The 55456-nt window shown below is 41.6% G+C and carries 72 protein-coding genes, 1 rRNA gene and 2 other annotated features; of the genes, 2 read left to right on the top strand and 71 right to left on the bottom strand.

The features are described 5' to 3' along the window. Positions 1–93: 93 nt before the first annotated feature. Entirely contained in the window at positions 94–855 is a 762-nt protein-coding gene (gene pdaB, locus ETB99_RS10675) for a polysaccharide deacetylase family sporulation protein PdaB (RefSeq protein ID WP_077429993.1), read from the top strand. Between the two features lie 16 nt (positions 856–871). On the opposite strand, the gene ETB99_RS10670 is transcribed toward pdaB, so the two are convergent. Continuing rightward, complete coding sequence (locus ETB99_RS10670; protein ID WP_004888716.1) at positions 872–1468, bottom strand: KinB-signaling pathway activation protein; 597 nt, start codon at positions 1466–1468, stop codon at positions 872–874. Between the two features lie 128 nt (positions 1469–1596). Here ETB99_RS10670 and gerD point away from each other — a divergent pair, with 128 nt between their 5' ends. Further along, complete coding sequence (gerD, locus tag ETB99_RS10665) at positions 1597–2196, top strand: spore germination lipoprotein GerD (protein WP_077429968.1); 600 nt, start codon at positions 1597–1599, stop codon at positions 2194–2196. 16 nt (positions 2197–2212) lie between these two features. Here gerD and ETB99_RS10660 read toward each other — a convergent pair whose 3' ends face one another. From ETB99_RS10660 to rrf, 70 genes are all read right to left on the bottom strand, one after another. Further along, on the bottom strand, positions 2213–3220 hold the full coding sequence (locus ETB99_RS10660) for an Mrp/NBP35 family ATP-binding protein (RefSeq protein WP_006322622.1): 1008 nt from the start codon (positions 3218–3220) through the stop codon (positions 2213–2215). A gap of 79 nt (positions 3221–3299) precedes the next feature. Beyond that, positions 3300–3998, bottom strand: coding sequence for an N-acetylmuramoyl-L-alanine amidase CwlD (cwlD, locus tag ETB99_RS10655; protein ID WP_171700561.1), 699 nt, complete (start codon positions 3996–3998; stop codon positions 3300–3302). Positions 3999–4053: 55 nt separating this feature from the next. Continuing rightward, positions 4054–4458: a DUF2521 family protein gene (locus ETB99_RS10650; protein ID WP_171700560.1), complete on the bottom strand. Its 405-nt coding sequence runs from the start codon at positions 4456–4458 to the stop codon at positions 4054–4056. A gap of 87 nt (positions 4459–4545) precedes the next feature. Beyond that, positions 4546–4938, bottom strand: a complete 393-nt coding sequence (rpsI, locus tag ETB99_RS10645; RefSeq protein ID WP_003397701.1) for a 30S ribosomal protein S9 — start codon at positions 4936–4938, stop codon at positions 4546–4548. 22 nt (positions 4939–4960) lie between these two features. Next, on the bottom strand, positions 4961–5395 hold the full coding sequence (gene rplM, locus ETB99_RS10640) for a 50S ribosomal protein L13 (protein ID WP_012573869.1): 435 nt from the start codon (positions 5393–5395) through the stop codon (positions 4961–4963). Positions 5396–5541: 146 nt separating this feature from the next. Continuing rightward, positions 5542–6282, bottom strand: coding sequence for a tRNA pseudouridine(38-40) synthase TruA (truA, locus tag ETB99_RS10635; RefSeq protein WP_128999492.1), 741 nt, complete (start codon positions 6280–6282; stop codon positions 5542–5544). Positions 6283–6297: 15 nt separating this feature from the next. Further along, complete coding sequence (locus tag ETB99_RS10630) at positions 6298–7095, bottom strand: energy-coupling factor transporter transmembrane component T family protein (RefSeq protein WP_077429971.1); 798 nt, start codon at positions 7093–7095, stop codon at positions 6298–6300. Then, positions 7092–7961, bottom strand: coding sequence for an energy-coupling factor ABC transporter ATP-binding protein (locus tag ETB99_RS10625; protein WP_128999493.1), 870 nt, complete (start codon positions 7959–7961; stop codon positions 7092–7094). Before ETB99_RS10625 ends, ETB99_RS10630 begins: the two co-directional genes overlap by 4 nt. Next, a complete protein-coding gene (locus ETB99_RS10620; RefSeq protein ID WP_171700559.1) occupies positions 7919–8773 on the bottom strand; it encodes an energy-coupling factor ABC transporter ATP-binding protein in 855 nt (284 codons plus the stop codon). Before ETB99_RS10620 ends, ETB99_RS10625 begins: the two co-directional genes overlap by 43 nt. A 113-nt stretch (positions 8774–8886) precedes the next feature. Beyond that, positions 8887–9249 (bottom strand): 50S ribosomal protein L17, encoded by a 363-nt coding sequence (gene rplQ / locus ETB99_RS10615; RefSeq protein ID WP_003397694.1) that lies wholly within the window; start codon positions 9247–9249, stop codon positions 8887–8889. Positions 9250–9309: 60 nt separating this feature from the next. Further along, entirely contained in the window at positions 9310–10254 is a 945-nt protein-coding gene (locus tag ETB99_RS10610; protein ID WP_012573864.1) for a DNA-directed RNA polymerase subunit alpha, read from the bottom strand. A gap of 168 nt (positions 10255–10422) precedes the next feature. Then, positions 10423–10812 (bottom strand): 30S ribosomal protein S11, encoded by a 390-nt coding sequence (gene rpsK / locus ETB99_RS10605; protein ID WP_003397692.1) that lies wholly within the window; start codon positions 10810–10812, stop codon positions 10423–10425. Between the two features lie 25 nt (positions 10813–10837). Continuing rightward, complete coding sequence (gene rpsM, locus ETB99_RS10600) at positions 10838–11203, bottom strand: 30S ribosomal protein S13 (RefSeq protein ID WP_003397691.1); 366 nt, start codon at positions 11201–11203, stop codon at positions 10838–10840. 22 nt (positions 11204–11225) lie between these two features. Continuing rightward, complete coding sequence (gene rpmJ / locus ETB99_RS10595; RefSeq protein ID WP_000868344.1) at positions 11226–11339, bottom strand: 50S ribosomal protein L36; 114 nt, start codon at positions 11337–11339, stop codon at positions 11226–11228. A 30-nt stretch (positions 11340–11369) separates the two neighbouring features. Further along, on the bottom strand, positions 11370–11588 hold the full coding sequence (infA, locus tag ETB99_RS10590) for a translation initiation factor IF-1 (RefSeq protein WP_003247618.1): 219 nt from the start codon (positions 11586–11588) through the stop codon (positions 11370–11372). 98 nt (positions 11589–11686) lie between these two features. After that, positions 11687–12433, bottom strand: a complete 747-nt coding sequence (map, locus tag ETB99_RS10585) for a type I methionyl aminopeptidase (protein ID WP_006322635.1) — start codon at positions 12431–12433, stop codon at positions 11687–11689. Beyond that, on the bottom strand, positions 12433–13083 hold the full coding sequence (locus ETB99_RS10580; protein ID WP_171700558.1) for an adenylate kinase: 651 nt from the start codon (positions 13081–13083) through the stop codon (positions 12433–12435). The genes map and ETB99_RS10580 overlap by 1 nt, the downstream gene beginning before the upstream one ends. Positions 13084–13142: 59 nt before the next feature. Continuing rightward, positions 13143–14435, bottom strand: a complete 1293-nt coding sequence (secY, locus tag ETB99_RS10575) for a preprotein translocase subunit SecY (protein WP_128999496.1) — start codon at positions 14433–14435, stop codon at positions 13143–13145. After that, positions 14435–14875, bottom strand: coding sequence for a 50S ribosomal protein L15 (gene rplO / locus ETB99_RS10570; RefSeq protein WP_032101416.1), 441 nt, complete (start codon positions 14873–14875; stop codon positions 14435–14437). The genes secY and rplO overlap by 1 nt, the downstream gene beginning before the upstream one ends. Positions 14876–14889: 14 nt before the next feature. Continuing rightward, positions 14890–15078: a 50S ribosomal protein L30 gene (rpmD, locus tag ETB99_RS10565; protein WP_035020776.1), complete on the bottom strand. Its 189-nt coding sequence runs from the start codon at positions 15076–15078 to the stop codon at positions 14890–14892. A gap of 14 nt (positions 15079–15092) precedes the next feature. Further along, complete coding sequence (rpsE, locus tag ETB99_RS10560) at positions 15093–15593, bottom strand: 30S ribosomal protein S5 (RefSeq protein ID WP_004888691.1); 501 nt, start codon at positions 15591–15593, stop codon at positions 15093–15095. Between the two features lie 19 nt (positions 15594–15612). Next, positions 15613–15975, bottom strand: a complete 363-nt coding sequence (rplR, locus tag ETB99_RS10555; protein WP_009361496.1) for a 50S ribosomal protein L18 — start codon at positions 15973–15975, stop codon at positions 15613–15615. Positions 15976–16007: 32 nt separating this feature from the next. Continuing rightward, entirely contained in the window at positions 16008–16547 is a 540-nt protein-coding gene (gene rplF / locus ETB99_RS10550; protein ID WP_006322642.1) for a 50S ribosomal protein L6, read from the bottom strand. Between the two features lie 29 nt (positions 16548–16576). Next, positions 16577–16975 carry a 30S ribosomal protein S8 gene (gene rpsH / locus ETB99_RS10545; RefSeq protein WP_003397680.1) on the bottom strand — a complete coding sequence of 133 codons (399 nt, stop codon included), beginning with the start codon at positions 16973–16975 and terminating at the stop codon, positions 16577–16579. A 33-nt stretch (positions 16976–17008) separates the two neighbouring features. Continuing rightward, positions 17009–17194: a 30S ribosomal protein S14 gene (gene rpsN / locus ETB99_RS10540; RefSeq protein ID WP_003397678.1), complete on the bottom strand. Its 186-nt coding sequence runs from the start codon at positions 17192–17194 to the stop codon at positions 17009–17011. A gap of 34 nt (positions 17195–17228) precedes the next feature. After that, complete coding sequence (rplE, locus tag ETB99_RS10535; protein WP_077429977.1) at positions 17229–17768, bottom strand: 50S ribosomal protein L5; 540 nt, start codon at positions 17766–17768, stop codon at positions 17229–17231. A 29-nt stretch (positions 17769–17797) separates the two neighbouring features. After that, entirely contained in the window at positions 17798–18109 is a 312-nt protein-coding gene (gene rplX / locus ETB99_RS10530) for a 50S ribosomal protein L24 (protein WP_012573859.1), read from the bottom strand. Positions 18110–18145: 36 nt separating this feature from the next. Further along, positions 18146–18514: a 50S ribosomal protein L14 gene (gene rplN / locus ETB99_RS10525; RefSeq protein ID WP_003397675.1), complete on the bottom strand. Its 369-nt coding sequence runs from the start codon at positions 18512–18514 to the stop codon at positions 18146–18148. 48 nt (positions 18515–18562) lie between these two features. Then, entirely contained in the window at positions 18563–18826 is a 264-nt protein-coding gene (rpsQ, locus tag ETB99_RS10520; RefSeq protein ID WP_003397674.1) for a 30S ribosomal protein S17, read from the bottom strand. 25 nt (positions 18827–18851) lie between these two features. Beyond that, entirely contained in the window at positions 18852–19052 is a 201-nt protein-coding gene (gene rpmC / locus ETB99_RS10515; protein WP_003397671.1) for a 50S ribosomal protein L29, read from the bottom strand. Next, a complete protein-coding gene (rplP, locus tag ETB99_RS10510; RefSeq protein WP_003397670.1) occupies positions 19042–19476 on the bottom strand; it encodes a 50S ribosomal protein L16 in 435 nt (144 codons plus the stop codon). Before rplP ends, rpmC begins: the two co-directional genes overlap by 11 nt. 2 nt (positions 19477–19478) lie before the next feature. Continuing rightward, the gene (rpsC, locus tag ETB99_RS10505) at positions 19479–20135 is read right to left on the bottom strand and encodes a 30S ribosomal protein S3 (protein ID WP_003397666.1); all 657 of its coding nucleotides are present in this window, start codon (positions 20133–20135) and stop codon (positions 19479–19481) included. A gap of 3 nt (positions 20136–20138) precedes the next feature. Beyond that, positions 20139–20480 (bottom strand): 50S ribosomal protein L22, encoded by a 342-nt coding sequence (gene rplV / locus ETB99_RS10500; RefSeq protein WP_006322652.1) that lies wholly within the window; start codon positions 20478–20480, stop codon positions 20139–20141. A 20-nt stretch (positions 20481–20500) separates the two neighbouring features. After that, a complete protein-coding gene (gene rpsS / locus ETB99_RS10495) occupies positions 20501–20779 on the bottom strand; it encodes a 30S ribosomal protein S19 (protein ID WP_004888674.1) in 279 nt (92 codons plus the stop codon). Positions 20780–20836: 57 nt separating this feature from the next. Next, a complete protein-coding gene (gene rplB / locus ETB99_RS10490; protein WP_003397662.1) occupies positions 20837–21667 on the bottom strand; it encodes a 50S ribosomal protein L2 in 831 nt (276 codons plus the stop codon). 27 nt (positions 21668–21694) lie between these two features. Beyond that, a complete protein-coding gene (gene rplW / locus ETB99_RS10485) occupies positions 21695–21982 on the bottom strand; it encodes a 50S ribosomal protein L23 (protein WP_003397660.1) in 288 nt (95 codons plus the stop codon). After that, positions 21982–22605 (bottom strand): 50S ribosomal protein L4, encoded by a 624-nt coding sequence (gene rplD, locus ETB99_RS10480; RefSeq protein WP_128999497.1) that lies wholly within the window; start codon positions 22603–22605, stop codon positions 21982–21984. Before rplD ends, rplW begins: the two co-directional genes overlap by 1 nt. 27 nt (positions 22606–22632) lie before the next feature. Next, positions 22633–23259: a 50S ribosomal protein L3 gene (rplC, locus tag ETB99_RS10475; RefSeq protein ID WP_077429978.1), complete on the bottom strand. Its 627-nt coding sequence runs from the start codon at positions 23257–23259 to the stop codon at positions 22633–22635. 23 nt (positions 23260–23282) lie between these two features. Further along, positions 23283–23591, bottom strand: coding sequence for a 30S ribosomal protein S10 (rpsJ, locus tag ETB99_RS10470; RefSeq protein ID WP_021095335.1), 309 nt, complete (start codon positions 23589–23591; stop codon positions 23283–23285). Positions 23592–23865: 274 nt separating this feature from the next. After that, positions 23866–25053, bottom strand: a complete 1188-nt coding sequence (gene tuf / locus ETB99_RS10465; protein ID WP_003397655.1) for an elongation factor Tu — start codon at positions 25051–25053, stop codon at positions 23866–23868. Positions 25054–25180: 127 nt separating this feature from the next. Continuing rightward, the gene (gene fusA, locus ETB99_RS10460) at positions 25181–27259 is read right to left on the bottom strand and encodes an elongation factor G (RefSeq protein ID WP_128999498.1); all 2079 of its coding nucleotides are present in this window, start codon (positions 27257–27259) and stop codon (positions 25181–25183) included. 134 nt (positions 27260–27393) lie between these two features. Further along, on the bottom strand, positions 27394–27864 hold the full coding sequence (gene rpsG, locus ETB99_RS10455) for a 30S ribosomal protein S7 (RefSeq protein ID WP_004888658.1): 471 nt from the start codon (positions 27862–27864) through the stop codon (positions 27394–27396). Positions 27865–27908: 44 nt separating this feature from the next. After that, the gene (gene rpsL / locus ETB99_RS10450; protein ID WP_003397652.1) at positions 27909–28331 is read right to left on the bottom strand and encodes a 30S ribosomal protein S12; all 423 of its coding nucleotides are present in this window, start codon (positions 28329–28331) and stop codon (positions 27909–27911) included. Between the two features lie 101 nt (positions 28332–28432). After that, a complete protein-coding gene (locus ETB99_RS10445; protein ID WP_006322661.1) occupies positions 28433–28681 on the bottom strand; it encodes a 50S ribosomal protein L7ae-like protein in 249 nt (82 codons plus the stop codon). Between the two features lie 122 nt (positions 28682–28803). Then, entirely contained in the window at positions 28804–32403 is a 3600-nt protein-coding gene (rpoC, locus tag ETB99_RS10440) for a DNA-directed RNA polymerase subunit beta' (protein WP_128999499.1), read from the bottom strand. Positions 32404–32452: 49 nt separating this feature from the next. Beyond that, the gene (rpoB, locus tag ETB99_RS10435) at positions 32453–36013 is read right to left on the bottom strand and encodes a DNA-directed RNA polymerase subunit beta (RefSeq protein WP_009361485.1); all 3561 of its coding nucleotides are present in this window, start codon (positions 36011–36013) and stop codon (positions 32453–32455) included. 205 nt (positions 36014–36218) lie between these two features. Beyond that, the gene (locus tag ETB99_RS10430) at positions 36219–36818 is read right to left on the bottom strand and encodes a class I SAM-dependent methyltransferase (protein WP_077429982.1); all 600 of its coding nucleotides are present in this window, start codon (positions 36816–36818) and stop codon (positions 36219–36221) included. A gap of 87 nt (positions 36819–36905) precedes the next feature. Continuing rightward, on the bottom strand, positions 36906–37271 hold the full coding sequence (rplL, locus tag ETB99_RS10425; protein WP_077429983.1) for a 50S ribosomal protein L7/L12: 366 nt from the start codon (positions 37269–37271) through the stop codon (positions 36906–36908). Positions 37272–37316: 45 nt separating this feature from the next. Beyond that, positions 37317–37817 carry a 50S ribosomal protein L10 gene (gene rplJ, locus ETB99_RS10420; protein WP_004888648.1) on the bottom strand — a complete coding sequence of 167 codons (501 nt, stop codon included), beginning with the start codon at positions 37815–37817 and terminating at the stop codon, positions 37317–37319. A gap of 42 nt (positions 37818–37859) precedes the next feature. Next, positions 37860–38005: a sequence feature (ribosomal protein L10 leader region), on the bottom strand. A 52-nt stretch (positions 38006–38057) separates the two neighbouring features. Then, complete coding sequence (gene rplA / locus ETB99_RS10415; protein ID WP_006322669.1) at positions 38058–38759, bottom strand: 50S ribosomal protein L1; 702 nt, start codon at positions 38757–38759, stop codon at positions 38058–38060. Between the two features lie 103 nt (positions 38760–38862). Then, positions 38863–39288 carry a 50S ribosomal protein L11 gene (gene rplK, locus ETB99_RS10410; RefSeq protein WP_003397643.1) on the bottom strand — a complete coding sequence of 142 codons (426 nt, stop codon included), beginning with the start codon at positions 39286–39288 and terminating at the stop codon, positions 38863–38865. A 151-nt stretch (positions 39289–39439) separates the two neighbouring features. Next, positions 39440–39973 carry a transcription termination/antitermination protein NusG gene (gene nusG / locus ETB99_RS10405; protein ID WP_004888641.1) on the bottom strand — a complete coding sequence of 178 codons (534 nt, stop codon included), beginning with the start codon at positions 39971–39973 and terminating at the stop codon, positions 39440–39442. 119 nt (positions 39974–40092) lie between these two features. Next, on the bottom strand, positions 40093–40275 hold the full coding sequence (secE, locus tag ETB99_RS10400; RefSeq protein WP_006322671.1) for a preprotein translocase subunit SecE: 183 nt from the start codon (positions 40273–40275) through the stop codon (positions 40093–40095). A 32-nt stretch (positions 40276–40307) separates the two neighbouring features. Next, positions 40308–40457: a 50S ribosomal protein L33 gene (gene rpmG / locus ETB99_RS10395; RefSeq protein WP_077429984.1), complete on the bottom strand. Its 150-nt coding sequence runs from the start codon at positions 40455–40457 to the stop codon at positions 40308–40310. A gap of 63 nt (positions 40458–40520) precedes the next feature. Next, entirely contained in the window at positions 40521–41171 is a 651-nt protein-coding gene (gene sigH, locus ETB99_RS10390; protein WP_004888635.1) for an RNA polymerase sporulation sigma factor SigH, read from the bottom strand. A 67-nt stretch (positions 41172–41238) separates the two neighbouring features. After that, entirely contained in the window at positions 41239–41748 is a 510-nt protein-coding gene (locus ETB99_RS10385; RefSeq protein ID WP_004888634.1) for an NYN domain-containing protein, read from the bottom strand. Between the two features lies 1 nt (position 41749). Continuing rightward, entirely contained in the window at positions 41750–42487 is a 738-nt protein-coding gene (gene rlmB / locus ETB99_RS10380; protein WP_006322676.1) for a 23S rRNA (guanosine(2251)-2'-O)-methyltransferase RlmB, read from the bottom strand. A 2-nt stretch (positions 42488–42489) separates the two neighbouring features. Then, a complete protein-coding gene (locus ETB99_RS10375; RefSeq protein WP_077429985.1) occupies positions 42490–42915 on the bottom strand; it encodes a Mini-ribonuclease 3 in 426 nt (141 codons plus the stop codon). A 4-nt stretch (positions 42916–42919) separates the two neighbouring features. Then, positions 42920–44317, bottom strand: a complete 1398-nt coding sequence (gene cysS / locus ETB99_RS10370) for a cysteine--tRNA ligase (protein WP_077429986.1) — start codon at positions 44315–44317, stop codon at positions 42920–42922. Beyond that, positions 44298–44963 (bottom strand): serine O-acetyltransferase, encoded by a 666-nt coding sequence (gene cysE, locus ETB99_RS10365; protein ID WP_077429987.1) that lies wholly within the window; start codon positions 44961–44963, stop codon positions 44298–44300. The genes cysS and cysE overlap by 20 nt, the downstream gene beginning before the upstream one ends. 52 nt (positions 44964–45015) lie before the next feature. After that, positions 45016–45235: a binding site (T-box leader), on the bottom strand. A 42-nt stretch (positions 45236–45277) separates the two neighbouring features. After that, positions 45278–46738: a glutamate--tRNA ligase gene (gene gltX / locus ETB99_RS10360; RefSeq protein WP_171700556.1), complete on the bottom strand. Its 1461-nt coding sequence runs from the start codon at positions 46736–46738 to the stop codon at positions 45278–45280. 63 nt (positions 46739–46801) lie between these two features. Next, complete coding sequence (gene ispF / locus ETB99_RS10355; RefSeq protein WP_004888624.1) at positions 46802–47284, bottom strand: 2-C-methyl-D-erythritol 2,4-cyclodiphosphate synthase; 483 nt, start codon at positions 47282–47284, stop codon at positions 46802–46804. Beyond that, positions 47284–47970 (bottom strand): 2-C-methyl-D-erythritol 4-phosphate cytidylyltransferase, encoded by a 687-nt coding sequence (gene ispD, locus ETB99_RS10350; protein WP_077429991.1) that lies wholly within the window; start codon positions 47968–47970, stop codon positions 47284–47286. The genes ispF and ispD overlap by 1 nt, the downstream gene beginning before the upstream one ends. 19 nt (positions 47971–47989) lie before the next feature. Beyond that, positions 47990–49078 carry a PIN/TRAM domain-containing protein gene (locus ETB99_RS10345; RefSeq protein ID WP_035020787.1) on the bottom strand — a complete coding sequence of 363 codons (1089 nt, stop codon included), beginning with the start codon at positions 49076–49078 and terminating at the stop codon, positions 47990–47992. 89 nt (positions 49079–49167) lie between these two features. Beyond that, positions 49168–50562: a DNA repair protein RadA gene (radA, locus tag ETB99_RS10340; RefSeq protein ID WP_171700555.1), complete on the bottom strand. Its 1395-nt coding sequence runs from the start codon at positions 50560–50562 to the stop codon at positions 49168–49170. A gap of 58 nt (positions 50563–50620) precedes the next feature. Then, a complete protein-coding gene (gene clpC, locus ETB99_RS10335; RefSeq protein WP_041637576.1) occupies positions 50621–53053 on the bottom strand; it encodes an ATP-dependent protease ATP-binding subunit ClpC in 2433 nt (810 codons plus the stop codon). Between the two features lie 20 nt (positions 53054–53073). Beyond that, complete coding sequence (mcsB, locus tag ETB99_RS10330; RefSeq protein ID WP_077429992.1) at positions 53074–54138, bottom strand: protein-arginine kinase McsB; 1065 nt, start codon at positions 54136–54138, stop codon at positions 53074–53076. Positions 54139–54142: 4 nt separating this feature from the next. Continuing rightward, complete coding sequence (gene mcsA, locus ETB99_RS10325; RefSeq protein WP_035020791.1) at positions 54143–54685, bottom strand: protein-arginine kinase activator protein McsA; 543 nt, start codon at positions 54683–54685, stop codon at positions 54143–54145. Between the two features lie 14 nt (positions 54686–54699). Further along, positions 54700–55110: a CtsR family transcriptional regulator gene (locus ETB99_RS10320; protein WP_216366158.1), complete on the bottom strand. Its 411-nt coding sequence runs from the start codon at positions 55108–55110 to the stop codon at positions 54700–54702. Positions 55111–55329: 219 nt separating this feature from the next. Then, positions 55330–55446 (bottom strand): 5S ribosomal RNA (gene rrf, locus ETB99_RS10315). Positions 55447–55456 lie beyond the last annotated feature (10 nt).

Here is a 55456-nt window from a genome sequence, read left to right as displayed (position 1 = left end):
ATTTTTAAAAAAAAATGTTCTCGTTTATTCGTTGATCATATCATGTTATTTCTTGCATAAGATGGTCATAAAAAGGACAAGGGGGGACAAATGTTGAAGTTTTTTTATATACTCGACGGAAAAGAAATAAAAAAATGGCTTCTCATCATATCAATTGCCTTCGTCACAGCTTCGATTTTTTACATTCAACAGCTTGCAAGTGAGTTTGTATTTTCCACTGACCCTGGGCCGAAAGCCATTTACAAAGTTGAAAATAAAAACAATGAGCTCGCATTGACATTTGATATTAGTTGGGGAGAAACAAATGCGATACCTGTTTTAAACGTGCTAAAAAAACATGGAGTGAAAGCTACATTTTTTTTATCTGCTTCTTGGGCTGAACGTCACCCACGCATCGTAAAAAAAATCGTAGATGATGGACACGAGATCGGGAGTATGGGTTATGAGTACAAAAACTATACTGAACTAGAGAGAGGGAAAATTATTCGTGACTTAGCTCAAGCTAAAAAAGTGTTTGATACGTTAGGCATTAAACATACCCCTTTCCTACGCGTGCCGACAGGAAATTTTAATAAAAACGTTTTGAAAGTTGTTCATTCTTTTGGTCATACTGTTGTTCATTGGAGTGTTGATTCAAAAGACTGGCTTAATCCTGGCGTAAATGTCATTGTTGAAAATGTGACAAAAAACGCAAAAGGCGGAGATATTGTGTTACTTCATGCATCAGACTCAGCGAAGCAAACCGCTCATGCATTAGAGCAAATTATCGTTTGGATGAAAAAAGAAGGATATAAAAGTGTGACCATATCCGATCTTGTCAATAACGCTCATATAAAAAGTAAAGAAATAAAATGAGGCAGCAAGCCTCATTTTATTTCCGCAAAAGTCGATGCAATGTAAGCAACTGATACGCATTACAAATCAATAACGGAAACAACATTAAATACAACCAATTTTCTTCGTTGATCCGCAATACCGGAAACCACTCAATCACCGTTACAACAACCATAAAAAATAACGCAGGAACAAACGCTTCTTTATTTGTCTCACGCATTTTTACATAGGCTACAACGAGTCCAAACAAAAAAATCAATAAAGCAACGAGTACATAGCTGACGATCGATTCGCCTTCTTTCGCAAACAGTTGGTAGCGAAAATAAACGAGATCAAATAAAACAAAAGCAATGAGAACAATTTGTACCGCATTCCATAGTCCGACAGATCGGAAAATTCCAAGTCCAAAACGATGAATCGTTAAGTATGCAAAAAAGCCCATTTGACTAATGACGCTAAAAATGAAACCTACACCAATAAGCCAAACGAGAACAGATAAAATTTCTTTTATCTCAAACGATGTGAAAAGATGTGCGTATTCATTCCATTTCACAACAAAGCCAACAATCCCCGTGCTTATTCCGCCGACAAACAACGTAGAAAAAAATAATTGAACCCACTTTCGACTGTTCACTTATGCAACCTCCACTTCTCAATATCCCTTTCAAAATTCTATCAACGAAATAAGAAAAATGCTAGCGAATATTTTTTCAAAGAACATTGAATATTAACAGTAAGGAAATTTGTTGAAAGGGGCCCTTGATGATGAATCGAACACTTTTGCTCCTCGTGTTTAGTTACGTATTAATGATGACAGGGTGTGCCCAGCAAGAAAAAACTCCTGCGCAACCCGATTACGACCAAACGAAAAAAATGGTCGTTGATATTTTAAAAACAGACGAAGGAAAAAAAGCAATTCAAGAAGTGATGAGTGATGAAAAAGTCAAACAACAGCTTGTTATGGATCAACAAATTGTAAAAAAAACTATCGAAGAAACATTAACCTCTGAAAAAGGAAAAGCGTTTTGGAAAAAAACTTTTGAAGACCCAAAGTTCGCGCAAAGTTTCGCGAAAAGCATGCAGGAAGAGCATGAAAAATTATTAAAAGCGTTAATGAAAGATCCCGAATATCAAGCTATGATTGTGGACATTATGCAAAACCCAGAAATGAAAAAATTAATACAAACAGAAATGAAAAACAAAGATTTTCGAGCTCACTTACAAAAAGTCATTACAGAAACATTCAACAGCCCGTTATTTAAAGCAAAAATTGAAGACATCCTCATCAAAGCAGCAGAAGAAATGCAAGGCGATAAGAAAAAATCGGATCAAGAAGGATCAAGTGAAGATCAAACAGCATGAGGGGCGACTAAGCCCCTCACCGTAATTTCGCAATAATTTTTTTAGCAATATCCATATATACTTTTCCAATTGGATGATCTTCACCATATATAGAAGGAGCAAAATCCTCGTCATTCCAATCCGGTTGCCCAAGCGGCAATTGCCCAAGTAAATCCGTCTGCAATTCTTCCGCTAATTTTTGGCCGCCCCCTTTTCCGAAAATATATTCTTTTTCACCGGTTGTTTTACTTTCAAAATAAGACATATTTTCGATAACACCAACAACTTCGTGATTCGTCCGAACGGCCATCGCCCCCGCTCTCGCTGCAACAAAAGCAGCCGTTGGGTGAGGAGTTGTTACGATGATTTCTTTCGATGTTGGGAGCATTGTATGCACATCTAACGCTACATCCCCTGTACCTGGTGGTAAATCTAATAATAAGTAGTCTAATTCTCCCCATTCCACTTCGTCAAAAAAGTTTTTTAACATTTTCCCAAGCATCGGTCCACGCCAAATAACCGGCGAGTTATCTTCTACAAAAAACCCCATCGAAATCACTTTTACACCGAAACGTTCAACGGGAATAATTTTTTCTCCACGAACAACCGGACGTTCTGTAATGCCCATCATATCCGGTACACTAAATCCATAAATATCTGCGTCAATTAACCCAACTTTTTTCCCAAGCCGAGCAAGCGAAACGGCTAAATTGACGGATACGGTTGATTTTCCTACCCCTCCTTTTCCGCTCGCAATCGCTAAATAAATCGGTTCATTTGTTGTACGTTCTTCTTCAAACGGCAATTGGGCAAAACGAAGCCCGACAGAAGACGCTCCTGCGTCTTTTAAACGTTGCACAACGGTTTGTTGCACTTGAAGTTGTTCTGCCGTTCCTGTTTTCGCTAAAGCAATTTTTACACTTACTAGCCCTTTTTCTTTATTTATTTTAACTTCTTGAATTGCACCTGTTTCTTTAAACGTTTTTTTCAAAAAAGGGTCGTAAATCGTTTCGAGTAGCTCCACAACTTGTTTTTCTGTCAACATTGCACCTCACCAATCCTTATGTATTCGATTTCACACTTTCAATATAACATAATTTTCTGGATAAAAAAATGAATCCTTCTCACTCAGAAGGATCACGTTCATTTGATACGTAACGTAAAATGCCTTTGTAAATCGAAGCCGCTAACTTTTCCTGATACGATGAAGACGCTAGTAGTTTTCGTTCTTCCTCGTTTGATAAAAAACCAATTTCAACTAAAGCCCCTGGCTTTTTAGCCATTTTTAATAAATATACCGTTTGAATGGGCTTCGCCAATCGATGTGTATTTTCCAAATTGACACGTAGCTCTTGTTGAATAAACTTAGCTAATCTTGCATTTTCCGCTAATGAAGGATAGTAAAAAACTTGTGCGCCTCTCCACTTCGGCGAAGGGATGGCATTTAAGTGAATACTAATGAAAAAATCTGCCTCTGACTCATTAACAAACTGCACTCGCCGTTGTAAGTCTTCTATTTTTCTTCGGCTATATCCTCTTGTCTGTTCGCTAGCTAAATCATGATCTCCTTCTCTTGTCATTTGAACAAGCGCACCTTGTTGTTGCAAATAATCGCGTAATTTCAACGCCACATGTAGCGCGATTTCTTTCTCTAAAACGTCTCCTCCAACCGCTCCCCCATCAGGTCCTCCATGCCCCGGATCAAGAACAATAATTTTTCCTGATAACGGTAAGCTCCATGCTTTCCAAGAGCGATCATGAAGGACATAAAACTGTAAAAAAAGGACAAAAACAATGAAAAAAATAATAATACGTATTTTCATCCCTTCTCCTCCCCACTATTTATGTTATATGGGACAAGGGAGGAATTTAGAACAATTACTTTAAACGAAGACGTTTGCGACGCAATCCTTTTTCGACTCCTTCTTTCCACCATCCATCTATGTAACGGGCGCATACATCGTACAAGTCATCTCCGTATTGCTTCATATGCTCATACAATTCATAAATAAGTTGCGTATATTCATCAGTACAACGTCTTTTCACTGTTTCCGTTGATTCACCATAATATATAAAACGACTATAATGTACTCCGATCAAATATGCTTCAATCGCCACATCAATACATATTGTTTCAATACATTCAGAAATAACCATGTATCGCTTCCAATACGTGCGCGTACGTTCCCACAGTTCACGATAAGAAAGATCGCGCAATGCATTTCGTTCATCAATCAGTTGCTTTTCTACCTTTTTTACCGTAAACGACGTAAGTATTCCCAACTTTTTATCCCTCCTCACACATATTGTCCACGTAAAAAGGAGAGATATACAAAAAAATCTCGGCAAATAATTGCCGAGATTTTTGAATTAACGTTTTGAGAATTGTGGTGCACGACGAGCGCCTTTAAGACCGTATTTCTTACGCTCTTTCACACGAGAGTCGCGCGTTAATAATCCTGCACGCTTTAATGTTTGACGATATTCAGGGTCAACTTGCAACAACGCACGAGCGATACCGTGACGAATTGCGCCTGCTTGACCTGTAAATCCACCGCCGCTTACGTTTACTAACACATCATAGCTACCGAATGTTTCTGTTAAAACAAGCGGTTGTTTTACAACTTCAACTAACGATTCATATGGAACATAATCACGAATGTCACGACCATTTACGATAATACGTCCTTCACCTGGAACGAGACGCACACGCGCAACTGAACTTTTGCGACGGCCTGTGCCGTAGTATTGTACCTGTGCCAAAATAATGCCCTCCTTTAATCAATTATCCACGAAGTTCGTAAACTTCTGGTTTTTGTGCTTGATGCGGATGTTCACTTCCACGGTAAACGTGCAATTTTTTGAACATTTGACGACCAAGGCTACCTTTTGGAAGCATGCCACGAATTGCTCTTTCAAGCATTTGCTCTGGATAATTTGTGCGCATTTCAAGCGCTGTTCTTACTTTTAATCCGCCTGGATGTAAGCTGTGACGGTAGTATAATTTGTTTGTTAATTTTTTACCTGTTAATTCAACTTTCTCTGCGTTGATGATGATCACATGATCACCAGTGTCAACATGCGGTGTGTAAGTTGGTTTATGTTTACCGCGCAAAATTGCAGCAACTTCACTAGCAAGACGTCCTAACGTTTTGCCTTCTGCATCAACAACGTACCATTTACGTTCTACTTCATTTGGCTTCGCCATATACGTACGCATTTGTTTTCCCTCCTAAAATAAAAAATGAACAAGCGATATTTATTTCAACACGATTAATTTCCGGGGCTAATCGTGGGTTTAAAATACATACCATATGATATAATATCTCTTTCAACACCCAATGTCAAGAAAATGTTACACCTGGATTAGTTGTCATACGAAACGTGCCACAAATAAAGACCGTGACCTGGGGCTGTCTTTCCCGCAACGCTTCGATTTTTCTGTTCCAAAATTGTTTTGATCTCTTCTGCGCATCGTTCTCCGCGCCCGACTTCTAGCACTGTTCCAACGATAATGCGAACCATATTGTATAAAAAGCCATTGCCAACGAGACGGAAGATAAGCTCTTCTCCTTCCTGAACAACTTCCGCTTCATAAATTGTACGAACTTTATCGTCCACTTCTGTTTTTGCTGAACAAAAACTCGTGAAATCGTGCGTTCCGATTAAATAACGAAGGGCTTCATTCATCACTGGGACACTAACATCATACGGATGGTGATAGACGTAATGGCGTAAAAATACGTTTTTCTCTCCTATCCAGACACGGTAACGATATTCTTTCTTTTTCACACTAAACCGCGCATGAAAAGAAGAAGGTACCTCGCTTGCTTCTTTCACAATGACGTCATCGGGAAGAAGAGCGTTTAATGCTTTTGGCCATCTTTCATCTGGGATCGTAAGCGGTGTATCAAAATGAATGACTTGTCCATATGCATGGACCGTAGCGTCCGTCCGTCCTGACGCATATACGCGAACAAATTGCCCCTTATGAATGATCGAAAGCGCACGCTCAAGCTCTCCTTGTACCGTTCGCTTTTGTTGTTGAATTTGGTACCCCGCAAAATGCGTACCATCGTACGCAATAGTGCATTTGATTCTTCTCATGATGTTCGCTCCTTTTTATGAACGAAGTAACCATAGCAAAATAGCCAATAGGCCAAGCAAAAGCATAAAAGCTGTATCTATTCGTCTCCATGTTAACTCGCGCCATTTTGTTCGATTTCGGCCGCCCCGATATCCGCGTACTTCCATGGCAATAGCCAGCTCTTCTGCTCGTTTAAAGGAGCTAATGAATAGCGGAACGAGCAACGCCGTCATCGCCTTCATCCGTTCTGATAGCGGTCCGCTTGAAAAATCGACACCGCGGGCCGTTTGAGCTTTCATAATTTTTTCGGTTTCTTCCATCAATGTTGGGATAAAGCGAAGAGAAATCGACATCATTAACGCTAATTCATGCACAGGTATATTCCACTTTTTTAACGGTGAAAGCAACGACTCCATACCATCTGTCACTTCAATCGGCGTCGTCGTTAACGTCACTAGCGTTGTAACAACAATGAGAAGTAAAAAGCGCAACGAAATAAACGTCCCCTGTTGAATCGCTTTATCGTACACTTCGATCCCAAGCCATTGGAAAACGATCTCCCCTTCTTTTGTTAACAATACATGAAGAAGAAATGTGAATACGATAATCCATAAAACTGGCTTTAACCCTTTCACCATAAATGAAAATGGGATGCGTGATAAAAGCAACAACACACATGTGAAGAAGGTCAACAATCCGTATGTCCAGCCGTTGTTAGCAAGAAACACAATGAATACATATATAAACATGAACAACAATTTCGTGCGTGGATCAAGACGATGAATAAGAGAATCTCCAGGAACATATTTTCCAATAATCATACTGTTCATCATATGCGCTTCACCTTATTAAATAACGTTTTTAAGTTTTTAATGACATCTTCTATCGTCAAACATGGGGTGTGAAACTGCACACCGAATTTTTGTTCGATTGCCCGCTGAAACAAAACTGTTTCAGGGACATCTAACCCGAGGTTTATTAAATCATCGACGTGTTGGAAAATATGTTCAGGTGTTCCTCTTCGCACAATCGTTCCTTGATGCATCACGATAATGTCATCCGCATAGCGTGCTGCCTCTTCCATGCTATGTGTAACAAGCACAATCGTCATTCCTTTTTGTCGTTGGAGTTGTGCAAACATATCCATCATTTCTTTTCGCCCACGAGGATCTAACCCTGCAGTAGGTTCATCTAACACGAGTACCTCTGGGCCCATTGCTAGCACACCCGCAATAGCCACCCGACGCATTTGCCCACCGCTCAAAGCAAATGGGGATTTATGTCGCACGTCTTCTGGCAATCCGACAAGCGCTAACCACTCACTAACGCGAGCTTTCGCCTCCTCTTCTGTCATTCCAAAGTTCATCGGTCCAAAACAAATATCTTTTTCTACTGTCTCTTCAAATAGTTGATGTTCAGGAAATTGAAACACAATGCCCACTTTTTTCCTTAAAGGCTTTAACTGTTTTTCTTTTTTTCCTGCTGTAATTGTACAATTACCAAGATGAACCGTCCCTTTTGTCGGTTGAAGTAAGCCATTTAAATGTTGTAAAAAGGTGGATTTTCCTGATCCGGTATGACCGATTACCGCAACATACGAGCCACTACGAATGTTAACATGAATATCGTACAGCGCCCGCTTCTCAAAAGGGGTATTTATTTGGTAGCGATGTTCGACATCGCGGAATACAATGTCCATAATTCACTCACCAACCCCTCTATTGTCAAATGATCGGTTGTAATCGGAATACGATCGTCCTTCAACCGTTGACTTAGTTGCATCGAAAACGGTAAGTCTAACCCCATTTCTTCTAACCTCGTCCCATGCGCAAAAATATGTTTAGGTGTTCCCTCTAGTGCGATCCTTCCTTTATTCATGACAATCACTCGGTCGGCTTTTGCCACTTCATTTAAGTCATGAGTAATTGAAATAACCGTCATATCGTGTTCACGACGAAGTGATTGGATCACTTGAAGCACTTCTTTTTTGCCATTCGGATCAAGCATCGATGTTGCCTCATCTAAAATAATGATATTTGGTTGAAGAGCAATGGCGCTTGCGATCGCCACACGTTGTTTTTGTCCACCTGATAGACGATGTGGTTCGTCATTCATGAAATTTTCCATACCTACTTTTTGTAACGCTTCTTTTATGCGCTTTTCCATTTCATGTTTTGGTACGCCGCGATTTTCAAGACCGAAGGCAACATCATCTTGAACAGTCGTTCCAACAAACTGGTTATCTGGATTTTGAAATACAATACCTAATCGCTCACGTACGTCCCATACCGTTTCGTCATTTAATGGAATCCCACATACGTGAATCGTGCCGCTTGTCGGTGGTAGCAATCCAATTAACAACTTTGCAAGCGTGGACTTCCCTGAGCCATTATGTCCGACAATCGTTACCCATTCGCCTTTGTGCACTTGAAACGACACGTTTTGCAGGGCATGTGTTTGTTCATTTGCATATTGAAAACTCACATGTTCTACACGTACTGCAACTTCCACGTCTCTCTCCTCATCTCTTCTGAATTTTCTTACTCTCTACTCTACTACAAAAAAGAAAACAAAAAAAGGGCATAGATCCAGTTCAAAAACTGTCTCGCCCTTGTAAAAACGTATTAAACTAGTTCAATAATAACCATTGGCGCACCGTCACCACGGCGTGGTCCAAGTTTCATAATGCGCGTATAACCACCTTGACGGTCTTGGTAACGAGGTGCGATGTCGCTAAACAATTTTTGAATCGCATCTTGACCTGTTTCTGTGTTTGCGACTTCTTTGCGTACGAATGCAGCCGCTTGACGACGTGCGTGCAAATCGCCGCGCTTTCCTAATGTAATCATTTTTTCTACAACAGAACGCAACTCTTTTGCACGAGCTTCTGTTGTTTCAATTCGCTCATTAATGATTAAGTCTGTCACTAAGTCACGAAGCAATGCTTTACGTTGAGAGCTTGTGCGTCCTAATTTTCTGTAAGACATGTGATGTCCCTCCTTTATTTCACTTTTAACATGAAAATGCCTAGTTAACCAAACGCTTAACTAGTCATCTTTACGTAAGCTTAATCCTAGCTCTTCTAACTTCGCCTTTACTTCTTCAAGCGACTTGCGGCCTAAGTTGCGCACTTTCATCATATCTTCCTCTGTTTTTTGCGCAAGCTCTTGTACTGTATTAATGCCAGCACGCTTTAAGCAGTTGTACGAACGAACAGAAAGATCAAGCTCTTCAATTGTCATCTCGAGCACTTTTTCTTTTTGATCTTCTTCTTTTTCGATCATGATTTCAGCGTGTTGCGCTTCATCTGTTAAGTTCACAAAAATGTTTAAGTGCTCTGTTAAAATTTTTGCCCCTAGTGAGATTGCTTCTTTCGGGCCGATGCTACCATCTGTCCACACGTCGATCGTTAACTTGTCGTAATTTGTCATTTGACCGACGCGCGTATTTTCGACTTGGTACGATACGCGCGATACCGGCGTATAAATGGAATCGATCGGGATAACACCTATCGGTTGATCCTCGCGCTTGTTAGCGTCAGCTGGTGTGTACCCACGTCCGCGTTTTGCTGTCATTCTCATCCGTAAACGACCGTCTTTTGCTAATGTAGCAATCTGAAGGTCTGGATTGAGAATTTCTACATCGCTATCGTGAGTAATGTCGGCAGCTGTAACGACTCCTTCACCCTGTACATCAATCTCAAGCGTCTTTTCTTCGTCCGAATAAATTTTTAGCGCTAGCTTTTTAATGTTTAAAATGATCGTTGTTACATCTTCCACGACGCCATCAATTGTTGAAAACTCGTGCAATACACCATCTATTTGAACAGATGTTACAGCGGCACCAGGGAGTGAGGATAACAGGATACGACGTAAGGAGTTACCCAAAGTTGTACCATATCCACGCTCAAGTGGTTCAACGACGAATTTGCCATATTTGGCATCCTCGCTGATTTCAACCGTTTCGATTTTCGGCTTTTCAATTTCCAGCATTCCTTTAACCCTCCTTCAAAACGTCGAAACCCCGATTAAACCGATGACAGCTCAATCGAAATTCCCCCATGAATAAGTTCCCGAATGTGCACAACAACTGTTTTTCATTTCCCTGTAAGAATGACTATATCCCATTATTGACACATACGCAAATTCTATACAGAGAAATTAAACACGACGACGTTTTGGCGGACGGCATCCGTTATGTGGAACCGGTGTAACATCTTTAATTGCTGTAATTTCTAATCCAGCCGCTTGAAGTGCACGAATCGCTGCTTCACGACCAGCACCTGGACCTTTTACGTTTACTTCAACAGTTTTCATGCCATGCTCCATTGATGCTTTTGCAGCAGCTTCTGCAGCCATTTGTGCAGCGAACGGAGTAGACTTACGAGAACCTTTGAAGCCTAACGCACCCGCACTTGACCAAGAAATTGCATTTCCATGAACGTCTGTAATTGTGACGATTGTGTTGTTAAAAGTCGAACGGATATGAGCGATACCAGATTCAATATTCTTTTTTACACGACGTTTACGCGTATTCGTTTTACGTGCCATTCGTTCATGAACCTCCTTTACTTAATTATTTTTTCTTATTCGCTACTGTACGACGTGGACCTTTACGTGTACGAGCATTGTTTTTCGTATTTTGGCCACGAACTGGCAATCCGCGACGATGACGAAGACCACGGTAGCAACCGATCTCCATTAAACGCTTAATGTTTAAAGATACTTCACGACGAAGATCTCCTTCTACTTTTAAGCGATCTACGATTTCGCGAATTTTTCCTAATTCTTCTTCTGTTAAATCGCGAACGCGAGTGTCTTCAGATACGCCAGCTTCTGCTAAGATTTTTTGTGCAGTTGCTTTACCGATTCCGTAAATGTATGTTAATGAAATGACTACACGTTTGTCACGAGGAATATCTACACCTGCAATACGTGCCATAATTTGTACACCTCCTCAAGTTTTATCCTTGTTTTTGCTTATGTTTTGGATTTTCACAAATCACCATAACTTTTCCGCGTCTGCGAATGACTTTGCATTTTTCGCAAATCGGTTTTACAGATGGTCTAACTTTCATGTGAACTTACCTCCTTGTTCGTGCGGAGTGTTATTTATATCGATACGTAATTCTTCCACGTGTTAAATCGTAAGGTGATAATTCCACCGTCACTTTATCACCTGGTAAAATGCGAATAAAATGCATACGAATTTTACCTGAAACGTGAGCTAAAACAGTATGACCGTTTTCAAGTTCCACTCGGAACATGGCATTAGGCAACGTTTCAACGACTGTACCTTCCACTTCAATTACATCGTCTTTCGCCATTGAACGGCTCTCCCTTCTTTTTTGAAATGAGTAACATGTTCAACTAACACGACCAGTTTAAAGCTTACGATGCGCATCCGCAAAGAAGGTTAAAGCGTTCAAAGTGTTGTTAAAATTTCATATCCCGTCTCAGTAATCGCAATCGTATGCTCGAAGTGAGCACAAAGTTTGCCATCTACTGTGACGACCGTCCAATTATCTTCTAACGTGCGAACATAACGGGTTCCTGCATTCACCATTGGTTCAATGCATAGAACCATTCCTGGCTTTAACCGCGGCCCTTTGTTTGGTGGACCGTAATGTGGAATTTGCGGATCTTCATGTAAGTCTTGACCAATTCCATGCCCAACATACTCACGCACAACCGAAAAGTTATGCGCCTCGACATACGTTTGGATCGCATGAGAAATGTTCGTTAACCGTGCGCCAGGTTTCGCTTCTTCCAATCCGCGATACAACGATTGCTCTGTCACTTCTAAAAGCTTTTTCGCCTCTTCGGAAATGACGCCAACCGGATATGTCCAAGCCGAATCGCCATGATATCCATTATATTTTGCGCCAATATCGATGCTAATAATATCTCCTTCGCGAAGCACACGGTCTCCCGGAACGCCATGAACGAGTTCTTCGTTTACGGACGTACAAATGCTCCCTTGGAATCCATTATATCCTTTAAACGAAGGAATTGCATCATGTTTGCGAATGAACGTTTCAGCAATATGATCGAGCTCTCTTGTCGTTATGCCTGGCTCGATATATTTTTGTAATTCTTGATGAGTTAAGGCAACAATTCGGCCAGCTTCACGCATAATTTCAATTTCGCGTGGGGTTTTGCAAATGATCATTATTGTAAGCCCCCAAGTAATTCACAAATGTCAGCAAACACTTGATCGATATGTTGTTGTCCGTTAATGTTGCGCAAGTACCCTTTTGCTTCATAAAAATCGAGCAACGGCTGCGCTTGTTTCATATTAACTTCAAGACGATTTGCTACGGTCGCTTCATTATCATCTGCACGTTGATACAACTCTCCGCCACATTTATCGCAAACACCAGCTTGAGTTGGCGGATTGAATACGAGATGATATGTTGCGCCACATTCTTTACAAATGCGTCTACCTGTTAAACGTTCCATTAAAATGCTTTTATCTACTTCGATGTTAATGACATAATCAATTGAACGATTTAACTGTTGAAGAAGTGTTTCTAACGCTTCTGCTTGAGCGACCGTTCTTGGAAAACCGTCAAGCAAAAATCCGTTTTGGCAATCGTCCTTGCTTAATCGCTCACGAACAATGCCGATTGTCACTTCATCTGGAACAAGATCGCCACGATCCATGTACGACTTCGCCTGTAAACCGAGCTCTGTCCCTTCTTTGATCGCTGCTCGAAACATATCCCCAGTAGAAATGTGAGGAATTTTGTATTTCTCAACGATTTTTTCTGCTTGTGTCCCTTTTCCGGCACCCGGCAGTCCCATCAATACTAAATTCATCAATTTCTCCCCCTCAGCTCTGTATGAGGTAGAGGGAATAAAATTCCCAACACCTCTTTTTATTTAATAAAGCCTTTATAATGGCGCTTCACTAATTGGCTTTCTAGCTGCTTCATCGTCTCTAAAGCAACGCCGACGACGATTAGCAAGCTCGTTCCTCCAATTTGAGCAGAAGGCGGCAGTTTAGCGAACTCGATAAAGAAGACAGGAAGAACAGCGATTGCTGCTAAAAATAGAGCTCCGACGAAAGTTAATCGATACAAAACGCGTGTAATGAATTCTTGCGTGTTCTTTCCTGGACGAATGCCTGGAATATAACCACCTTGCTTTTTCAAATTGTCCGCCATTTGTTCTGGATTAACTTGAACAAACGCATAAAAATACGTAAAGGCAACAATTAAAGCGACGTATATGATCATCCCAACTGGTTGCGTGTAGTCAAAAACTTTTTTAATCCATAATGTTACATCATTCGAGCCGAAAAACGATGCAATCGTCGGTGGAGTAATAATAAACGACACCGCAAAAATAACCGGTATGACACCTGCCGGATTCACTTTTAACGGAATGTGCGTCGAATGACCACCTACTGGACTACGTCCTTCTAATCGCTTCGCATATTGAATCGGAATTTTCCGAAACGCTTGTTGAATATAAATGACGCCAACAATGACCGCTACAACTGCTAAAGCGATTAACGCTACTGTCACGATACGTAAAAACAGCTGGTCACCAGCGTTTTCAAATTGTTGAACGTAAATTTGATTGAGTGTCACCGGAATGCTAGAAACGATCCCTGCAAAAATTAATACTGATATACCGTTTCCAACACCTTTGGCTGTAATTTGCTCACCGAGCCACATTAAAAAGGCAGTCCCTGCTGTTAAAACGAGCGCAATAAGCAAATATGTCGGAATGCCTGGGTTTTTAATGAGCACACCACCAGACATATTATGAAACCCATAAGACATAGCGAACGCTTGGATAAACCCAAGCACAATTGTAAAGTAGCGAGTAAACTGAGCAAGCTTACGGCGGCCTACTTCTCCTTGTTTCGACCATTCCGTAAATTTAGGAACAACATCCATCTGTAATAACTGTACGATGATAGATGCTGTAATGTATGGCATGACGCCCATCGCAAAAATAGAAAAGTTTTGTAGAGCGCCACCACCGAATGTGTTCAATACGCCAAAGGCATTGAACTGGTCTTGCATTTTTAATACGTCTGCATTCACGCCCGGCACAGGAATAAACGTACCGATACGAAATACAATGAGCATAAGAAGGGTGAACAAAATTTTTCTTCTTATATCACCCACGCGCATAAAATTGGAGATTGTTCGAAACATTAAATCACCTCAGTTGTACCGCCAGCAGCTTCGATCGCTTCTTTTGCAGAAGCAGAGAATTTATGAGCTTTTACTGTTAATTTTTTTGTGAGCTCACCGTTTCCAAGAACTTTGATGCCTGCTTTCAATTTGCTTACTACGCCTGTTTCAAGCAGCAATTCTGGTGTTACTTCTGTACCGTCTTCAAAGCGATTTAATGCTTCAAGGTTAACGATCGCATATTCTTTACGATGAATGTTTGTAAAGCCGCGTTTTGGTAAACGACGGAATAAAGGCGTTTGACCACCTTCAAAGCCAATGCGTACGCCGCCACCAGAGCGCGCGTTTTGCCCTTTATGTCCTTTACCAGAAGTTTTTCCGTTACCAGAGCCGATACCACGACCAACACGGTTGCGTTCTTTACGGGAACCCGGTGCTGGTTGTAATTCATGTAGCTTCATGCCGAGGCACCTCCTTATTCTTCTAATTCTTTTACTGTTACAAGGTGAGAAACTTTATTGATCATTCCACGAATGGCTGGATTGTCGTTATGAACAACTGTTTGATGCAATTTTTTTAAACCTAATGTTTTAACCGTCACGCGTTGGTCTTGCGGACGACCGATTACACTGCGAGTGAGGGTAATTGCTAATTTTTTCGCCATCATTTTTCCCTCCCTTATCCTAACAGTTCCTCAACTGTTTTACCGCGCAATTTTGCTACCTCTTCGGCACGTTTCAATTGCTTCAAACCGTCGATTGTTGCGCGCACCATGTTAATTGGTGTGTTGGAACCGATTGACTTCGATAAAATATCGCTAATACCTGCTAACTCTAATACCGCACGCGCAGGACCACCAGCGATAACCCCAGTACCTTCAGATGCTGGTTTTAAAATGATTTCACCTGCACCGAAATGTCCGATCACTTCATGTGGAATAGTTGTACCAACGATCGGCACAGTAATTAAGTTTTTCTTCGCGTCTTCAATCGCTTTGCGAATAGCATCTGGAACTTCTTGTGCTTTTCCAGTTCCGAAACCGACATGACCGTTTTTGTCACCAACAACGACTAACGCAGCGAAACGGAAACGACGTCCACCTTTTACTACTTTAGCTACGCGGTTAACGGCAACAACGCGTTCTTCTAGTTCAAGTTTATTTGGATCAATGCGACGCATCTCTGTCCCTCCTTCTTAATTAGAATTGTAATCCAGCTTCACGAGCAGCGTCTGCAAGTGCTTTAACACGTCCATGATATAAATATCCGCCACGGTCGAATACAACCGATGTGATTCCTTTTTCAAGTGCACGTTTAGCAATTAATTCGCCCACTTTTTGAGCTGCTTCAACATTGCCTGTTGATTCTAAGTCGAATTCTTTATCTAACGTTGACGCGCTAACAAGCGTCACAGCTTTCATATCGTCAATAATTTGTGCGTAAATGTGTTTGTTTGAACGGAACACATTTAAGCGTGGACGTTCCGCAGTTCCTACTACTTTACGACGAACACGAGCGTGTCTTTTTTTGCGAACTGCATTTTTATCAAGCTTAGTGATCATTCGTGTCACTCCTTTCATTTACCTAAGCAGCATTATTTCTTACCTGTTTTACCTTCTTTACGACGTACAACTTCGCCTTCGTAGCGAATACCTTTTCCTTTATAAGGTTCTGGTGAACGAACGGCACGAATGTTTGCTGCTAATTCACCAACACGTTGTTTGTCCGCGCCTTTAACGATAATTTTTGTTTGTGAAGGAACTTCGATTTCAAGCCCTTCTTCCGGTTCGATTTCAACAGGGTGAGAGTATCCTACGCTTAATACAAGCTTTTTACCTTGTTTTGTCGCACGGTAACCGACACCGACAAGCTCAAGCGCACGCTCATAACCTTTTGAAACACCTTCAACCATGTTTGCAAGCAAGCTACGAGTCGTTCCGTGAAGCGCACGATGATGTTTCTCATCGCTTGGACGCTCAACTGTTAAAACGTTACCTTCTAATTTAATGACCATATCTGGATGGAACGTACGAGTAAGTTCACCTTTCGGACCTTTTACAGTAACTGTGTTACCGTTTAATGTAACTGTAACACCAGCTGGAATTTCCAATGGTTTTTTACCAACACGTGACATGTACTACACCTCCATTCGTTGCAAAATAATTACCAAATGTATGCTAACACTTCGCCGCCAGTACGTTTTTGACGTGCTTCTTTGTCAGTTAAAATACCTTGAGACGTTGAAAGAATCGCGATTCCTAAACCGTTCAATACGCGTGGTACTTCATCAGCTTTCGCATATACGCGCAAACCAGGTTTGCTGATGCGTTTAAGGCCTGTAATTACGCGCTCGTTATTTGGACCGTACTTCAAGAAAATTCGAAGAATACCTTGTTTGTTATCTTCAATGTATTCGACATCACGAATGAAACCTTCACGCTTTAAAATTTCAGCGATTTCTCTTTTGATTTTTGAAGCAGGAACTTCAAGTTTCTCGTGACGCACCATGTTCGCATTACGAATGCGAGTAAGCATATCTGCAATTGGATCTGTCATCACCATTATGTTTTACCTCCTTCCCAACTCATGGGTTTATTACCAGCTTGCTTTTTTCACACCAGGAATTTGACCTTTATACGCTAATTCACGGAAACAAATACGGCAAAGTTTAAATTTGCGATATACAGAGTGTGGACGTCCACAACGCTCACAACGAGTGTACGCTTGTACTTTAAACTTTGGTGTGCGTTTTTGTTTCGCGATCATTGATTTTTTAGCCACGTTTTCGCCTCCCTCTTTTTACGAATGGGAATGATTATTTTTGGAATGGCATACCGAGCAATGTAAGTAATTCACGAGCTTCTTCATCTGTTTTCGCAGTTGTAACGATAACGATGTCCATACCGCGAACTTTGTTTACTTTATCGTAGTCAATTTCAGGGAAAATTAATTGCTCTTTTACACCTAATGTGTAGTTACCGCGTCCATCGAACGATTTTTTAGAAACGCCACGGAAGTCGCGAACACGCGGTAAAGAAACAGACACGAGCTTATCGAAAAACTCGTACATGCGCTCACCGCGAAGCGTTACTTTTGCACCGATTGGCATTCCTTCACGAAGACGGAAACCAGCGATTGATTTTTTCGCGCGTGTAACAACTGGCTTCTGACCAGAAATTAATGCGAGTTCTTCTACTGCATTATCTAACGCTTTTGCGTTTTGTACCGCGTCACCAACACCCATGTTGATAACAATTTTTTCGATTTTTGGAACTTGCATCACAGATTTATAGTTAAACTTGCTCATAAGAGCAGGAACAACTTCGTTTAAATACTTTTCTTTAAGGCGGTTCATTTGAGTACCTCCCTTCCTCAGTCACTTCATTATTTGTCTAAAATTTCACCAGAACGTTTCGCATAGCGAACTTTTTTACCGTCAACCACTTTGTAACCAACACGAGTTGGTAATCCTGTTTTTGGATCAAGAGGCATTACGTTTGATACGTGGATTGGCGCCTCTTGGTTGATGATGCCGCCTTGTGGATTTGCTTGAGAAGGTTTTACGTGTTTTTTCACGATGTTTACACCTTCAACAAGCACTCGGTTTTTCTTTGGAAACGCAGCGAGAATAACGCCTTGTTTGCCTTTATCTTTACCAGAGATCACTTGTACTTTATCACCTTTTTTTACATGCATCTGAATCGCACCTCCTTAAAAGGCTTTCCCTTTTCATTAAATCACTTCTGGAGCTAAAGAAACGATTTTCATAAAGTCTTTTTCACGTAGTTCGCGGGCAACTGGTCCGAAAATACGTGTACCGCGTGGGCTCTTGTCATCACGAATGATTACGCAAGCATTTTCATCAAAACGGATGTAAGAACCGTCTGTACGGCGCACACCGCGTTTCGTACGAACGACAACCGCTTTAACGACTTGACCTTTTTTAACAACGCCACCTGGTGTTGCATCTTTAACTGTCGCCACAACGATGTCGCCAACGTTCGCATAACGACGACCAGAACCACCTAGCACTTTAATGACAAGCACTTCACGTGCACCAGAGTTATCAGCAACTTTCATACGAGTTTCTTGTTGAATCATTGACGAAACCTCCTTTCGGATTTGTATCCATCATCCCGAACATATTCATTAAACAATAACAGCTTTTTCGACTACTTCAACAAGACGGAAACGTTTTGTCGCAGAAAGAGGACGTGTTTCCATAATTTTTACGATGTCGCCCACTTTTGCTACGTTGTTTTCGTCATGTGCTTTATATTTTTTCGAATACTTTACGCGCTTGCCGTAAAGAGGATGCTTTTTATAAGTTTCTACAAGAACCGTAATTGTTTTATCCATTTTATCGGAAACAACACGGCCGACGAGAACTTTACGATTGTTGCGTTCACTCATTGTGCGAACCTCCCCTCGATTTCAATTATTTATTAGCAGCGATCTCTCTTTCGCGAATAACAGTTTTCATACGCGCAATCGCTTTGCGTACTTCACGAATACGAGCAGTATTCTCTAATTGACCTGTTGCCAATTGGAAGCGAAGGTTGAATAACTCTTCTTTCAACGCTTTAATTTTTTGTTCAATCTCGGCAGTGGTAAGTTCACGAATTTCTTTAGCTTTCATTTGATTCACCACCAATTTCTTCACGTTTTACGAATTTACATTTGATTGGAAGTTTGTGAGAAGCAAGACGTAATGCTTCACGAGCCACTTCTTCAGAAACTCCCGCGATTTCAAACATTACTTTACCAGGTTTAACAACAGCTACCCAACCTTCTGGAGCACCTTTACCGGAACCCATGCGCACTTCAAGTGGTTTTGCTGTGTATGGTTTTGAAGGGAAAATTTTAATCCATACTTTACCGCCACGTCTCATGTAACGAGTCATCGCACGACGAGCAGCCTCGATTTGACGGTTTGTAATCCATGCTGGCTCTAATGCTTGTAAGCCGTACTCACCAAAATGTACTTCCGTACCGCCTTTTGCACGACCTTTCATGCGACCGCGATGTTCACGACGATATTTTACGCGTTTTGGCATTAACATGATTAATTTCCTCCTTCCTCAGTTTTCTTTTTCGTAGGAAGGACTTCTCCACGATAAATCCATACTTTCACGCCGATTTTTCCGTATGTTGTATCCGCTTCTGCTGTTGCGTAGTCGATGTCAGCGCGAAGAGTATGAAGTGGAACTGTTCCTTCGCTATAATGTTCTGAGCGAGCGATATCTGCTCCACCTAAACGACCAGATACCATCGTTTTAATTCCTTTAGCACCTGCACGCATTGTGCGTTGGATCGCTTGTTTTTGCGCACGACGGAATGATACGCGGTTTTCAATTTGACGCGCGATATTTTCCGCAACAAGTTTTGCTTCTAAGTCTGGCTTTTTAATTTCAACGATGTTGATATGAACACGTTTGCCAGTTAATTCATTTAACGCTTTACGAAGCGCTTCAACTTCAGAGCCACCTTTACCGATTACCATTCCTGGTTTCGCCGTATGGATTGTAATATTTACACGGTTTGCTGCACGCTCGATCTCAATGCGAGAAACAGCTGCATCGCTTAAGCGCTTTGTGAGGTATTCGCGAATTTTAAGATCTTCGTGTAAAAGGTCCGCATAATCTTTCTCAGCGTACCATCTTGATTCCCAATCACGAATAATACCAATGCGAAGACCGATTGGATTTACCTTTTGACCCACTGATTATCCCTCCTTCTTTTCTGAAACAACGATCGTGATATGGCTTGTGCGTTTGTTAATTGCGCTCGCACGACCTTGTGCACGAGGACGGAAACGTTTCAATGTTGGTCCTTCGTTCACATAAGCTTCTGTAACAACAAGTTTGTTCACGTCCATATCATAGTTATGTTCTGCGTTTGCCACTGCAGATTTTAATACTTTCTCGATAATCGGAGAAGCAGCTTTTGGCGTATGGCGAAGAATCGCAACTGCTTCACTCACTTGCTTTCCTCGAATTAAATCAATCACTAAACGAGCTTTACGAGGAGCAATTCGAACCGTTCTAGCAACAGCTTTAGCTTGCATAAATGAAGCCTCCTCTCATATTAACGTTTTGTTTTCTTGTCATCAGCAGCGTGACCTTTGTACGTGCGCGTTGGCGCGAACTCACCGAGCTTATGACCGACCATGTCCTCTGTGATGTAAACTGGAACGTGTTTACGACCATCGTAAACAGCGATTGTGTGACCGATGAATTGTGGGAAAATTGTTGAACGACGAGACCACGTTTTGATCACTTGTTTTTGTCCAGTTTCATTCAATTTCTCAATTTTTTTCATTAAATGATCATCACAAAAAGGACCTTTTTTCAAGCTGCGACCCATAAGTGAACCTCCTTTCGTGATTGCTCTACGGTTCTTTTGAACCGTAGCTCAACCCCGTTATTTTTTACGACGACGTACGATAAATTTATCAGATTTATTTTTCTTCTTACGCGTTTTGAATCCAAGTGTTGGTTTGCCCCATGGAGTCATTGGAGACTTACGTCCGATTGGTGCTTTACCTTCACCACCACCGTGTGGGTGATCGACTGGGTTCATAACAGAACCGCGAACTGTTGGACGAATGCCTAACCAACGAGCGCGTCCAGCTTTACCGATGTTCACAAGCTCATGTTGTTCGTTACCAACTTGACCGACTGTTGCGCGGCAAGTTGCTAAAATCATGCGAACTTCACCTGAAGATAAACGAACAAGTACGTACTTACCTTCTTTACCAAGCACTTGTGCAGATGTACCTGCAGCGCGCACTAATTGTCCACCTTTGCCAGGTTTCAACTCAATGTTGTGAATTACTGTACCAACTGGAATGTTTGCTAAAGGTAATGCGTTACCTACTTTAATGTCCGCATCTGGACCTGACATGATTTCCATGCCAACTTCTAAGTTTTTCGGTGCGATGATGTAACGTTTTTCACCATCGGCATAATGAATTAATGCGATATTCGCAGAACGGTTTGGATCGTATTCGATTGTAGCAACGCGTCCTGGAATGCCATCTTTATCGCGTTTAAAGTCAATAATACGATATTGACGTTTATGACCGCCACCTTGGTGACGAACTGTTAATTTACCTTGGTTGTTACGACCGCCTTTTTTCTTTAAAGGGGCAAGCAACGATTTTTCCGGCTTATCTGTTGTAAGCTCAGAGAAGTCTAAAACCGTCATACCACGACGACCGTTAGACGTTGGCTTATATTTTTTAATCGCCATGTCCATTTCCCTCCTTCACTTTTAAACTTATACTTCAAATAGTTCGATCTCTTTGCTGTCTGGCGTTAATGTAACAATCGCTTTGCGACGGCGGTTTGTTAATCCGCTGTAGCGACCAACACGTTTGAACTTTCCTTTGTAGTTCATAATGTTGACCTTCGCTACTTTCACGCCGAAAATCGCTTCGATCGCATCTTTTACTTCTGTTTTGTTCGCTTTCACATCAACTTCGAACGTATATTTTTTTTCAGTCATTAACTCTGTTGAACGTTCAGTAATGACGGGGCGCTTAATAATATCGCGAGGATCTTTCATTATACAAGCACCTCCTCTACTTTTTCCACAGCAGCTTTCGTAATGACAAGCTTGTCGTGGTTGAGTACATCAAGAACGTTAATTCCGCTTGCTGTCACAACTGTAACTCCTGGAATGTTGCGAGCTGAAAGAATGACGTTCTCGTTTGCGTCTGCTGTTACAATTAACGCTTTGCGATCAACAGAAAGGTTGTTTAAAATCTTAACCATTTCTTTTGTTTTTGGTGCTTCAAGCGTTAAATTGTCTAATACAACAATGCTGTTTTCAAGCACTTTTGAAGATAATGCCGATTTAATCGCTAAGCGACGAACTTTTTTCGGAAGTTTGTAGCTGTAGCTGCGTGGAACCGGACCGAATACAACACCACCGCCGCGCCATTGTGGAGAACGAATCGATCCTTGGCGAGCGCGTCCAGTACCTTTTTGGCGCCATGGCTTACGACCACCGCCACTTACTTCTGCACGATTTTTTGTTTTATGAGTTCCTTGACGTAAGGAAGCACGTTGCATAATTACCGCTTCAAATAACACATGTTTGTTCGGTTCAATACCAAATACGGCATCGTTTAATTCGATTTCACCGATGTTTTCTCCGTTTTGGTTGTACAATGCTACTTTTGGCATTGGGTATTTCCTCCTTTCTTAAAGAAATTATTTCGCTTTAACCGCGCTTTTAATGATAACAAGTCCTTTGTTCGGACCTGGCACGTTTCCTTTAATTAAGATTAAGTTGCGTTCTGGATCTACTTTAACAACTTTTAAGTTTTGTACTGTCACACGCTCGCCACCCATGCGGCCTGGAAGCTCTTTTGATTTAAATACACGGTTTGGAGCGATCGCACCCATTGAACCAGGACGACGATGGTAACGAGAACCGTGAGCCATTGGTCCACGAGATTGTCCATGGCGTTTAATTACACCTTGGAAACCTTTACCCTTTGACGTACCTGTTACGTCAACGATTTCACCTTCGTTGAAAATGTCCACTTTTACTTCTTGACCTACTTCATACTCTGCAAGATTCACACCACGAATTTCACGAATGAAGCGCTTAGGTGTGGTGTTTGCCTTCGCAGCATGACCTTTTTGAGGCTTGTTCGCCAACTTCTCACGTAAATCTTCAAAACCTAATTGAATCGCTTCATAACCGTCGTTTTCAATCGTTTTCTTTTGAAGAACTACGTTTGGAGTCGCTTGAATAACTGTTACAGGAATAAGATCTCCGTTTTCAGCGAATACTTGAGTCATGCCGATTTTTCTTCCTAAGATTCCTTTCATCTTTCACACCTCCTATATCGCAATTACAACTTGATTTCAATATCGACACCAGACGGTAAGTCTAAACGCATTAAAGAATCTACTGTTTGTGGAGTCGGATTGACGATATCAATTAAGCGTTTATGTGTGCGCATTTCGAACTGCTCACGAGAGTCTTTGTATTTATGAACCGCACGTAAGATCGTGTACACCGTTTTTTCAGTTGGTAACGGAATCGGTCCAGATACAGTCGCGCCTGAACGCTTTGCAGTTTCCACAATTTTCTCAGCAGATTGATCAAGAATTCGATGATCATACGCTTTTAAACGAATACGAATTTTTTCTTTTGCCATTATTTTCCCTCCTTCTTCGCCTATTTTTAAAATAGACATTCTCCATGGAAATTTCCTTCACACTCGCCATGGCAAAGCGGCCGGGTGTGTCAGCAACCTTCCACTTCATCGCAGTCAAAGACCAACGTTTATTATTATATATAATTTTCATGCCTAATGCAAGTTTTTTATTTCTTTTCTAAACAAACTGCCTTTCCTATTATACATATTTCATTACGCAATTTCAATGGAACAAAAATAAGTGGTCTAGCAGCAAGCTAGACCACTTTATCGATTACTCGATGATTTCAGATACAGAACCTGCACCTACTGTACGTCCACCTTCGCGGATCGAGAATTTTGTACCTTCTTCGATCGCGATTGGCGCGATTAATTCTACTGTCATTTCGATGTTGTCACCAGGCATTACCATCTCAACACCTTCTGGAAGTTGGATGATACCTGTTACGTCCGTTGTACGGAAGTAGAATTGTGGACGGTAGTTAGAGAAGAATGGAGTATGACGTCCACCTTCTTCTTTTGTTAATACGTAAACTTGTGCTTTAAATTTTGTGTGTGGAGTGATTGTTCCTGGTTTTGCTAATACTTGACCGCGTTGTACTTCGTCACGAGAAACACCGCGAAGAAGCGCACCGATGTTGTCACCAGCTTCAGCTTGGTCAAGAAGCTTACGGAACATTTCAACACCTGTAACAGTTGTTGCTTTTGGCTCTTCAGAAAGACCGATGATTTCTACTTGGTCACCAACTTTTAAGATACCGCGCTCAACGCGACCAGTAGCAACTGTACCACGACCAGTGATTGAGAATACGTCCTCAACTGGCATCATGAATGGTTTGTCAACTTCGCGTTGTGGAGTTGGGATGTACTCATCAACAGCGTTCATAAGCTCGATGATTTTCGCTTCCCAAGCTGGATCTCCCTCAAGTGCTTTTAACGCAGAACCTTTAATTACAGGAACTTCGTCTCCAGGGAAGTCGTATTCAGATAATAGATCGCGAACTTCCATTTCAACAAGCTCTAAAAGCTCTTCGTCGTCTACCATGTCGCATTTGTTTAAGAATACAACAATGTAAGGTACGCCTACTTGGCGAGAAAGAAGAATGTGCTCACGAGTTTGTGGCATTGGACCGTCAGCTGCAGATACAACAAGGATCGCACCGTCCATTTGCGCAGCACCTGTGATCATGTTTTTCACGTAGTCAGCGTGACCTGGGCAGTCAACGTGTGCATAGTGACGGTTGTCAGTTTCGTACTCAACGTGTGCAGTTGAGATTGTAATTCCGCGCTCGCGCTCTTCTGGAGCAGCGTCGATTTGATCATACGCGCGTGCTTCTGCTTTACCTTGTTTCGCAAGAACTGTTGTGATTGCAGCTGTTAAAGTTGTTTTACCATGGTCAACGTGGCCGATTGTACCAATGTTGACGTGTGGTTTCGTACGTTCGAATTTCGCTTTAGCCATTATAATATCCTCCTTAGTGTTTTTTATTAAGTATAGAATATAGAATGCTCGGAAGTGAAAGTGCACAGGCACGTCCACTTCCAAGTCTTACATAAGTATTTATACTTGAACAATGCTAGAAAATCAATTATTCACCTTTATTTTTTTTGATGATTTCCTCAGCAATGCTCTTCGGAACTTCTTCATAATGGTCAAATACCATTGTGAACGTTCCGCGACCTTGTGTATTTGAACGCAATGAAGTTGCGTATCCAAACATTTCAGAAAGTGGAACCATCGCGCGAACAACTTGTGCGTTACCGCGAGCTTCCATACCTTCGACGCGACCGCGACGAGAAGTGATGTCACCCATGATGTCACCTAAATATTCTTCAGGGACGATGACTTCTACTTTCATGATTGGCTCAAGCAATACAGGGTCACATTTTGCCGCTGCGTTTTTCAATGCCATAGAAGCAGCGATTTTGAACGCCATTTCGCTTGAGTCAACATCGTGGTAAGAACCGTCAAATAATTTCGCTTTAATGTCAACAACTGGGTATCCAGCAAGAACACCGTTTTGCATTGCATCTTCAAGACCTGCTTGAATTGCAGGGATGTATTCTCTCGGAACAACCCCACCGACAATCGCGTTTTCGAATTCAAAGCCTTTTCCTTCTTCGTTTGGTGAGAACTCGATCCAAACGTGACCGTATTGACCGCGACCACCAGACTGACGCACAAATTTACCTTCAACTTGTGCTGATTTACGGAATGTTTCGCGGTACGCAACTTGAGGAGCACCAACGTTCGCTTCTACCTTAAACTCGCGACGCATGCGGTCAACGATGATGTCAAGGTGAAGCTCACCCATACCCGCGATGATTGTTTGACCTGTTTCTTGGTCTGTCCATGCACGGAATGTTGGGTCCTCTTCTTGAAGTTTTTGTAGTGCTGTGCTCATCTTATCTTGGTCAGCTTTTGACTTCGGTTCGATCGCGATTTGAATAACTGGCTCTGGGAATTGCATAGACTCCAAGATGACTGGGTCTTTTTCATCACACAACGTATCACCAGTTGTTGTATCTTTTAAACCTACAGCTGCCGCAATGTCACCTGCGTAAACTTGTGCAATTTCTTCGCGGTGGTTTGCGTGCATTTGTAGAATACGACCGATACGTTCACGCTTACGTTTTGTTGAGTTCAACACGTAAGAACCAGAGTTTAATGTACCTGAGTATACGCGGAAGAACGTCAACTTACCAACGTAAGGGTCTGTCATAATTTTGAACGCTAACGCTGCAAACGGAGCATCGTCACGCGCTTCACGAACTGTTTCTTCTTCTGTATCAGGAACAGTTCCTTTAATCGCAGGAATGTCGACTGGTGATGGTAAGTAGTCAACAACTCCGTCAAGCATTAATTGAACACCTTTGTTTTTGAATGCAGAACCACAAAATACTGGGAAGAATTGCACAGAAACTGTCGCTTTACGAATTGCAGCTTTTAACTCTTCTTTCGTAATTTCTTCCCCTTCTAAATATTTCATCATTAATTCTTCATCAAGCTCTGCAACCGCTTCAATTAATTTCCCGCGGTATTCTTCTGCCATATCACGATAGTCTTCAGGAATCTCGATGCGCTCGATATTTTTTCCTAATTCATCGTGATAGTGATATGCGCACATTTCAACAAGGTCGATGATACCTGTAAATTGATCTTCTGCACCAATTGGTAATTGAACAGGGTGCGCATTCGCTTGTAAACGCTCATGAAGTGTGTTTACAGAGTACAAGAAGTCAGCACCGATCTTGTCCATTTTGTTAACGAAAACGATACGTGGAACACCGTATGTAGTCGCTTGGCGCCATACTGTTTCTGTTTGCGGTTCTACACCTGATTGTGCGTCTAATACCGCTACCGCACCGTCTAATACACGCAATGAACGCTCAACTTCTACTGTGAAGTCGACGTGTCCAGGTGTATCGATGATGTTAATGCGATGGCCTTTCCATTGAGCTGTTGTCGCTGCGGACGTAATTGTAATTCCGCGCTCTTGTTCTTGCTCCATCCAGTCCATCGTTGCTGCGCCCTCATGAACTTCACCGATTTTATGAACGCGTCCTGTGTAGAAAAGGATACGCTCTGTTGTTGTTGTTTTACCGGCGTCGATATGGGCCATGATTCCGATATTGCGAGTGTTTTCCAAGGAGAACTGTCTTGCCATATGGATTTTTTCTCCTTCCTTAAATGAAGTATCGTAATTTTATTTGCATATAGGAATATAGGCGAATGAGCGATGGGCATGCTTTTTTAGTTTCAACCGCATCGCTCTCACCTATTCTTAATTTAACGAAAAAATTACCAACGATAGTGCGCAAACGCTTTGTTTGCTTCTGCCATTTTATGTGTATCTTCGCGCTTCTTCACAGCTGCACCTGTATTGTTTGCAGCATCCATGATTTCGTTCGCTAAACGCTCTTCCATCGTTTTTTCTCCACGAAGACGAGCGTAGTTCACGAGCCAACGAAGACCTAATGTTGTACGGCGCTCTGGACGCACCTCAACAGGAACTTGATAGTTTGCACCACCAACACGGCGTGCGCGAACTTCAAGAACTGGCATAACGTTTTTCAACGCTTGCTCAAACACTTCCATTGGATCTTTACCTGTGCGCTCACGAATGATATCGAACGCTGTGTAAAGAATTTTTTGTGCTTTACCTTTTTTACCGTCAATCATAATTTTATTGATTAAACGTGTAACTAGCTTTGAATTGTAAATTGGATCTGGTAACACATCTCGTTTAGGAACCGGACCTTTACGTGGCATATTTTTTCCTCCTTTCAGTAAAAATCAACAAAAGATGTCGAATATTATTTCTTAGCTGCTTTTGGTTTTTTCGCACCGTATTTAGAACGACCTTGCATACGGTTCGCTACACCTGCTGTATCTAAAGCACCGCGGACGATGTGGTAACGTACCCCTGGTAAGTCTTTTACACGTCCACCGCGAATTAATACAACGCTGTGTTCTTGTAAGTTGTGACCGATACCTGGGATGTATGCAGTTACCTCGATACCGTTAGATAAACGTACACGGGCATATTTACGAAGCGCAGAGTTTGGCTTCTTTGGTGTCATTGTACCTACACGTGTACATACTCCACGTTTTTGCGGAGAGTAAACAGTTGTTTGAACTTTTTTGAAGCTGTTATACCCTTTATTTAACGCAGGTGATTTAGATTTCACTACCTTTTTTGTACGACCTTTACGTACAAGCTGGTTAATTGTAGGCATGGTAAATTTCCTCCCTTCACAATCAAATTCAAGCCCACACATCCAGGTGGCTCATTTTTATGCAAAAACAAAGTTTTTGTAGTAACCCACAAAAACAGTTTTTAACGAATAATCGCAACAGCTGCAGCTCCTACGTCAATCCCACATGCTTTTCCAAGCTTTTTCGTTGAATCGACTTTTACAATTGGAACGTTTCGATCGTTCGCTGCTTTTACGACTTTTTCAATTACAGCTACGTCAGCATCTTCAGCAACGACTACCTCTTTAACGTTCCCATCTTTCAGAGCTCGTACTGTTTGTTTCGTTCCTACAATAATCTGTTTCGCCTGTGCGACTTTTTCATAAGACATGTAACATATCCTCCAAAGTGACAGGTTTTCGGAACACCTTTATTATGCTATCACTTTCTGCGTGCTGTGTCAACTATTTTTTGACCTATTGCTAGCAAACGATGCTAGCAATAGGTTCATCATTATTTCGTTGTAACAGCGTCTTCATCTTTTGCTGTTTTAATTATCGGCTTTACTTTGCGGTAACGAGCCATACCTGTTCCCGCTGGAACAAGTTTACCGATAATGACGTTTTCTTTTAATCCAAGTAATTCGTCGCGTTTTCCTTTAATTGCTGCATCCGTTAAGACACGTGTCGTCTCTTGGAATGAAGCTGCAGACAAGAACGAATCTGTTTCAAGCGATGCTTTCGTAATTCCGAGTAATACTGGGCGAGCTGTCGCCGGACGTTTACCTTCCATCAACACTTTTGCGTTCGCATCTGTAAATTGATGAATATCAAGCAATGTACCAGGCAACAAGTCTGTATCGCCCGCATCAATGACGCGCACTTTACGAAGCATTTGGCGAACCATAACTTCGATATGTTTATCGCTAATTTCTACCCCTTGCATGCGGTATACTTTTTGTACTTCACGCAACAAGTATTCTTGTACAGCATTCATATCTTTGACTCTCAACAACTCTTTCGGGTCGATTGAGCCTTCTGTTAGTTCTTGACCGCGCTCAACTTTCTGTCCTTCTTGCACTTTCAAACGCGCGCTGTAAGGAGCTGTATACGTACGTGTCTCGACTTCGCCTTGAATAACAATTTCACGTTGACGGTCACGCGTTTCGTTAATCGCCACAACAACACCATCAATTTCTGAAATGACGGCTTGACCTTTTGGATTACGCGCTTCAAACAACTCTTGTACACGCGGTAAACCTTGGGTAATATCGTCTCCTGCTACCCCGCCTGTGTGGAACGTACGCATTGTAAGCTGTGTACCCGGCTCACCGATCGATTGGGCTGCGATAATACCGACCGCTTCACCAACTTCAACTTCCGCACCTGTTGCCAAGTTGCGTCCGTAACATTTTTTACATACACCATGACGCGTGTTACATGTAAATGCCGAACGAATCCATACTTCTTCAATACCTGCTTTGACAATCGCATTCGCAATGTCTTCTGTAATCATTTCATTTTCACGCACGAGCACTTCGCCCGTTTCCGGATGTTTCACCGTCTTACGTGCGTAACGTCCAATGAGACGATCTTCGAGTTTCACAATCACTTCTGTACCGTCTTTTAACGCACGAATTAACGTACCACGATCTGTGCCGCAGTCATCTTCACGAATGATAACGTCTTGTGCCACATCAACGAGACGACGTGTTAAATAACCAGAGTCCGCTGTTTTTAACGCGGTATCCGCAAGACCTTTACGTGCACCGTGTGTTGAAATGAAGTACTCAAGTACCGTTAAACCTTCGCGGAATGAAGATTTAATCGGAAGCTCGATAATACGTCCAGCTGGGTTCGCCATTAATCCACGCATACCAGCAAGTTGCGTAAAGTTCGACGCGTTACCACGGGCTCCAGAGTCACTCATCATGAAAATTGGATTTCGTTTATCAAGCGATTCCATTAAGCGACCTTGAATTTTGTCTTTCGCCGCACTCCAAATCGAAATAACACGCTCATAACGTTCTTCATCAGTAATTAAACCGCGTCTAAATTGTTTTAATACCGTATCAACTTTTGCTTGTGCTTCTTCTAAAATTTCTTGTTTTTCAGGCAAGACAACAATGTCCGCGACACCAATTGTAATACCGGCTTTTGTTGAGTACTTAAAGCCAAGATCTTTCATGCGGTCAAGCATTTTAGATGTTTCTGTAATTTTGAAACGTTTAAATACTTCCGCGATGATGTTACCGAGAATTTTTTTCTTAAACGGTGGAACGAGTGCACGCTTACGAATTTCTTCTTTCACGTTCACACCTTTATCTAAGAAATACTTATCCGGCGTTCGTTCTTCAATGTTCTCTTGCGTCGGCTCATTAATATATGGGAATGACTTCGGCAAAATCTCATTGAAGATTAACTTTCCAACTGTCGTGATCAGCAACTTATTATTTTGCTCTTCTGTAAACGTTTCGTTTCTCAACGAACCAGCATGAACGGCGATGCGCGTATGCAAATGAACATAGCCATTATGGTAAGCTAACAACGCCTCGTCCGCATCTTTAAAGACCATTCCTTCTCCAACTGCACCTTCACGTTCCATCGTTAAGTAGTAGTTTCCTAAAACCATGTCTTGTGAAGGCGTAACGACCGGCTTTCCGTCTTTCGGGTTCAAAATGTTTTGTGCCGCAAGCATCAGTAGACGTGCTTCCGCCTGTGCTTCTGCTGAAAGTGGTACGTGCACAGCCATTTGGTCACCGTCGAAGTCGGCGTTGTATGCCGTACATACAAGTGGATGTAATCGGATCGCACGCCCTTCTACAAGCGTCGGTTCGAAAGCTTGAATACCAAGACGGTGAAGCGTTGGCGCGCGGTTTAATAACACCGGATGCTCTTTAATGACAGATTCTAAAACATCCCAAACTTCTGGGTGAACGCGCTCAATTTTTCGCTTCGCACTTTTAATGTTATGTGCTAAGCCGCGTTCTACTAATTCTTTCATAACGAACGGTTTAAATAACTCAAGCGCCATTTCTTTCGGTAATCCGCATTGATACATTTTCAAGTTCGGACCGACAACGATAACGGAACGACCAGAGTAGTCAACACGCTTACCGAGCAAGTTTTGACGGAAACGACCTTGCTTTCCTTTTAACATATGGGAAAGCGACTTCAACGGACGGTTTCCTGGGCCTGTAACCGGACGGCCACGACGACCGTTATCAATTAACGCATCAACCGCCTCTTGAAGCATCCGTTTCTCGTTTTGAACGATAATGTTCGGTGCACCAAGGTCTAATAGACGTTTTAAACGGTTGTTTCGATTAATGACACGACGATATAAATCGTTCAAGTCCGATGTCGCAAAACGACCACCGTCTAACTGTACCATCGGGCGCAATTCAGGCGGAATAACCGGTAGTACATCTAAAATCATCCAAGAAGGATCGTTACCAGAGTTACGGAACGCTTCAAGCACTTCAAGACGTTTAATCGTACGAGCACGACGTTGTCCTTGTGCTGTCTTCAATTCCTCTTTTAACGTTTCTACTTCTTTTTCAAGATCGATGTCTTGTAACAATTTTTTAATCGCTTCCGCACCCATTGAAGCTTGAAACGAATTTCCGTACTTCTCGCGATACGCGCGATATTCTTTTTCAGAAAGCAATTGCTTCTTTTCTAACGGTGTATCGCCTGGATCCGTCACAACGTAAGATGCAAAGTAAATGACTTCCTCTAGCGCGCGAGGGGACATGTCTAAGACAAGTCCCATGCGGCTAGGAATTCCTTTAAAGTACCAAATATGTGAAACAGGGGCTGCTAGTTCAATATGACCCATGCGCTCACGGCGAACTTTTGCACGTGTGACTTCGACACCGCATCGGTCACAAACGACACCTTTATAACGAACGCGCTTATATTTTCCGCAATGACATTCCCAGTCTTTCGTCGGACCGAAAATACGTTCGCAAAACAGTCCATCTTTTTCTGGTTTTAATGTTCGATAGTTAATCGTTTCCGGTTTTTTAACTTCACCATACGACCAAGAACGAATTTTCTCAGGTGAAGCGAGTCCGATCTTCATATATTCAAACTTATTCACATCTAACAAGGGGCCTACCTCCCTTTTAATATCCAGGTTTTACCCTTATGTCAACACGCTATTCTTTTACAACAACACCTTCATCTTCTTTGGCTGACTCATCTGTAGGTGGGATGATGTCAACTGGTTGAACGTCATCATCTTCCCCGAAGTTTTCCATACTAATTTCTTTTTCATCACTTGATAAAACTGTGACGTCCATACCTAAGCTTTGTAGCTCTTTAATTAACACTTTGAACGATTCAGGAACGCCTGGTTCCGGAACGTTTTCACCTTTCACAATCGCCTCGTATGTTTTCACGCGACCAACGACATCATCTGATTTGACAGTTAAAATTTCCTGCAACGTATAAGCTGCACCGTATGCTTCAAGCGCCCATACTTCCATCTCACCGAAACGCTGACCACCAAACTGTGCCTTTCCACCAAGTGGTTGTTGCGTAACAAGTGAGTACGGACCTGTCGAACGAGCATGCAATTTATCGTCAACCATGTGCGCAAGCTTAATCATGTACATAATACCGACAGAAACACGGTTGTCAAACGGTTCTCCAGTCCGTCCGTCGTATAGAACGGTTTTCGCATCGCGTGCCATTCCTGCTTCTTCTAACGTCGCCCATACATCTTCTTCACGAGCGCCGTCAAATACAGGCGAAGCGACATGAAGACCTAACTTTCTCGCTGCCATACCGAGATGCAACTCAAGCACTTGCCCGATGTTCATACGCGAAGGTACGCCTAATGGGTTTAACATGATGTCAACTGGTGTGCCATCTGGTAAAAACGGCATATCTTCTTCAGGTAAAATACGAGAAATAACCCCTTTATTTCCATGGCGTCCTGCCATTTTGTCACCTTCGGAAATTTTCCGTTTTTGTACAATGTACACACGGACAAGTTGGTTTACACCTGGCGGCAACTCATCGCCGTCTTCGCGAGTAAACACTTTGACATCAAGAACAATTCCGCCCCCACCATGTGGTACGCGTAAAGATGTATCTCGAACTTCACGTGCTTTCTCGCCAAAGATAGCATGCAATAGGCGCTCTTCTGCAGTTAACTCCGTAACACCTTTTGGAGTAACTTTACCGACAAGCAAGTCTCCATCTTTTACTTCTGCACCGATGCGGACAATACCGCGTTCATCTAAGTTACGAAGCGCATCTTCACCGACGTTTGGAATATCGCGCGTAATTTCTTCCGGACCGAGCTTTGTATCGCGCGCCTCAGATTCGTATTCCTCGATATGAATCGATGTATACACATCGTCTTTCACGAGACGCTCGCTCATAATAATCGCGTCCTCGTAGTTGTATCCATCCCAGGTCATGAACGCAACAAGCACGTTGCGACCAAGTGCTAACTCGCCTTTTTCCATCGATGGACCGTCAGCTAAAATTTCACCTTTCTCTACAATGTCACCCGCTTTAACAATCGGGCGTTGATTGTAGCACGTTCCTTGGTTTGAACGAACAAACTTCAACAGACGATATTTATCTAAGTCACCTTTGACTTCTTTTCCATCGACTTCGATTAAACGGCGTACCCAAATTTCTTTCGCTTCGACTCGCTCAACAATTCCGCGATGCTTACAAATGACTGCAGCACCAGAGTCTTTCGCTGCCACATACTCCATTCCTGTACCAACGATTGGAGCTTCCGGTTGCATAAGTGGAACAGCTTGACGTTGCATGTTCGCACCCATAAGCGCACGGTTTGAGTCATCGTTTTCTAAGAATGGGATACACGCTGTAGCTACGGATACGACTTGCTTTGGCGAAACGTCTACATAATCGACACGATCACGCTTAACGACAATGTTTTCACCACGGAAACGAGCAACAACGTTTTCTTCTAAAAATGTTCCATCTTCCGCAATCGGAACGTTTGCTTGAGCCACAACGTAATTGTCTTCTTCATCCGCTGTTAAATAATCAATTTGATTCGTTACTTTTCCTGTCTCAGGATCAACACGTCGATAAGGTGTTTCAATAAAGCCAAATTTATTCACTTTTGCATATGTCGAAAGCGAGTTAATTAATCCGATGTTCGGACCTTCTGGCGTTTCGATTGGACACATGCGGCCATAATGTGAATAGTGAACGTCACGCACTTCAAAACCGGCACGCTCACGCGTTAAACCGCCCGGACCAAGCGCAGAAAGACGACGTTTATGTGTCAATTCGGCCAGTGGGTTCGTTTGATCCATGAATTGCGACAATTGTGAGCTTCCAAAAAACTCTTTAATGGCCGCAATGACTGGGCGAATATTAATGAGTTGCTGTGGTGTAATTGTGTTTGTATCTTGAATGGACATCCGTTCACGAACGACGCGCTCCATACGCGAAAGTCCGATTCGGAATTGATTTTGCAGCAACTCGCCAACAGAGCGAAGTCGGCGATTTCCTAAATGGTCGATATCGTCTGTATCACCGACGCCATGCAATAAGTTAAAGAAGTAGCTAATAGATGCAATAATATCTGCAGGTGTAATATGTTTTACTGTTTCTGGAATATATCCATTACTAATGACCGTGATGACTTTTTCGCCATCTGGATCGTTTGGAGCATAAATTTTGATTGCTTGCAAAGCGAACTCATCTTCGACAACGCCCCCAAGCGGTTGGTATTTACGCATACCGATCCCTTTTTCAAGCTCAGGTAAAATGCGGTCGAGCGTTCTCCGATCGAGAACCGTTCCTTTTTCAGCAATCACTTCACCCGTTTCCGGATGAACGAGCGTTTCTGCTAAACGTTGACCGAATAAACGGTTTTTAATATGGAGCTTTTTGTTAATTTTATAGCGACCAACGCTTGCTAAATCGTATCGTTTTGGATCAAAGAAACGAGAGATAAGCAAGCTTTTCGCATTTTCAACGGTAGGCGGCTCCCCTGGACGTAACCGTTCATAAATTTCAAGCAACGCTTTTTCTGTACTTTCTGTGTTGTCTTTTTCTAACGTATTACGAATGTACTCGTTATCACCAAGTAAATCGACAATCTCTTGGTCTGAACCAAAACCTAACGCTCGCAATAACACGGTCACAGGCAACTTACGTGTACGATCAATGCGAACGTACACAACGTCTTTTGCGTCTGTTTCATATTCAAGCCATGCACCACGGTTTGGAATAACGGTAGCTGTAAAGCCTCGCTTTCCGTTTTTATCTACTTTTCCGCTGTAATATACGCTCGGTGAACGAACAAGCTGGGAAACGATAACACGTTCAGCACCATTAATAATGAACGTGCCTGTTTCTGTCATTAACGGGAAATCTCCCATAAATACATCTTGTTCTTTTACTTCACCTGTTTCTTTATTGATTAGGCGTACTTTCACCCGAAGCGGTGCTGCGTATGTAACGTCGCGTTCTTTCGACTCTTCAACAGAGTACTTCGGTTCTCCTAAGCTGTAATCAATAAACTCTAGTGACAAATTCCCTGTAAAATCTTCGATCGGTGAAATATCTTGAAACATTTCACGCAATCCTTCGTCGAGAAACCACTGGTAAGAAGAAGTTTGAATTTCGATTAAGTTTGGTAGTTCTAACACTTCACTAATGCGCGCATAACTTCTTCGTTGGCGGTGTCGTCCGTATTGAACTAGTTGACCTGTCAACTGATTCACCCCTCAAATCAAACATTAATAACTTGTCATCAGACAAAAAAGAAATGGTTTCTTATAAGAAAACCACATGTTTGACCTATTATATATTTTATAAGTTTTTCCTTTAAAACTAAAATTATACATACATACACAGCATACGTAAACTAAAAAATACACATTTAGCATTTTATAATGGTACCATACTGAAAATGTAGCGTCAAGCTTTTTGTGCTCGAATAATAAAGTAACCTTTTTTCTTTTCCACAACATCAACTTCATCAAAAATCATCTTTAACTTTTCTAAAGCAGACGGAGCACCTTGTTTCTTTTGAATGACAACCCATAGTTGACCACCCGGAAGCAAGTAGTTCGCACTTTGCTCAAAAATGGAATGAACGACTGCTTTTCCTGCACGAATCGGCGGGTTTGTCACAATTGCAGCAAACTTCCCTTCTACTCGATCAAATAAGTTGCTTATGTAAATCTGAGCATTTTCAACATCATTTTGCTGTTTGTTTTTCTTAGCCAACTCAATCGCTCGCTCATTTACATCAATCATATGTACCATTCGATGAGGAAAATCTTTCGCCAGCGCCAAACCGATTGGCCCGTATCCACAACCAACATCAAGAATATTTCCACTCACATTTGGTTCCACGAATGTTTCAATTAGTAGCCGGGAACCGAAATCGACTTCTTTTTTTGAAAACACACCTTGATCAACGGTAAATAAAAACTGATGACCTCGTAACATATACGTCCATTGAAACGGCTTACTTTCTACCACAGGTCGCTCCGTATAGTAGTGATCACCCATCACTCTCACCTCTCTTTCCTTTATTGTAAACGAATGCACATAAAAACACAAAGAAGCTCGCCGTTTTGAGCGAGCTTCTTTACTTTATTACTTAATTTCAACTTTCGCGCCAGCTTCTTCAAGTTTCGCTTTAATTTCTTCAGCCTCTTCTTTAGAAACGCCTTCTTTAACTGGCTTTGGAGTGTTGTCTACTAAGTCTTTTGCTTCTTTTAAGCCAAGACCAGTAAGTTCGCGTACAACTTTGATAACTTTGATTTTTTGCGCGCCGCCATCTGCAAGGATAACGTCGAATTCAGTTTTTTCTTCAGCAGCACCACCAGCAGCAGCACCACCAGCAACTACTACAGGAGCAGCAGCAGTTACACCAAATTCTTCTTCGATTGCTTTTACTAAGTCGTTTAATTCTAAAACAGTCATATTTTTAACCGCTTCAATGATTTGTTCTTTAGTCATGATCGATCTTCCTCCTTAATATTTTAGTTTTAGGCAATTTGAAAATTAAGCGCCTTGTTCTTCTTTCTTCTCAGCAACTGCTTTTGTAACAAGCGCAAAGTTGCGGATTGGTGCTTGAAGAACGCTAAGCAACATAGAGAGCAAGCCTTCGCGAGATGGGAGCTCTGCAAGCGCCTTAACTTCCTCAAGTGTTGCTACGTTACCTTCGATGATACCTGCTTTAATTTTTAACGCTTCGTTCTTTTTCGCGAATTCGTTTAAAATTTTTGCAGGAGCAACGACATCATCATTGCTGAATGCAATCGCATTCGGACCTGTTAATGTTTCATCCAAACCTTCTAATCCTAACTCAGCAACAGCACGACGAGTTAATGTGTTTTTGTACACTTTGAACTCGATGCCCGCTTCGCGAAGTTGCTTACGAAGCTCTGTAACTTGAGCGACATTTAAACCACGATAATCAACGATGATCGTTGATTTGCTCGCGCGAAGCTTTTCAGCAATCTCCGCTACTAGCTGCTGCTTTTGTTCAAGTACGCTGCTCATGTCAACACCTCCTGTAGAAGTTGAGTTTCGACACCACTTATACCGTTCAATAAAAAACCTCCATGTCAACGCAGACATGGAGGCCCCCGAAAAGTGCAAGATGCACTTATTTATGAGTCTCAACACCTCGGTAGGAAATTAAGCCTATATGAGGCACCTACTGTCTACGGTACAAATGATATTCGCTTTTCAAACAATAGATAGTATACTAAAGCGTTTCTAAAAAGTCAATATCTATAATTAGTTAGCAACAGCAACTGTAGAAGGATCTACTTTTACGCCAGGTCCCATTGTTGAAGCGACTGTTACGTTTTTCACGTATGTGCCCTTCGCCGCTGCTGGCTTCACTTTTAAGATTGTCTCATAGATTGTTGCGAAGTTTTCTACTAATTTTTCAGTATCAAACGATACTTTACCGATCGGCACGTGGATGTTTCCTGCTTTGTCAACGCGGTATTCTACTTTACCAGCTTTAATTTCATTAACCGCTTTCGCCACATCAAATGTAACTGTTCCTGTTTTAGGGTTTGGCATTAAACCTTTTGGTCCTAAAATACGACCGATTTTACCTACCTCACCCATCATATCAGGAGTTGCAACGATCACATCAAACTCAAACCAACCTTGTTGAATTTTGTTGATGTAATCTGTATCACCTACGTAATCTGCACCTGCTGCTTCTGCTTCTTTCGCTTTTTCGCCTTTTGCAAGCACTAATACGCGACGTACTTTACCTGTACCGTGTGGTAATACAACCGCACCGCGAATTTGTTGATCCGCTTTCTTCGGGTCAACTCCTAAACGGAAAGCAACCTCTACTGTTGCATCAAATTTTGCAACGTTTGTCTTTTTCACTAATTCGATCGCCTCTTGCACAGCGTATGCTTTTGAGCGATCAATCAACTTCGCTGCCTCTAAGTAACGTTTTCCTCTTTTTGGCATGTTTATTTCCTCCTTTTGTGGTTTTAACGGAAAGACCTCCCACGAATAAAGGTTGCGAAAACTATATAGTTCGCTTCCGCAACCTTCTCCAGCCAGATCTTCATTAGTCTTCGATGACGATACCCATGCTGCGCGCTGTTCCTTCGATCATGCGCATAGCTGCTTCAATGCTCGCCGCGTTTAAGTCTGGCATTTTTGTTTCAGCAATCTCGCGCACTTTGTCGCGCTTTACTGTTGCCACTTTATTACGGTTTGGCTCACCAGAACCAGACTCGATACCAGCCGCTTTTTTAAGTAATACAGCAGCAGGTGGAGTTTTCGTAATAAATGTAAATGAACGGTCTTCATATACCGTAATTTCAACAGGAATAATTAAACCTGCTTGATCAGCTGTACGAGCGTTGAATTCTTTACAGAATCCCATGATGTTAACACCAGCTTGACCTAATGCTGGACCGACTGGTGGTGCTGGATTCGCTTTCCCTGCAGGAATTTGCAATTTGACAACTTTAATTACTTTTTTAGCCACGAGACACACCTCCTTAAGTCCGTGATGTGGTATTAGGGATATTCCCTCCCACTCCATATATGAAAACAATCATCGCATTCGTCTCAATGATTGAGACATACTGACCTTAAAATATTATCACTTTTCTTGCTCATTTGCAAGTTGTTTACTATTATATTTTTTCAATTTGCGAAAAGTCAAGCTCTACTGGTGTTTCACGCCCGAACATGTCAACGAGCACAGTTACTTTTTGCTTGTCCATTTCGATTTCTTGGATCGTTCCAACAAAATTCGCAAATGGACCTTCTTTAATACGAACTGCTTCATTTAATTCAAAATCAAAATCCAAATCAATTAAATCAACGCCCATTCGTTTTAAAATCGCAGAAACTTCTTCTTCAAGAAGCGGCGTCGGTTTAGATCCGGCACCAGCCGAACCAACAAATCCTGTTACCCCCGGCGTATTACGAACGACATACCAAGAGTCGTCTGTCATAATCATTTCGACAAGTACGTAACCAGGAAACACTTTCTTTTTGACGACTTTCTTTTTGCCGCCTTTTGTGTCTGTTTCTTCCTCCTCAGGCACAACGACACGAAAAATTTTATCTTGCATGCCCATCGATTCAACACGCTTTTCTAAGTTCGTTTTTACTTTATTTTCATAACCCGAGTACGTATGAATAACATACCAATTCTTTTCCATTTGATGGGACGATATCGTCCTTCCCTCCCTAAACAAATCTTTTTTAGGCAAAATAAAAACCCGTTACCGGGCTTTATTTCTTGTTTGTTATCTTTCATTATACCATGGATATACGATCACTATTCAAGTATAAAACGAACTAACTCTGAAATTCCTAAATCAACAACAGCAAAAAATACAGTAAAAAACGCCACCGTCGCCAGAACGGTAATTGTATAGTTCACTAGTTCTTTTCGTTTTGGCCAGCTGACTTTTTTCATCTCGCGAACAACTTCGCGGAAAAACTTCGTTACTCGTTGCATAGAAAACCCTCCAACATCTCGGGATCATCAACTTACTTCGTTTCACGGTGAATCGTATGCGTATGGCATGTTTTACAAAACTTTTTCATCTCTAGCCGCTCATCGTGATGAGCTATATTTTTCATCGTTGTATAGTTTCGGCTTAAACATTGACTACACGCTAAAATCACTTTTTTGCGCATACGTTTTCCTCCGATACACTGCGTCTTAAAAACTGTATCATACAATATTTTTTTATGTCAATATTATAAACGAATTCCTTGAATTTCTACATACTTTTCTAGTTTGCGTTTCACGCGCTGTAGCGCGTTATCGATGGATTTCACGTGACGATTGAGCTCTTCCGAAATTTCTTGATATGATCGACCTTCTAAATAAAGGAGAAGCACTTTTCTTTCTAAATCGCTGAGTAGCTCGGTCATCTTTTCTTCAATGTGATTGAACTCTTCTCTATTAATAATTAGTTCTTCGGGATTTGTTATTTTCGTTCCCGAAAGAACGTCCATCAATGTACGGGCAGAATCATCTTCGTAAATTGGCTTGTCCAATGAAACGTAACAATTGAGAGGAATGTGTTTTTGGCGCGTAGCCATCTTAATAGCTGTAATCATTTGGCGAGTAATGCATAACTCTGCAAACGCCTTAAATGAAGATTGCTTGTCTTCTTTGAAATCCCGGATCGCTTTATATAGCCCGATCATTCCTTCTTGCACAATATCTTCGCGATCTGCACCGACTAAAAAATATGAACGTGCTTTCGCTCGAACAAAATTTTTATACTTATGAATTAAGTAATCAAGCGCCTCACTATCACCTTGATGTACGAGTTCTACAATCATTTCATCTTCTAATTGTTCGTAACGGCTTTGTTGTTTTTTGTTTGCATTTGCGCTCACGCCGATCCCCCCGCCCTGCACATGGATAAAAGTATTATACAGTACATTTTTTTACAGGGTCAATCGTTCATTTTTCCCCTCTTCGCCATTTTTCGAAAATTTTTGCGACTTCGTCTGTGAGAGGAATTTTTGACATCGGCTTTTTTTGTTGAATGTGCTTGACGTTCGTTGAAATATTTCGCTGCACCGCATCTACTTCAATCAATAATTCTCGGGCTGATTTGCGCAACGCTCCTTGACCGAAAATTGCCCATTGTTCCGTGTAGTCTGATGTAGCGACGTATACTTTTGTCCGAACTTGCTGGAGCGATTTCGCCAATTTCTCGATATGCTCATCAGCCGTTTCGTTTTCCTTTGTAAAAATGACCTCTACTTGATGATCGACATATTTTTTTGTTGTTCCTTGTACGAGGTGTGCATCGAAAACAATAATGACTTTACAACCGGTAAATGCTTGATATTCTGCCATTTTCTCGACAAGTCGGTCGCGCGCTAACGATAAATCTGTATCGCGCAACTCGCGCAGTTCTGGCCAGGCACCGATGATGTTGTAGCCATCAACGATTAAAATATCCATTTTACTCACCTAATGGATGACGCTTTCGGTACACCTCATACATTAACAAGCTCGCCGCAACCGAGGCATTTAACGATGTGACATGTCCTATCATCGGCAAACGAACGAGCACATCGCATTTATCTCGTAATAAACGGCTTATTCCTTTCCCTTCACTACCGATAATTAAGGCTAACGGAATGACTCCATCAAGTTGACGATAATCTTGAGTTCCTTTTGCGTCCGTTCCAAAAATCCAAACGCCCCGCTCTTTTAATTCATCTACCGTTCTCGCTAAGTTTGTCACCCGCGCAACAGGTACATATTCAATCGCACCCGTTGATGCTTTCGCTACCGTTGCTGTTAAACTAACTGAGCGGCGCTTCGGGATAATGATACCGTGGGCACCTACCGCATCAGCTGTTCGCATAATCGATCCTAAATTGTGTGGATCTTCAAGCTCATCTAAAATAATAAAAAATGGTGCTTCCCCTTGCTCTTCTGCCTTTTTAAATAAATCATCTATGTCATAGTATCGGTATGCAGCAACTTGCGCAATGACCCCTTGATGATTGCCGTCACTTAATTGATCCATCTTTTTTTTAGGAACATATTGTACCGTAATACCCATCTCTTTTGCGAGCTGAATGATCGATTGCATTTGACCACGTTGTGAGCCTTCAGCAATCCATATTTTATTCATTTCTCGTCCAGATTTTAATGCTTCTAACACCGGGTTCTTACCGATAATGAGATCCATCATTACTTCCTCCTTTCCTCATCGTTTTGATGTACATGTAACGCCAACTGCATTAATTGATGAAGTCGTTCTTCATTTCCACTCAAAAAATGGTAACCGATTAATGCTTCGAGCCCTGTACTTTGACGGTACGTTTGTACATCTGTATTTTTCGGGGTACTCCCTGATTTTGCATTACGACCTCTTCGAACAATAGCCATTTCCTGCTCAGAAAGTTGGTTATGATTGAGCAACCATTGTAATACTTTCGCCTGCGCCTTCGCACAAACGTACGTTTTTGCTAAGTTGTGTAAATCGTTTGGTTTTACTTTTCCTAAGGTCAGAAGGTGATGCCGTACGAATAATTCGTATACGGCATCACCAATGTAGGCTAACGTTAAACCGTTTAACTGCTGAAAATCTTTCATTTTGCTAAACAAATGCAACATCGTTTTATCCTCTTCTCCATCTCGTCCCTTGTGGTGTATCTTCTAAAATGATGTTTTTTGCCTTTAATTCATCGCGAATGCGGTCGGCTAATGCAAAGTCGCGATTTTTCCGTGCTTCAATGCGTTGTTGGATAAGCGCTTCAATTTCCTCATCAAGCAACTCATCTTGTTGTAAAGAAAGGCCTAGCACATCAAAAAGCTGTTCAAACTGTTGTAAAAAGGCTTGAATAACTTGTTGCGATGTATGATTTTCCATTAAGTAGACATTTGCTTGTTTCGCTAGCTCAAACAAAACCGCGATCCCGTTTGCAGTATTAAAATCATCATCCATTTCGCGAATAAACTCGTTTCTTAATTCCTCAATTTTTGCTAGCCATTGTTCATCATTTGTCGTTAAATTCGTGCTACTTTCTAAACGGTGTTTTAAGTTCGTATATGCAGTCTTTAAGCGCTCCAACCCGCTTCTTGCACTTTCAAGCAACGGTTGGCTATAGTTGATCGGATGGCGATAATGAACCGAAAGCATAAAGAAACGTAGCACTTGCGGATCAACTTGCTTAATAATATCGTGCACTAAAATAAAGTTCCCAAGCGATTTTGACATTTTTTCATTATCGATATTAATGTAGCCGTTATGCAACCAATATTTCGCAAAAGGCTTTCCTGTTAACGCCTCAGATTGAGCAATTTCATTTTCGTGGTGCGGGAACGTTAAATCTTGTCCCCCAGCATGAATATCAATCGTATCCCCTAAATATTTACGTGCCATCGCGGAGCATTCGATATGCCAGCCCGGACGACCTTTCCCCCATGGACTATCCCAATAAATTTCTCCTTCTTTTGCCGCTTTCCATAAAGCAAAATCAAGAGGGTCTTCTTTTTTCTCTCCTACTTCAATACGAGCACCTGATTTTAATTCGTCGACCGATTGGTGAGATAATTTTCCGTAGTCAGAGAAACGACGCGTTCGATAATATACGTCACCGTCCACTTCATACGCATACCCTTTTTCGATCAGTTGTTCAATAAATTGAATAATTGTATCAATGTTTTCGGTGACACGCGGATGGACGTCCGCTTTTTTGCAACCGAGTGCTGTAATATCTTCAAAGTACGCCTCAATAAACCGTTCTGCAATGGTCGGTACATCTTCACCTAATTCCCTTGCTGCTCGAATAAGTTTATCGTCTACATCCGTGAAATTCGAGACGTATTGCACTTCATAGCCACGAAATTGTAAGTAGCGGCGAATCGTATCGAATACGATAGCTGGGCGAGCGTTTCCAATATGAATGTAGTTGTATACTGTTGGACCACATACGTACATTTTCACTTTATTTGGCTCTAACGGGATAAACGGTTCTTTTTTTCTCGTCAACGTATTATATACTTGAATGCTCATGGTTCACCGTTCCTTTCTTTAGTTCTTCTAATTGTGTTTTTAGTTGCTCGATTTCTGCTTCTAACTCTTTAAAACGATCTGCAATCGGATCCGGTAAATCACAATGATTTAAATCTTTATTCACACGCACGCCATTTTGCACAACGACGCGACCTGGAATTCCAACGACTGTTGAGTTCGGTGGCACATCTTTCAACACGACCGATCCGGCTCCAATTTTACTGTTTTCTCCAATAGTAATGGAACCAAGCACTTTGGCGCCAGTCGCAATCAAACAATTATCTTTAATGGTCGGATGACGCTTTCCTTTTTCTTTCCCTGTTCCTCCAAGTGTGACGCCTTGATACACTGTCACGTTATCACCAATTTCGCACGTTTCTCCAATGACAACTCCCATACCATGATCGATGAAAAAGCGCCGACCGATCTTTGCGCCGGGATGAATTTCAATACCCGTAAAAAAGCGACTAATTTGCGAAATGAGGCGCGCTAAAAAATAAAATTTTCGCTTATAAAGCGCGTGGGCAATACGATGTGCCCAAATGGCATGTAAACCTGAGTACGTCAAAATAACCTCTAAATAACTTCTTGCTGCCGGATCTTGTTCAAAAATAACTTCAATATCTTCTTTTAATGTTTTAAACATATTGCTCCCCCTTTGTTATTTTTCAAATAAAAAACGTCCCTGTGTACAATGACACAGAGACGCTTGGTTGCGCGGTTCCACTCTGTTTAGCCGAAGGCTCACTCTTGCCCTTATAACGGAAGGGAATCCGCTCCATTCTACTACAGAACGTCTCTGGTTCGAAAGGAGGCTCCGAGGTGCATTTCAAAAGAATCAAGCATAAACCACTTCCAGCCAAGGTGGTTCTCTCTGACATGCTGATTCTTTTTACTTCTCCTCATCAACGCTTTCACCAATATAGGTTACACCTATTTTATTATATAAACGAGGAAATGTTAACGGATGAATTTTACTAATCGAGACAATACCGCTTCTTTTCCGAGCAAACGAATCGCCTCTGGAAGTTCGGGACCGTGCGTTTGCCCTGTTACCGCCACACGAATCGGCATGAATAAGTTTTTCCCTTTTTGCCCCGTTTCTTTTTGTACCGCTTTAATGGCTGCTTTAATGTGGTCACTATCAAACGTTGCAAGCTGTTCCATTTGCCCGTAAAATGCTTTTAATACATTCGGCACTTGTTCGCCAGCTAAAACAGTCTTTGCCTCTTCATCATACTCGATTTCTTGTTTAAAGAACAACTCTGATAGCTCAACAATTTCAGCGCCGTAGCTCATTTGCTCTTGATATAGTGCGATTAAATCACGAGCCCACTGTTTTTGTTCATCAGTCATTTGTTCCGGCAAGCGCCCTGCGCGAATTAAATGAGGAAGCGATAGTTCCACTAACCGATCTAAATCAAGCTTTTTAATATATTGATTGTTCATCCATGTCAGCTTTTGTTTATCAAACATCGATGGCGATTTTGATAAACGGGACACATCAAACATGCGAATAAGCTCTTCTTTCGTGAAAATTTCTTCTTCTCCCTCTGGTGACCAACCTAATAGCGCAAAAAAGTTAAACATCGCTTCTGGTAAATATCCGAGTTCTTTATATTGAGAAACGAATTGAATAATTGACTCATCGCGCTTTGATAATTTTTTACGATTTTCATTTACAATTAATGTTAAATGTGCGTATTTTGGTGGCTTCCAACCGAAATATTCATACACCATTAACTGTTTCGGTGTGTTTGATAAATGTTCTTCACCGCGGAATACATGTGTAATTTTCATTAAATGATCGTCAATGACGACAGCGAAGTTGTACGTCGGGATGCCATTGGCCTTTACGATCACCCAATCGCCAATATCTTTCGATTCAAATGATACACGACCGCGCACCATATCTTCAAATTCATATACTTTTCCTTCCGGTACTTTTAAACGAATCGTATACGGTTTTCCTTCAGATTCAAGCTGTTGAACTTGCTCTGGCGTTAAATGACGGCATTTGCCACTATATTGCGGTGCCGCAATGCCCGCCGCTTTTTGTGCCTCACGCTCTTGCTCTAGCTCCTCAGGCGTACAAAAACATTTATACGCATAGCCTTTTTCTAACAATTCGTTTGTATATTGGCGATAAATATGCAGACGCTCCGTTTGACGATAAGGACCATATCCTCCGTCTTTGTCTACCGATTCATCATATTCAATACCGAGCCATTTCAAGTTTTCAAGCTGTGATTGTTCGCCACCTTCTACATTCCGCTCAATATCTGTATCTTCAATGCGAACGATGAATTTCCCATGATGGTGACGAGCAAACAAATAGTTAAACAACGCTGTGCGCGCACCACCAATATGTAAATGACCCGTCGGACTTGGCGCGTAGCGCACCCTTACTTCCTGTGTCATGTCATGACCTCCATCTACCTAATTTCTGTACCTCATTGTACCGTAAACCGCATACAAAATCCATCATTCATTATTTTTTTGTAACAAAACAACAGCTTGTGCGGCAATTCCTTCCTCTCTCCCTGTGAAGCCAAGTTTTTCTGTTGTCGTCGCCTTGACGTTAACTTGTGAAATATCCCCTTCTAACAATTCAGCAATACGTTTTTGCATATTTGGAATATGTGGTGCCATTTTTGGTTTTTGTGCAATAATCGTACAGTCAACGTTAACAAGCGTATACCCGTGTTGACGAACAAGTTTCCATACGTGTTGTAAAAGTAGCGCAGAGTCAACGTCTTTGTATGCTTCATCTGTATCAGGGAAATGTTTTCCGATATCCCCTTCACCAATGGCTCCTAAACAAGCATCAGCAATCGCATGTAACAACACGTCCGCATCAGAATGTCCGAGCAATCCTTTCTCATACGGAATGTTGATTCCACCAATGATAAGCGGACGCCCTTCAGCAAACTGATGAACATCAAACCCTTGTCCAATTCGATACATCATCGATCCCCTCTCGCACGTAAAATCGCTTCCGCAAATAATAAATCTTCCGGTGTCGTTAGTTTAATGTTTGTATACTCACCTTCGACAATGACGACACGATGACCCATCCGCTCAACAAGACTGGCATCATCTGTTCCGATAAATCGCTCTTTTTTTGCCCGCTCATGGGCATTAAGAATTAATGACATGGAAAAAGCTTGTGGCGTTTGCACAGCCCACAAGCTCGATCGATCGACCGTTTTCTCAATATGGCCATCGACCACCTGTTTCATTGTATCTTTGACAGGAACAGCGAGCACAGCTGCTCCCGTCTCCTTTGTTGCATGCACAAGTTCGTGAATTTTCTTGATTGTTACAAACGGGCGAGCACCGTCGTGAATGAGCACAATGTGACCATCGTTGACCGCTTTTAGTCCGTTATAGACGCTCTGCTGTCTTTCTTCCCCTCCTGAAACAAGAGCATTCACTTTTTTTATTTCAAAACAACGAAGCATACGAACAAATTGGTCACGTTCTTGATCGTTAATAACTAACACAACACCTTGACAAAAATCATCTCTTTCAAATACACGTAACGTATGAATAATAACCGGTATCCCTTCAAGCTCAATAAACTGTTTGTTTATTCCTGCATTCATTCGTTTTCCTTGACCAGCTGCCGGTATAACGACATGGTAATTCATTCTCCTATCTCCTAACAGCTTATAATGCTTTTTCAAGTAGCTTTAGTTTGGCAAAAATCATTCTTCCAGCCGAAGTTTGTAACACGCTCGTTACAAGCACATCGACGCGTTTCCCAATGTACTCTTTTCCGTCCTCTACAACGATCATCGTTCCATCATCTAAATAGGCAACGCCTTGATTTTGTTCTTTTCCGTCTTTAATGACGTGAACATTCAATTCTTCCCCCGGAAGAACGATCGGTTTTACCGCGTTCGCCAAGTCGTTAATATTTAACACGGGAACATTTTGTAGTTCGCATACTTTATTTAAATTAAAGTCATTTGTCACAACAACACCTGATGTCAATTGAGCCAATTTGACGAGCTTGCTGTCAACTTCCTGGATTCCTTCAAAGTCGCCTTCGTATATTTCAACGTTAATGGCTAACTCTTTTTGGATACGGTTTAAAATATCAAGCCCTCTCCGTCCACGATTTCTTTTTAGTGCATCCGAAGAATCAGCAATATGTTGCAATTCTTCTAGGACAAAACGCGGTATAACGATCGTCCCTTCCAAAAAGCCCGTCTGGCAAATATCCGCAATACGCCCGTCAATAATGACACTCGTATCTAAAATTTTTAGCGATTTTCCTTTTTTCTCCTCTTCTTCGCCACCTTTTTTCTTGCCACTTCGGTTTGACAACGAAAATAGGCCCATTAACTCATCGCGCTTTTTAAATCCGACTTGAAATCCTAAATACCCTAACAATAGCGTAAGAAAAATAGGCAATATCGTATTAACAAGCGGAATTTGAATAGAGTTTAATGGAATAACGACTAAAAAGGCTACAATCAAGCCGAAAATCAAACCGAGACTTCCAAATAATAAATCAGTTACAGGTGCTTTGACTAACGTTTCTTCCATCCAATGAATAAGTCCAACCACATGATCGACTAACCAGAACGTGAGAAGGAATACGATGATCGCACCAACTGGGGCCGCTACATATGGGCTATTGACATAAGGAAGATCGTTTAAATGTAATAGCTTCAACAAAGTAGGAAAGAAAATAATTCCTAGCATTCCCCCAGTAATTAAAAAAGATGCCTGCACAATTCGTCTTAACACGTTTTTCACCTCCTCTATTACATTATAAACAGTTTCCAATGTTTGAAACCAATCTGAACATCATTTTTAATCATTTTTTAATGGTTTTGTTAAAATATTGGACCATTTTTCCCTTCTCCTAATGCGTAGTATAGCGCCTCTTCGACATTAGCTATTCCGATGATTTCAACACCTTTTGGAATGTTCCACCCACCGATGTTGCTTTTCGGAATAATGATGCGCTGAAAGCCAAGTTTAGCAGCTTCTTGTACACGCTGTTCAATGCGGGAGACACGACGCACTTCCCCTGTTAATCCAACTTCCCCGATTACAACGTCCGTATGATTTGTCGGTTGATCTCGAAAGCTAGATGCAATGCTTACCGCAATCGCTAAGTCAATCGCAGGTTCATCTAACTTTATGCCACCAGCCACCTTTAAATATGCATCTTGGTTTTGAAGAAGCAGACCAACTCTTTTTTCAAGCACAGCCATTAGTAAAGATACGCGATTATGGTCTATTCCTGTCGCCATTCGACGTGGCGTTCCAAAGCTAGTCGGCGATACTAACGCTTGAATTTCCACTAACACCGGTCTCGTTCCCTCCATGGAAGCGACGACCGTTGACCCAGCTGCACCTTTCGAACGCTCTTCTAAAAAAATTTCTGATGGGTTTTTGACTTCGGTAAGCCCCATTTCTTTCATTTCGAAAATACCGATTTCGTTTGTGGAACCGAATCGATTTTTCACTGCCCGTAAAATGCGATACGTATGATGACGCTCTCCCTCAAAATATAATACAGTATCAACCATATGTTCTAAAATGCGCGGTCCTGCAAGCGCTCCTTCTTTTGTAACATGCCCAACTATAAAAATCGCAATACCTTTTGTTTTAGCTAGTCTCATTAACTCTGCCGTACATTCACGAACTTGTGAAACGCTCCCTGGGGCCGATGTAATTTCTGATCGATATATCGTTTGGATGGAATCAATAACGACAAACGCTGGCTTCATCTCGTCAACCGTTTGGATAATATGTTCTAAGTTTGTTTCAGATAAAACGTATAAATATTTAGCTGTCACATGCAACCGTTCAGCACGCAACTTCGTTTGTTTTACCGATTCTTCCCCGGAAATATATAAAACGGAGTAGCCATCGCTTGCGAGTTGAGCGCAAATTTGTAGCAACAACGTCGATTTCCCAATACCCGGATCCCCCCCAATCAAAACGAGAGAACCACGAACAATGCCGCCTCCTAACACGCGGTTAAATTCTGTAAACTTCGTATCAATTCTCGGCTCCTGCGTTGTTTCCACCGTTGTAATCGATACAGGTTTAGTTGTTCCACCTTCTGTATGCACAAATAATGCTCGGGTGTGTGGTTTTACTATTTCCGTTTCTTCAACCATCGCATTCCACGAATGGCACCCCGGACATTTCCCCATCCATTTCGCCGTTTCATATCCACAATGTTGGCAAACGAACTTTGTTTTCCGCTTAACCATAACTCCATTCCTTTCATGATGAAAAACAAGGTATGCGTGTAAGCATACCTTGTTTTCGTTATTTTACTGTCTCTTTTGTCAACACAACAAACTGTCCGTCCTTTACATCCATGACAACTTTTTGTCCGCTGCCGATTGTTCCTTTTAACAGTTCTTCAGATAAACGGTCTTCAACATGTTTTTGAATCGCGCGACGCAATGGACGTGCACCATATTCTAAATCGTAACCTTCTTCTGCTAATTTTTCAATTGCGGCATCGGTTAACTCTAAATCGATTTGTTGTTCTTGTAGGCGTTTTTTCAATTGCTCAACCATTAATGAAACAATTTCTTTCAAATGTTTCTTCTCAAGCGAATGGAACACAATAATTTCATCAATTCGGTTTAAAAATTCCGGACGAAACGCCTTTTTCAATTCGTCCATCACTTTCCCTTTCATATCTTTGTACTGTTGACTCTCGTCTTGCACATTGAAGCCAACGTATTTATTTCTCTTCAGCGCATCCGCACCAACGTTTGATGTCATAATAATGATCGTATTTCGGAAATCAACTGTCCGTCCTTTCGAATCCGTTAAACGCCCATCTTCTAATACTTGTAGTAAAATGTTAAATACGTCTGGATGAGCCTTTTCAATCTCATCTAATAAGATGACAGAATACGGCTTGCGACGAACTTTTTCCGTTAATTGTCCACCTTCTTCGTAGCCAACATATCCCGGAGGTGAACCGACAAGACGTGATGTCGAATGTTTCTCCATATATTCAGACATGTCAATTCGAATCATTGCATCTTCATCACCAAACATCGCTTCTGCAAGCGCACGGGCTAATTCTGTTTTTCCGACACCCGTCGGACCAAGGAAAATAAACGAACCGATTGGGCGTTTTGGATCTTTTAAGCCTGCACGGGCGCGACGAACTGCTTTTGCAACTGCTTTGACAGCTTCTTCTTGTCCGATCACACGGGAATGTAAAATTTCTTCTAGTTTTAACAACCGTTCTGTTTCTGTTTGAGCTAATTTGGAAACCGGGATTCCCGTCCAGCTAGATACAACAGCTGCGATGTCCTCTACAGTTACTTCGGAGTTTTCTTGACCTTGTTTCTCTTTCCATGCTCGTTTCGTTTCTTCAAGTTGTTCGCGCAATTTTTGTTCTGCATCTCGTAATGATGCTGCTTTTTCAAACTCCTGGCTTTGTACCGCTGCATCTTTTTCTTTACGAATTTCCTCAAGTTTTTGTTCAAGCTCTTTTAAATTTGGTGGTGTCGTAAACGAACGTAAACGTACTTTCGAGCAAGCTTCGTCAATTAAGTCAATTGCTTTATCTGGTAAAAATCGATCTGAAATGTAGCGATCTGAAAGCTTCACAGCTTGCTCAATTGCCTCATCTGAAATCGAAACGCGATGGTGAGCCTCATAACGATCTCGCAACCCTTTTAAAATTTGGATCGATTCTTCAACTGTCGGCTCACCAACATGAATTGGTTGAAAACGTCTTTCTAACGCCGCATCTTTTTCAATATATTTGCGATATTCATCCAATGTTGTTGCGCCAATACATTGCAACTCTCCACGTGCAAGAGACGGTTTTAAAATATTTGATGCATCAATAGCTCCCTCTGCGCCACCAGCTCCGATGAGCGTATGCAATTCGTCAATAAACAAAATGATATTTCCTGCTTGACGAATTTCATCCATCACTTTTTTCAAACGATCTTCAAATTCTCCACGATATTTTGTACCTGCCACGACCGTTCCCATGTCAAGCGTCATGACACGCTTATCACGAAGCGTCTCTGGCACTTCGTTATTGACGATTTGTTGAGCTAGTCCTTCAGCAATAGCCGTTTTTCCTACACCTGGCTCCCCGATTAAAACAGGGTTATTTTTCGTTCTACGGCTTAACACTTCAATGACGCGTTGAATTTCTTTACTTCTTCCAATGACAGGGTCTAAACCGCCTTCACGAGCGATCGCTGTTAAATCGCGGGCTAAACTATCTAATGTTGGGGTATTGGCATGCGTTGTTCCCCCATGATGTCCTGAAGCAGACTCGTTGCTTCCTAATAATTGAAGTACTTGTTGGCGAGCTTTATTTAAGCTTACCCCTAAGTTATTTAAAACGCGAGCCGCTACACCTTCTCCTTCTCGAATAAGACCAAGCAAAATATGCTCTGTACCGACGTAAGAGTGCCCAAGTTTTCTAGCTTCATCCATTGACAATTCAATTACTTTTTTGGCACGAGGCGTGTAATGAATCGTTTGTCCTACTTCGTTTCCACGTCCGATGAGCGATTCAACTTCTTTTTGAATTTTATCTGGCCCTAATCCGAGCGCCATAAGCGCTTTTGCTGCAATTCCTTCCCCTTCTCGAATAAGACCGAGCAAAATGTGCTCTGTTCCGATATTGTTATGTCCTAACCGAACCGCTTCCTCTTGCGCTAATGCTAACACTTTTTGTGCTCGTTCTGTAAAACGTCCGAACATCATTTTCATCAACCTCCTTTAATTCACTTCCATTGGTGTAATCGTTCACGAATGAGCGATGCACGACGAACATCACGTTCTTGCGGGCGTAATGCACCACCAGCATACTTTTGTAAAAAGCCGGGCTGCGTCAAAATCATTAGCTCTGTTAAAATTGTTTTTGGTACGTTCGTAATATATCCGAGATCGATGCCTAATCGTACATCAGATAAACATTGGGCAGCCTCTTTTGAACCAATGATCCGGCTGTTCGTTAGCACACCGTAAGAACGATATACCTTATCTTCTAATTGTATGTTAGAAGTTTTGACTAATGCCTCACGCGCCATTCGTTCTTGTTCAATTAGTTGACGAACAACTCCTGTTAAATCTTCAACAATATCCTCTTCACTTTTTCCAAGTGTAATTTGATTAGAAATTTGAAAAATGTTTCCTAACGCTTCACTACCTTCTCCATACGTGCCGCGAACAACTAGACCGAGCTGGTTGATCGCAGGAATCAATTGATTCATTTGCTGTGTTAACACAAGACCCGGCAAATGCATCATTACAGATGCTCGCAAACCTGTGCCGACATTCGTTGGGCAGCTCGTCAAATAACCGTACTTTTCGTCGAAAGCGTAGTCAATATGTTGTTCAATCCAATCATCCAAAGCATTTGCCATTTTCAATGCTTCTTTCAGCTGAAAACCAGCAAATAGACATTGAATACGAATATGATCTTCCTCGTTGATCATAATACTTGCTTCTTCTTGTTCGGATAATAAACATGCACCAAACGTACAATCTTCAGCTAAATGAGGGCTAATTAAATGTTTTTCAACTAATACACGTTTTTCAATAGATTGTAATTCATTCATTTTTAATAAGAAAAAAGGACCGATATGATCGAAACTTTTTTGTAAAAATAATCGTTCAAACAACTGAACAATTTGCATTGCTTCTTCATTTGTAAATACCGTTGGGAACGGATATTTTTTCATATTTCTCGCTAAACGAATACGGCTACTAAGTACAATATCAGAGTCTGGCCCCTCTTCATTCATCCATGGACTGAGAGCGCGTTGGAAAAACAAATGTTCATTCATATAATTAGGCGCCCCCTTCCGCATGTAATTTTGCTTCAAGTTCTCGAATTTGATCACGCACTTCAGCAGCCTTCTCAAATTGTTCTTTAGCAATAAGCTCCTGCAACATTTGTTTCAACTGCCCGATTTGCTTACGGACATACAACGTACCTCCTACTCGCTTCGGAATTTTTCCCTCATGCGCTACATGTCCTCCATGTAACTTTCGAAAAATAGGTGGTAAATGGCTACGAAACGTTTCATAACAACTCGCACAACCAAAACGACCGACTTTAACGAATTGAGCGTATGTCATTTTACAACGCTCACATTGTAATATATGTTCATTGTGAAAAGAGGGAGCTTTTGGCTCTTTTAGCGATGCATCCATATTTAATAGTCCAGCAATTAAATTATTGATTGAAAAAGCTCCTTGATGCGGGAACATAAACATTTCGCCTTTTTCGTGAGCGCATTGCTCACAAAGATGAAATTCTGTCTTCTCCCCATTAACAATTTTAGTGAAATGAAGCGTTGCTGGTCGTTGATTACACTCTTGACATATCAAAGTATTCACCCTCTCTACATATACTTTAACGATGTCAGCATCGCTTTTAATATGCGCGCACGCAACTCGTCACGATGAGGAAGGTCAAGAGATAAAACCGTGCGATCAATAATGCTTAACATCATATTCGCTTCTCGTTTTGAAATTACCTTTTCATCTAATAAGCGTTGAATAATATGTTCTCCATTTGTTTGACTAATTCTTTCTTGGACAAGTGACAATAAATGATCAATAAGCTGAGAAGTACTTTGAGTTTTCACTTTCATTATGCGAATATAGCCACCACCACCTCGTTTACTCTCAACAATGTATCCTCTTTCTAACGTAAAGCGTGTGTTAATGACATAATTTATTTGCGAAGGAACACACTGAAACTTGTCTGCAATTTCGCTTCGTTTAATCTCAACGATATCTTTTCCGCTCATATTTAATACTTGTTTTAAATATTGCTCAATGACATCAGAGATATTCCTCACATAATCCCTCCTCTGTCAGTTGACTTTGACTATATTTGACTTTAATTTTAATATATACGGATTTCTTCAAAAATGCAAGGATTCCCTTCTTTTTCTCATATATTTTACCCATTGCATTCACGATATAAAACAAAAAGACCAAGACAATTTAGTCTTGGTCTTTTTCTTGCCCGGCAACGTCCTACTCTCGCAGGCGGTGTCCCGCCAACTACCATCGGCGCTGGAGAGCTTAACTTCCGTGTTCGGGATGGGAACGGGTGTGACCTCTCCGCCATCGTCACCGAGCAAACATGCT

The organism is Anoxybacillus sp. CHMUD (assembly GCF_013096965.1).
GTDB lineage: Bacteria > Bacillota > Bacilli > Bacillales > Anoxybacillaceae > Anoxybacillus > Anoxybacillus kestanbolensis_A.
The sequence above is the reverse complement of the archived record's forward strand: the minus strand, read 5'-3'. Positions and strand labels throughout refer to the sequence as shown.

What these genes read in the sequence shown, in the direction of transcription:
- ispF (WP_004888624.1), bottom strand. Translation starts at nt 47,284, where the DNA reads ATGTATCGAATTGGACAAGGGTTTGATGTTCATCAGTTTGCTGAAGGG.
- rpsQ (WP_003397674.1), bottom strand. Translation starts at nt 18,826, where the DNA reads ATGAGTGAACGCAACAATCGTAAAGTTCTCGTCGGCCGTGTTGTTTCC.
- cwlD (WP_171700561.1), bottom strand. Translation starts at nt 3,998, where the DNA reads ATGAAAATACGTATTATTATTTTTTTCATTGTTTTTGTCCTTTTTTTA.
- rpsK (WP_003397692.1), bottom strand. Translation starts at nt 10,812, where the DNA reads ATGGCACGTAAAACGAATACGCGTAAACGTCGTGTAAAAAAGAATATT.
- rplR (WP_009361496.1), bottom strand. Translation starts at nt 15,975, where the DNA reads ATGATCACTAAGCTTGATAAAAATGCAGTTCGCAAAAAAAGACACGCT.
- map (WP_006322635.1), bottom strand. Translation starts at nt 12,433, where the DNA reads ATGATCATTTGCAAAACCCCACGCGAAATTGAAATTATGCGTGAAGCT.
- rpmC (WP_003397671.1), bottom strand. Translation starts at nt 19,052, where the DNA reads ATGAAAGCTAAAGAAATTCGTGAACTTACCACTGCCGAGATTGAACAA.
- clpC (WP_041637576.1), bottom strand. Translation starts at nt 53,053, where the DNA reads ATGATGTTCGGACGTTTTACAGAACGAGCACAAAAAGTGTTAGCATTA.
- ETB99_RS10320 (WP_216366158.1), bottom strand. Translation starts at nt 55,110, where the DNA reads ATGAGCGGAAAAGATATCGTTGAGATTAAACGAAGCGAAATTGCAGAC.
- rplF (WP_006322642.1), bottom strand. Translation starts at nt 16,547, where the DNA reads ATGTCACGTGTTGGTAAAAAACCATTGGAAATTCCAGCTGGTGTTACA.
- ETB99_RS10580 (WP_171700558.1), bottom strand. Translation starts at nt 13,083, where the DNA reads ATGAATTTAGTATTGATGGGACTGCCGGGTGCCGGAAAAGGGACACAA.
- cysE (WP_077429987.1), bottom strand. Translation starts at nt 44,963, where the DNA reads ATGTTTAAAACATTAAAAGAAGATATTGAAGTTATTTTTGAACAAGAT.
- ETB99_RS10630 (WP_077429971.1), bottom strand. Translation starts at nt 7,095, where the DNA reads ATGATGAACAGTATGATTATTGGAAAATATGTTCCTGGAGATTCTCTT.
- rplO (WP_032101416.1), bottom strand. Translation starts at nt 14,875, where the DNA reads ATGAAGCTACATGAATTACAACCAGCACCGGGTTCCCGTAAAGAACGC.
- rpsH (WP_003397680.1), bottom strand. Translation starts at nt 16,975, where the DNA reads ATGGTGATGACAGATCCAATTGCAGATATGCTTACTCGCATTCGTAAT.
- rplW (WP_003397660.1), bottom strand. Translation starts at nt 21,982, where the DNA reads ATGAAAGATCCTCGCGATATTATTAAGCGCCCCGTCATTACTGAACGT.
- cysS (WP_077429986.1), bottom strand. Translation starts at nt 44,317, where the DNA reads ATGAGCATTCAAGTATATAATACGTTGACGAGAAAAAAAGAACCGTTT.
- infA (WP_003247618.1), bottom strand. Translation starts at nt 11,588, where the DNA reads ATGGCGAAAGACGATGTAATTGAAGTGGAAGGTACAGTCGTTGAAACG.
- rpmD (WP_035020776.1), bottom strand. Translation starts at nt 15,078, where the DNA reads ATGGCGAAAAAATTAGCAATTACCCTCACTCGCAGTGTAATCGGTCGT.
- rpsJ (WP_021095335.1), bottom strand. Translation starts at nt 23,591, where the DNA reads ATGGCAAAAGAAAAAATTCGTATTCGTTTAAAAGCGTATGATCATCGA.
- fusA (WP_128999498.1), bottom strand. Translation starts at nt 27,259, where the DNA reads ATGGCAAGACAGTTCTCCTTGGAAAACACTCGCAATATCGGAATCATG.
- rplC (WP_077429978.1), bottom strand. Translation starts at nt 23,259, where the DNA reads ATGAAAGGAATCTTAGGAAGAAAAATCGGCATGACTCAAGTATTCGCT.
- secY (WP_128999496.1), bottom strand. Translation starts at nt 14,435, where the DNA reads ATGTTTCGAACAATCTCCAATTTTATGCGCGTGGGTGATATAAGAAGA.
- ETB99_RS10625 (WP_128999493.1), bottom strand. Translation starts at nt 7,961, where the DNA reads ATGGACATTGTATTCCGCGATGTCGAACATCGCTACCAAATAAATACC.
- rplJ (WP_004888648.1), bottom strand. Translation starts at nt 37,817, where the DNA reads ATGAGCAGCGTACTTGAACAAAAGCAGCAGCTAGTAGCGGAGATTGCT.
- nusG (WP_004888641.1), bottom strand. Translation starts at nt 39,973, where the DNA reads ATGGAAAAGAATTGGTATGTTATTCATACGTACTCGGGTTATGAAAAT.
- rplM (WP_012573869.1), bottom strand. Translation starts at nt 5,395, where the DNA reads ATGCGTACGTATATGGCGAAGCCAAATGAAGTAGAACGTAAATGGTAC.
- ETB99_RS10445 (WP_006322661.1), bottom strand. Translation starts at nt 28,681, where the DNA reads ATGTCTTATGAAAAAGTCGCACAGGCGAAACAGATTATTGTAGGAACG.
- rplQ (WP_003397694.1), bottom strand. Translation starts at nt 9,249, where the DNA reads ATGTCTTACAGAAAATTAGGACGCACAAGCTCTCAACGTAAAGCATTG.
- mcsB (WP_077429992.1), bottom strand. Translation starts at nt 54,138, where the DNA reads ATGAATGAACATTTGTTTTTCCAACGCGCTCTCAGTCCATGGATGAAT.
- radA (WP_171700555.1), bottom strand. Translation starts at nt 50,562, where the DNA reads ATGGTTAAGCGGAAAACAAAGTTCGTTTGCCAACATTGTGGATATGAA.
- truA (WP_128999492.1), bottom strand. Translation starts at nt 6,282, where the DNA reads ATGAGAAGAATCAAATGCACTATTGCGTACGATGGTACGCATTTTGCG.
- gltX (WP_171700556.1), bottom strand. Translation starts at nt 46,738, where the DNA reads ATGACACAGGAAGTAAGGGTGCGCTACGCGCCAAGTCCGACGGGTCAT.
- rpsS (WP_004888674.1), bottom strand. Translation starts at nt 20,779, where the DNA reads ATGGGTCGCAGCTTGAAAAAAGGTCCTTTTTGTGATGATCATTTAATG.
- rlmB (WP_006322676.1), bottom strand. Translation starts at nt 42,487, where the DNA reads ATGGATCTCATTATCGGTAAGAACCCGGTGTTAGAAGCATTAAAATCT.
- rplL (WP_077429983.1), bottom strand. Translation starts at nt 37,271, where the DNA reads ATGACTAAAGAACAAATCATTGAAGCGGTTAAAAATATGACTGTTTTA.
- rpmJ (WP_000868344.1), bottom strand. Translation starts at nt 11,339, where the DNA reads ATGAAAGTTAGACCATCTGTAAAACCGATTTGCGAAAAATGCAAAGTC.
- rplP (WP_003397670.1), bottom strand. Translation starts at nt 19,476, where the DNA reads ATGTTAATGCCAAAACGCGTAAAATATCGTCGTGAACATCGCGGTCGC.
- rplD (WP_128999497.1), bottom strand. Translation starts at nt 22,605, where the DNA reads ATGCCAAAAGTAGCATTGTACAACCAAAACGGAGAAAACATCGGTGAA.
- rplB (WP_003397662.1), bottom strand. Translation starts at nt 21,667, where the DNA reads ATGGCGATTAAAAAATATAAGCCAACGTCTAACGGTCGTCGTGGTATG.
- rplX (WP_012573859.1), bottom strand. Translation starts at nt 18,109, where the DNA reads ATGCATGTAAAAAAAGGTGATAAAGTACAAGTGATCTCTGGTAAAGAT.
- rplV (WP_006322652.1), bottom strand. Translation starts at nt 20,480, where the DNA reads ATGCAAGCTAAAGCTGTTGCTAGAACGGTTCGAATTGCTCCTCGTAAA.
- ETB99_RS10430 (WP_077429982.1), bottom strand. Translation starts at nt 36,818, where the DNA reads ATGGGTGATCACTACTATACGGAGCGACCTGTGGTAGAAAGTAAGCCG.
- rplN (WP_003397675.1), bottom strand. Translation starts at nt 18,514, where the DNA reads ATGATTCAACAAGAAACTCGTATGAAAGTTGCTGATAACTCTGGTGCA.
- gerD (WP_077429968.1), top strand. Translation starts at nt 1,597, where the DNA reads ATGATGAATCGAACACTTTTGCTCCTCGTGTTTAGTTACGTATTAATG.
- rplE (WP_077429977.1), bottom strand. Translation starts at nt 17,768, where the DNA reads ATGAACCGCCTTAAAGAAAAGTATTTAAACGAAGTTGTTCCTGCTCTT.
- ETB99_RS10660 (WP_006322622.1), bottom strand. Translation starts at nt 3,220, where the DNA reads ATGTTGACAGAAAAACAAGTTGTGGAGCTACTCGAAACGATTTACGAC.
- ETB99_RS10375 (WP_077429985.1), bottom strand. Translation starts at nt 42,915, where the DNA reads ATGTTGCATTTGTTTAGCAAAATGAAAGATTTTCAGCAGTTAAACGGT.
- ETB99_RS10385 (WP_004888634.1), bottom strand. Translation starts at nt 41,748, where the DNA reads ATGGATATTTTAATCGTTGATGGCTACAACATCATCGGTGCCTGGCCA.
- tuf (WP_003397655.1), bottom strand. Translation starts at nt 25,053, where the DNA reads ATGGCTAAAGCGAAATTCGAACGTACGAAACCACACGTCAACATTGGT.
- ETB99_RS10610 (WP_012573864.1), bottom strand. Translation starts at nt 10,254, where the DNA reads ATGCTGGAAATTGAAAAGCCGAAAATCGAAACGGTTGAAATCAGCGAG.
- rpsE (WP_004888691.1), bottom strand. Translation starts at nt 15,593, where the DNA reads ATGCGTCGCATTGATCCAAATAAACTTGAACTAGAAGAACGCGTTGTT.
- rpsG (WP_004888658.1), bottom strand. Translation starts at nt 27,864, where the DNA reads ATGCCACGTAAAGGTCCGGTTCCTAAACGAGATGTGTTACCAGATCCA.
- ispD (WP_077429991.1), bottom strand. Translation starts at nt 47,970, where the DNA reads ATGAATTACCATGTCGTTATACCGGCAGCTGGTCAAGGAAAACGAATG.
- secE (WP_006322671.1), bottom strand. Translation starts at nt 40,275, where the DNA reads ATGCAACGAGTAACGAAGTTTTTCCGCGAAGTTGTTCGCGAGATGAAA.
- rpsL (WP_003397652.1), bottom strand. Translation starts at nt 28,331, where the DNA reads ATGCCTACAATTAACCAGCTTGTACGTAAAGGTCGTACAAAAAAGGTA.
- rpmG (WP_077429984.1), bottom strand. Translation starts at nt 40,457, where the DNA reads ATGCGCAAAAAAGTGATTTTAGCGTGTAGTCAATGTTTAAGCCGAAAC.
- rpsM (WP_003397691.1), bottom strand. Translation starts at nt 11,203, where the DNA reads ATGGCACGTATTGCAGGTGTAGATATTCCTCGTGACAAACGTGTAGTC.
- rplA (WP_006322669.1), bottom strand. Translation starts at nt 38,759, where the DNA reads ATGCCAAAAAGAGGAAAACGTTACTTAGAGGCAGCGAAGTTGATTGAT.